The organism is Massilia sp. 9I, from assembly GCF_902506415.1.
Taxonomy (GTDB): Bacteria; Pseudomonadota; Gammaproteobacteria; order Burkholderiales; family Burkholderiaceae_D; genus Telluria.
In genome coordinates this window covers 4,961,008-5,018,678 of the sequence record NZ_LR733275.1, presented here as the reverse complement: position 1 = coordinate 5,018,678, position 57,671 = coordinate 4,961,008, and the positions used below count along the sequence as shown (strand labels likewise).

At 64.9% G+C, this 57,671-nt stretch carries 50 protein-coding genes (2 of these 50 only partly in view); 9 read left to right on the top strand and 41 right to left on the bottom strand.

All coding sequences use genetic code 11. The features are described 5' to 3' along the window. Positions 1-1,532, bottom strand: the 5' portion of a protein-coding gene (locus GV068_RS22395; protein WP_159703170.1) for an HD family phosphohydrolase. 88 nt of this gene lie to the left of the window's left edge; only the first 1,532 of its 1,620 coding nucleotides appear in the window; it begins with the start codon at positions 1,530-1,532; the stop codon falls past the left edge of the window. Between the two features lie 221 nt (positions 1,533-1,753). Here GV068_RS22395 and GV068_RS22390 point away from each other — a divergent pair, with 221 nt between their 5' ends. The 5 genes from GV068_RS22390 to GV068_RS22370 all read left to right on the top strand — a co-directional run bounded on the left by GV068_RS22390 (position 1,754) and on the right by GV068_RS22370 (position 6,061). Further along, positions 1,754-2,650 carry an MBL fold metallo-hydrolase gene (locus GV068_RS22390; protein WP_159703167.1) on the top strand — a complete coding sequence of 299 codons (897 nt, stop codon included), beginning with the start codon at positions 1,754-1,756 and terminating at the stop codon, positions 2,648-2,650. Positions 2,651-2,673: 23 nt separating this feature from the next. After that, on the top strand, positions 2,674-5,034 hold the full coding sequence (locus GV068_RS22385; RefSeq protein WP_201303410.1) for a GspE/PulE family protein: 2,361 nt from the start codon (positions 2,674-2,676) through the stop codon (positions 5,032-5,034). A 27-nt stretch (positions 5,035-5,061) separates the two neighbouring features. Continuing rightward, a complete protein-coding gene (locus GV068_RS22380) occupies positions 5,062-5,313 on the top strand; it encodes a hypothetical protein (RefSeq protein ID WP_159703164.1) in 252 nt (83 codons plus the stop codon). Positions 5,314-5,520: 207 nt separating this feature from the next. Further along, on the top strand, positions 5,521-5,760 hold the full coding sequence (locus tag GV068_RS22375; protein ID WP_159703161.1) for a hypothetical protein: 240 nt from the start codon (positions 5,521-5,523) through the stop codon (positions 5,758-5,760). Positions 5,761-5,827: 67 nt separating this feature from the next. Then, positions 5,828-6,061 carry a hypothetical protein gene (locus GV068_RS22370; RefSeq protein ID WP_159703158.1) on the top strand — a complete coding sequence of 78 codons (234 nt, stop codon included), beginning with the start codon at positions 5,828-5,830 and terminating at the stop codon, positions 6,059-6,061. Positions 6,062-6,120: 59 nt separating this feature from the next. On the opposite strand, the gene GV068_RS22365 is transcribed toward GV068_RS22370, so the two are convergent. The 9 genes from GV068_RS22365 to rpsF all read right to left on the bottom strand — a co-directional run bounded on the left by GV068_RS22365 (position 6,121) and on the right by rpsF (position 16,999). After that, positions 6,121-8,835: an EAL domain-containing protein gene (locus GV068_RS22365; protein ID WP_159703155.1), complete on the bottom strand. Its 2,715-nt coding sequence runs from the start codon at positions 8,833-8,835 to the stop codon at positions 6,121-6,123. A gap of 112 nt (positions 8,836-8,947) precedes the next feature. After that, the gene (gene pulA, locus GV068_RS22360) at positions 8,948-12,037 is read right to left on the bottom strand and encodes a pullulanase-type alpha-1,6-glucosidase (protein WP_229464418.1); all 3,090 of its coding nucleotides are present in this window, start codon (positions 12,035-12,037) and stop codon (positions 8,948-8,950) included. Positions 12,038-12,234: 197 nt separating this feature from the next. Next, positions 12,235-13,245, bottom strand: a complete 1,011-nt coding sequence (locus GV068_RS22355; RefSeq protein WP_159703149.1) for an inorganic phosphate transporter — start codon at positions 13,243-13,245, stop codon at positions 12,235-12,237. Between the two features lie 24 nt (positions 13,246-13,269). Further along, positions 13,270-13,896: a DUF47 domain-containing protein gene (locus GV068_RS22350; RefSeq protein WP_159703146.1), complete on the bottom strand. Its 627-nt coding sequence runs from the start codon at positions 13,894-13,896 to the stop codon at positions 13,270-13,272. A 78-nt stretch (positions 13,897-13,974) separates the two neighbouring features. Then, entirely contained in the window at positions 13,975-15,360 is a 1,386-nt protein-coding gene (locus GV068_RS22345) for a replicative DNA helicase (protein WP_159705423.1), read from the bottom strand. A 107-nt stretch (positions 15,361-15,467) separates the two neighbouring features. Beyond that, positions 15,468-15,920: a 50S ribosomal protein L9 gene (gene rplI / locus GV068_RS22340; protein WP_159703143.1), complete on the bottom strand. Its 453-nt coding sequence runs from the start codon at positions 15,918-15,920 to the stop codon at positions 15,468-15,470. 36 nt (positions 15,921-15,956) lie between these two features. After that, the gene (rpsR, locus tag GV068_RS22335) at positions 15,957-16,247 is read right to left on the bottom strand and encodes a 30S ribosomal protein S18 (RefSeq protein ID WP_036249492.1); all 291 of its coding nucleotides are present in this window, start codon (positions 16,245-16,247) and stop codon (positions 15,957-15,959) included. 38 nt (positions 16,248-16,285) lie between these two features. Continuing rightward, the gene (gene priB, locus GV068_RS22330; RefSeq protein ID WP_159703140.1) at positions 16,286-16,576 is read right to left on the bottom strand and encodes a primosomal replication protein N; all 291 of its coding nucleotides are present in this window, start codon (positions 16,574-16,576) and stop codon (positions 16,286-16,288) included. A 36-nt stretch (positions 16,577-16,612) separates the two neighbouring features. Beyond that, positions 16,613-16,999: a 30S ribosomal protein S6 gene (gene rpsF, locus GV068_RS22325; protein ID WP_159703137.1), complete on the bottom strand. Its 387-nt coding sequence runs from the start codon at positions 16,997-16,999 to the stop codon at positions 16,613-16,615. Between the two features lie 285 nt (positions 17,000-17,284). On the opposite strand from rpsF, the gene lexA reads away from it, so the two are divergent. After that, positions 17,285-17,917: a transcriptional repressor LexA gene (gene lexA / locus GV068_RS22320; protein ID WP_159703134.1), complete on the top strand. Its 633-nt coding sequence runs from the start codon at positions 17,285-17,287 to the stop codon at positions 17,915-17,917. Positions 17,918-18,040: 123 nt separating this feature from the next. On the opposite strand, the gene GV068_RS22315 is transcribed toward lexA, so the two are convergent. The 20 genes from GV068_RS22315 to GV068_RS22220 form a co-directional block, all read right to left on the bottom strand. Then, entirely contained in the window at positions 18,041-18,763 is a 723-nt protein-coding gene (locus GV068_RS22315) for a tetratricopeptide repeat protein (protein WP_159703131.1), read from the bottom strand. Between the two features lie 99 nt (positions 18,764-18,862). Next, positions 18,863-20,104 (bottom strand): cystathionine gamma-synthase family protein, encoded by a 1,242-nt coding sequence (locus tag GV068_RS22310; RefSeq protein WP_159703128.1) that lies wholly within the window; start codon positions 20,102-20,104, stop codon positions 18,863-18,865. 7 nt (positions 20,105-20,111) lie between these two features. After that, on the bottom strand, positions 20,112-21,635 hold the full coding sequence (gene purF / locus GV068_RS22305) for an amidophosphoribosyltransferase (protein WP_159703125.1): 1,524 nt from the start codon (positions 21,633-21,635) through the stop codon (positions 20,112-20,114). Positions 21,636-21,674: 39 nt separating this feature from the next. Next, entirely contained in the window at positions 21,675-22,163 is a 489-nt protein-coding gene (locus tag GV068_RS22300; RefSeq protein ID WP_159703122.1) for a CvpA family protein, read from the bottom strand. Between the two features lie 16 nt (positions 22,164-22,179). Then, positions 22,180-23,091, bottom strand: a complete 912-nt coding sequence (locus GV068_RS22295; protein WP_159703119.1) for an SPOR domain-containing protein — start codon at positions 23,089-23,091, stop codon at positions 22,180-22,182. Positions 23,092-23,105: 14 nt separating this feature from the next. Further along, on the bottom strand, positions 23,106-24,404 hold the full coding sequence (gene folC / locus GV068_RS22290; RefSeq protein ID WP_159703116.1) for a bifunctional tetrahydrofolate synthase/dihydrofolate synthase: 1,299 nt from the start codon (positions 24,402-24,404) through the stop codon (positions 23,106-23,108). A gap of 70 nt (positions 24,405-24,474) precedes the next feature. Continuing rightward, positions 24,475-25,347 carry an acetyl-CoA carboxylase, carboxyltransferase subunit beta gene (accD, locus tag GV068_RS22285; protein ID WP_159703113.1) on the bottom strand — a complete coding sequence of 291 codons (873 nt, stop codon included), beginning with the start codon at positions 25,345-25,347 and terminating at the stop codon, positions 24,475-24,477. Positions 25,348-25,644: 297 nt separating this feature from the next. Further along, complete coding sequence (locus tag GV068_RS22280) at positions 25,645-25,932, bottom strand: hypothetical protein (protein WP_159703110.1); 288 nt, start codon at positions 25,930-25,932, stop codon at positions 25,645-25,647. A gap of 285 nt (positions 25,933-26,217) precedes the next feature. Then, entirely contained in the window at positions 26,218-27,015 is a 798-nt protein-coding gene (gene trpA, locus GV068_RS22275) for a tryptophan synthase subunit alpha (RefSeq protein WP_159703107.1), read from the bottom strand. 47 nt (positions 27,016-27,062) lie between these two features. After that, the gene (gene trpB / locus GV068_RS22270; RefSeq protein ID WP_159703104.1) at positions 27,063-28,304 is read right to left on the bottom strand and encodes a tryptophan synthase subunit beta; all 1,242 of its coding nucleotides are present in this window, start codon (positions 28,302-28,304) and stop codon (positions 27,063-27,065) included. Next, complete coding sequence (locus tag GV068_RS22265; protein WP_159703101.1) at positions 28,288-28,980, bottom strand: phosphoribosylanthranilate isomerase; 693 nt, start codon at positions 28,978-28,980, stop codon at positions 28,288-28,290. The genes trpB and GV068_RS22265 overlap by 17 nt, the downstream gene beginning before the upstream one ends. Positions 28,981-28,998: 18 nt before the next feature. Next, a complete protein-coding gene (truA, locus tag GV068_RS22260) occupies positions 28,999-29,799 on the bottom strand; it encodes a tRNA pseudouridine(38-40) synthase TruA (RefSeq protein ID WP_159703098.1) in 801 nt (266 codons plus the stop codon). Continuing rightward, a complete protein-coding gene (locus tag GV068_RS22255) occupies positions 29,796-32,855 on the bottom strand; it encodes a FimV/HubP family polar landmark protein (RefSeq protein WP_229464416.1) in 3,060 nt (1,019 codons plus the stop codon). The genes truA and GV068_RS22255 overlap by 4 nt, the downstream gene beginning before the upstream one ends. Before the next feature lie 392 nt (positions 32,856-33,247). Further along, on the bottom strand, positions 33,248-34,378 hold the full coding sequence (asd, locus tag GV068_RS22250; protein WP_159705420.1) for an aspartate-semialdehyde dehydrogenase: 1,131 nt from the start codon (positions 34,376-34,378) through the stop codon (positions 33,248-33,250). A gap of 47 nt (positions 34,379-34,425) precedes the next feature. Beyond that, positions 34,426-35,496, bottom strand: coding sequence for a 3-isopropylmalate dehydrogenase (gene leuB / locus GV068_RS22245; RefSeq protein WP_159703092.1), 1,071 nt, complete (start codon positions 35,494-35,496; stop codon positions 34,426-34,428). Positions 35,497-35,506: 10 nt separating this feature from the next. Beyond that, positions 35,507-36,154, bottom strand: a complete 648-nt coding sequence (leuD, locus tag GV068_RS22240; protein ID WP_159703089.1) for a 3-isopropylmalate dehydratase small subunit — start codon at positions 36,152-36,154, stop codon at positions 35,507-35,509. A gap of 24 nt (positions 36,155-36,178) precedes the next feature. Next, positions 36,179-36,301, bottom strand: a complete 123-nt coding sequence (locus GV068_RS22235; protein WP_159703086.1) for an entericidin A/B family lipoprotein — start codon at positions 36,299-36,301, stop codon at positions 36,179-36,181. A gap of 42 nt (positions 36,302-36,343) precedes the next feature. Next, complete coding sequence (leuC, locus tag GV068_RS22230; RefSeq protein ID WP_159703083.1) at positions 36,344-37,744, bottom strand: 3-isopropylmalate dehydratase large subunit; 1,401 nt, start codon at positions 37,742-37,744, stop codon at positions 36,344-36,346. A gap of 245 nt (positions 37,745-37,989) precedes the next feature. After that, positions 37,990-39,876 (bottom strand): chemotaxis protein CheA, encoded by a 1,887-nt coding sequence (locus tag GV068_RS22225; RefSeq protein ID WP_159703080.1) that lies wholly within the window; start codon positions 39,874-39,876, stop codon positions 37,990-37,992. Continuing rightward, the gene (locus GV068_RS22220; RefSeq protein ID WP_159703078.1) at positions 39,876-40,724 is read right to left on the bottom strand and encodes a protein phosphatase CheZ; all 849 of its coding nucleotides are present in this window, start codon (positions 40,722-40,724) and stop codon (positions 39,876-39,878) included. The genes GV068_RS22225 and GV068_RS22220 overlap by 1 nt, the downstream gene beginning before the upstream one ends. Before the next feature lie 385 nt (positions 40,725-41,109). Between GV068_RS22220 and GV068_RS22215 the strand changes: the two genes are divergently transcribed. From GV068_RS22215 to GV068_RS22205, 3 genes are all read left to right on the top strand, one after another. Further along, positions 41,110-41,577: a universal stress protein gene (locus GV068_RS22215; RefSeq protein WP_159703075.1), complete on the top strand. Its 468-nt coding sequence runs from the start codon at positions 41,110-41,112 to the stop codon at positions 41,575-41,577. 28 nt (positions 41,578-41,605) lie between these two features. After that, positions 41,606-42,250: a response regulator transcription factor gene (locus GV068_RS22210; RefSeq protein WP_159703072.1), complete on the top strand. Its 645-nt coding sequence runs from the start codon at positions 41,606-41,608 to the stop codon at positions 42,248-42,250. Between the two features lie 430 nt (positions 42,251-42,680). Next, the gene (locus GV068_RS22205; RefSeq protein WP_159705418.1) at positions 42,681-43,472 is read left to right on the top strand and encodes a Crp/Fnr family transcriptional regulator; all 792 of its coding nucleotides are present in this window, start codon (positions 42,681-42,683) and stop codon (positions 43,470-43,472) included. A gap of 166 nt (positions 43,473-43,638) precedes the next feature. Here the strand turns inward: GV068_RS22205 and GV068_RS22200 are convergent, their stop codons facing one another. The 11 genes from GV068_RS22200 to GV068_RS22150 all read right to left on the bottom strand — a co-directional run. Beyond that, entirely contained in the window at positions 43,639-44,724 is a 1,086-nt protein-coding gene (locus tag GV068_RS22200; protein ID WP_159703069.1) for a glycine zipper 2TM domain-containing protein, read from the bottom strand. Positions 44,725-44,810: 86 nt separating this feature from the next. Continuing rightward, positions 44,811-45,473, bottom strand: a complete 663-nt coding sequence (gene pdeM / locus GV068_RS22195) for a ligase-associated DNA damage response endonuclease PdeM (RefSeq protein WP_159703066.1) — start codon at positions 45,471-45,473, stop codon at positions 44,811-44,813. Then, positions 45,470-47,932, bottom strand: coding sequence for a ligase-associated DNA damage response DEXH box helicase (locus GV068_RS22190; protein ID WP_159703063.1), 2,463 nt, complete (start codon positions 47,930-47,932; stop codon positions 45,470-45,472). Before GV068_RS22190 ends, pdeM begins: the two co-directional genes overlap by 4 nt. Beyond that, entirely contained in the window at positions 47,929-49,563 is a 1,635-nt protein-coding gene (locus GV068_RS22185; RefSeq protein WP_159703060.1) for an ATP-dependent DNA ligase, read from the bottom strand. The genes GV068_RS22190 and GV068_RS22185 overlap by 4 nt, the downstream gene beginning before the upstream one ends. Beyond that, the gene (locus GV068_RS22180; protein ID WP_159703057.1) at positions 49,556-50,620 is read right to left on the bottom strand and encodes a ligase-associated DNA damage response exonuclease; all 1,065 of its coding nucleotides are present in this window, start codon (positions 50,618-50,620) and stop codon (positions 49,556-49,558) included. The genes GV068_RS22185 and GV068_RS22180 overlap by 8 nt, the downstream gene beginning before the upstream one ends. Before the next feature lie 28 nt (positions 50,621-50,648). Then, positions 50,649-52,361, bottom strand: coding sequence for an ATP-dependent DNA helicase RecQ (locus tag GV068_RS22175; RefSeq protein ID WP_159703054.1), 1,713 nt, complete (start codon positions 52,359-52,361; stop codon positions 50,649-50,651). A gap of 476 nt (positions 52,362-52,837) precedes the next feature. After that, positions 52,838-53,365, bottom strand: a complete 528-nt coding sequence (locus GV068_RS22170) for a GNAT family N-acetyltransferase (RefSeq protein ID WP_159703051.1) — start codon at positions 53,363-53,365, stop codon at positions 52,838-52,840. Next, positions 53,365-53,940, bottom strand: a complete 576-nt coding sequence (locus GV068_RS22165; protein ID WP_159703048.1) for an XRE family transcriptional regulator — start codon at positions 53,938-53,940, stop codon at positions 53,365-53,367. Before GV068_RS22165 ends, GV068_RS22170 begins: the two co-directional genes overlap by 1 nt. Before the next feature lie 102 nt (positions 53,941-54,042). Continuing rightward, positions 54,043-55,623: an alkyl hydroperoxide reductase subunit F gene (gene ahpF, locus GV068_RS22160; RefSeq protein WP_159703045.1), complete on the bottom strand. Its 1,581-nt coding sequence runs from the start codon at positions 55,621-55,623 to the stop codon at positions 54,043-54,045. 120 nt (positions 55,624-55,743) lie between these two features. Beyond that, on the bottom strand, positions 55,744-56,307 hold the full coding sequence (gene ahpC, locus GV068_RS22155; protein ID WP_159703042.1) for an alkyl hydroperoxide reductase subunit C: 564 nt from the start codon (positions 56,305-56,307) through the stop codon (positions 55,744-55,746). A gap of 238 nt (positions 56,308-56,545) precedes the next feature. After that, positions 56,546-57,671, bottom strand: the 3' portion of a protein-coding gene (locus GV068_RS22150) for a hybrid sensor histidine kinase/response regulator (RefSeq protein ID WP_159703039.1). Its footprint extends 89 nt past the window's final position; only the last 1,126 of its 1,215 coding nucleotides appear in the window; the start codon falls outside the window, past its right edge — the gene reads right to left on this strand; its stop codon occupies positions 56,546-56,548.

Here is a 57,671-nt window from a genome sequence, read left to right as displayed (position 1 = left end):
CGGTTGCGGACGAAAATGTCGAACAGGTCCGGATCGATGTGGCCATTGAGCGAGAATTTGCCGAGGATGTGCAGCGACTCCGACAGCTTCTTGCCCTTCTTGTAGGGACGGTCGCAGGCGGTCAGCGCCTCGAAAATGTCGGCGATCGCCATGATGCGCGCCTGCACCGACATCTGATCGCGGGTCAGGCCTTTCGGGTAACCCTTGCCGTCCATGCGCTCATGGTGGCCGCCCGCGTATTCCGGTACGTTCTTCAGGTGCTTCGGCCACGGCAGCGACTCCAGCATGCGCACGGTAACGTCGATGTGGTTGTTGATGATCTTGCGCTCGTCGTCGGTCAGGGTGCCGAAGCGCACGGTCAGGTTGCGCAGCTCGTCCTCGCTCAGGAAGGCCTGTTCCTTGCCATCCGGCCCGGTCCAGCGGTACTCGGCGATACGGCGCACGCGCTCCTGGTCCTCGGCCGACATGCCCTCGCCGCCGACGTTGGCGCGGCGCAGGAATTCGCGGTCGGCGCGGATGCGCGTCTGTTCCGACAGCAGCAGGTCTTCGATCGCGTCGACGTTGGCGCCGGGTTCGCAGCGGGCGCGCAGCGCGCGGATCTCGCAGTCGCGCAGCAGCACCTCGAAGCGCGTGTCCACCAGGTGCACGCGGTCGAAGATGGTTTCCAGCTTGGTCGACTTGTCGACCACGTGCACCGGCGTGGTGATCTTGCCGCAGTCGTGCAGCAGGCCGGCAAGCCACAGCTCCTTGCGGTCGGCGTCGGTCATGCGGAACTCGGCCAGCGGGCCATGGCCCGTATTGTGCACCGCCTCGGCCAGCATCATGGTCAGCTCCGGCACGAACTGGCAGTGGCGCCCGGTGTAGGGCGACTTCTCGTCGATGCCGATGTTGATCAGGTTGACCAGCGCTTCCAGCAGGTTCTCCAACTGCTGGATCAGGAGCTGGTTGGTCAGCGCCACCGCCGCCTGCGCCGCCAGGGCTTCGATGAAGCGCTGGTCGGTCTGGGTGAAGGAGCGGATCTCGCCGCTGTCGGGATCCTTGGCGTTGACCAGCTGGAGCACGCCCACCAGCTCGCCCTCGTGGTCGGTCATCGGCACCGTCAGGATCGACTGCGAGTGGTAGCCGAAGGCGGTGTCGAAGGAACGCATGCCGGAGAAGTTGAAGACGTCCGCCTTGTAGACGTCCTCGATGTTCACCGACTGGTTGAAGTTGGCCGCGTAGGCCGCCACCGAAGCGATGTTCTTGTTGCCGTAGTTGTCGTAGAGCGGCACCGGCGCGATGTCGATCGGCTTGCCGCTGACGCCACCCTGGTAGATCTCGAGGGTGTCGTTGATCGAGATGTGGAAGCACAGGCTCTTGCGGTCTTCGCTCGGGCGGTACAGGGTGCCGCCGTCGGCGTCGGTCATGTGCTTGGCCACGCGCAGGATGCGGTCGAGCAGCGCGGCAGTGTCGTGCGTGTCTCCCAGCGCCACGCTGACTTCCGTAAGCTGGTGCAGGCGTTGCGCGATTTGTGTGGGATTCAGCTCTTGCATGGTGAGTCGGCCTGGCGCGCCGCAGTGCATACGATATGCATACAGCAACAATTTTGCCAATTGGTAATTTCTCGAAAGTGTAGCTTCGTTACGACCTCATGTATATGGGCGCTGGGTACTTGTGTCGGAAAATTACAATTTTCGGACGCTTTTTGGAACAAAGCCGCTATCATGGTCGATGTTCCAAAAACAATATCAAGACAGTCTGGCTGGGAGTACAGATGAAATTCCGCTTCTGGGGGGTACGTGGTTCGATACCGTCCCCAGGTCCTCGTACCGCGCGCTACGGCGGCAACACCACCTGCATCGAAGTCCGGAGCAGCGACGGCACCCTGATCATCCTCGATGGCGGTACCGGTCTGTTCCCGCTGGCGCAGCACCTGCTCGCCCAGGAGCCGCGTCCGCCCGTGCATGCGAACATCTTCATCACCCACAGCCACTGGGACCACATCCACGGCCTGCCCTTCTTCACCCCGCTGTTCATCAAGGGTAGCCGCGTGCGCCTGCACGGCGCGTATGACCCGGTCACGCGCAGCGGCATCGAACACGTGATGGGCGTGCAGCTGCAGAACAGCTACTTCCCCGTGAGCGAAACCCAGATGGGCGCCACCATCGAATACCAGACCCTCGACATCGGTACTTCGGTCGAAGTCGGCGACACGGTGGTCGGCAACGTCCTGATGAACCACCCGGTCACCAACCTGGGCTACCGCATTTCCTGCAACGGCCGTTCGCTGTTCTTCACCGGCGACCATGAGCCCTGGCACAATCCCTATCCGCCGGGCGACTCCGCCTTCGACGCGTATGAACAGCACCTGCACGAGCGCCAGCGCGCGATCGACGCCGCGATGGAAGGCGTCGACGCCCTGATCGTCGACTGCTCTTACACCCGCGAGGAATACCCGGCCAAGGCCGGCTGGGGCCACGGCACCTTCGATGCCGCCGTCGAGATGGCGCTGCGGGTCGGCGCGCGCGCCCTGTACTGCACCCACCATGAACCGACGCGCAGCGACGACGAGCTCGAAGCCGTCTTCGACGCCTTGCTGGCCCGCTACCGCGGCCGCCTTGGATCGCTCGACGTCCACCTGGCCTTCGAAGGCCTCGAAGTGTCCTTGTGAGCGCGCCTCCGATGAATGCGCCGATGGGTGGCTCCGCCTCCGCACCCCTGCAGGACGACACTGCCGGCCAGCTGGCCTTCTTCCAGAAGCTGCAGCGCGTCACCAACCGCATCCACGCCACCGCCAGGGTCGAGGAGATCATGCTCGACCTGGGGCTGGATTTCTGCGACCTGCTCGACTGCGACCGCTTTACGCTGTATGCGGTGACGCCGGACAAGGAGCACATCGTCTCGAAGGTGAAGGCGGGCCTGGCCACCTTCCGCGACCTGCGCCTGCCGCTCGGGCCCTCGTCGATCGCCGGCTTCGTGGCGGAGAACCGCCAGCCGGTGGCGATCGCCGACGTCTACGACGAGGCTGAACTGCGGCGCCTCTCGCCCGAACTCCAGTTCCAGCGCGGAGTCGACCAGCGCACCGGCTACCGCACCCGCGAGATGCTGGTCGCGCCGCTGCAGGACAGCGGCGGCGAACTGCTGGGCGTGGTCCAGTTCATCAATCACCGCGGCGGCGGGCCCTTCCCAGCGCGCGCGATGGAAGCGGTGCGCCAGCTGGGCGAGACCCTGTCGGTGGCGCTCAGCCAGCGCCTGGGGGGCCCGGGTTCGGGCCCGCGCTTGCGTAGCAAATACGACGCCCTGGTGCAGGAAGGCCTGTTGAGTCAGATCGAACTGGAACAGGCCGGCCGCCGCGCGCGCGAACGCGACGCCGACCTCGAAGAGGTGCTGGAAGACGAGCTGCAGGTGCGCCGCGCCGCCATCGGCGCGGCCCTGGCCAGCTTCTTCAACGTGCCCTACGAACCCTTCCGCGCCGAGCGCGTCAAGCCGGTCGAGCTGCTGCGCAATCTGAAGGCCCAGTATGTCGAAGAAAACGGCTGGCTGCCGCTCGAGGACGGTCCAAACGGCTTGAGCGTGCTGGCGCTGGATCCCGAGCGCATCGCCGCCAGCCGCATCGTCGGCCAGCTGTTCCCGAAGGCGAAGGTGGCCTGGCGCGTCACCACGCGTGCCGAATTCCGCCAGACCGTCGACGCCTTCTTCGGCACCGGCAGCGCCAGCCACGAGACCGTCGGCGAACTGCTGTCCGGGCTCGAGGAGGAGGACGATTACGACTCCTCGTCCGACATGTCGGAAGCGGTCGAGAACGAACTGGTGCGCCTGCTGAACAAGGTCATCGTCGACGCCTACCGCCAGGGCGTGTCGGACATCCACATCGAGCCGCAGCCGGGCAAGGGCAAGACCGGGATCCGCTTCCGCAAGGACGGCGTACTGGTGCCCTACATCGAGATCCCGTCGAGCTACCGCAACGCCCTGGTGGCGCGCATCAAGATCATGTGCGACCTCGACATCTCGGAGCGCCGCAAGCCCCAGGACGGCAAGATCCGCTTCAGGAAGTACGGCCCGCTCGACATCGAGCTGCGGGTCGCGACCATTCCCTCGGCCGGCGGGGTCGAGGACGTGGTGATGCGCATCCTGCAGGCGGGCGAACCGATCCCGCTGGCGAAACTCGGGCTCACCGACTACAACCTCGGGCGCCTGCTGCCGGCCATCGAGAAGCCCTACGGCCTGTTCTTCGTGTGCGGTCCCACCGGCTCGGGCAAGACCACCACCCTGCACTCGATCCTGCACCACCTGAACACGCCCGAGACCAAGATCTGGACCGCCGAGGATCCGGTGGAGATCACGCAGAAGGGCCTGCGCCAGGTGCAGGTCAACCGCAAGGCGGGCCTCGACTTCGCCAGCGTCATGCGCGCTTTCCTGCGCGCCGACCCGGACGTGATCATGGTCGGCGAGATGCGCGACAAGGAGACCGTCAGCACCGGCATCGAAGCCTCGCTGACCGGCCACCTGGTGTTCGCCACGCTGCACACCAACAGCGCGCCCGAATCGATCGTGCGCCTGCTCGACATGGGGATGGACCCCTTCAATTTTGCCGATGCCCTGCTGGGCATCCTCGCGCAGCGCCTCGCGCGCCGCCTGTGCACCACCTGCCGCCAGTCCTACCACCCGGACGACGCGGAAGTGGAGGCACTGCTGGCGGAGTATTGCGAAGACCTGCGCGGGACCGTGTCGCACCAAGCAGATCCCGAAGCGGCGCGCACAAGAATTCTCGATGGATGGAAGCAGCGCCACGGCGACGCCGCGGGCCGCTTCACCCTGTACCGTGCGGTCGGCTGCGATGACTGCAACAAGGGCTACCGCGGCCGCATCGGCCTGCACGAGCTGATGCTCGGCACCGATGCCGTCAAGCGCCTGCTGGTCGAGCACAGCCGCGTATCGGCGCTGCTCGGCGCGGCGCTCGACGATGGCATGCAGACCCTGAAGATGGACGGTATCGAGAAAGTGTTTGCCGGCCTCACCGATATCAAGATGGTCAGGGCGGTTTGTATCAGGTAGTACCCACCTTTCACTACAGGAGAAACCATGAAATACCTTCCACTCGTCGCCGCCCTGGGCCTCGTCTTCGGCCTGGCCGGTTGCGCCGCCACCGATCCCACCACCGGCGGCCAGAAAGTCGTCCGCGAAGAAGCCTACGCCCCGGTCGGCACCATGATCCCGCGTAAGAGCGGCAGCGGCCTTGGCGCCGCGCCGATCACCGCCGTCGACAAGACCGCGGTCGAGAACGCACGCCAGATGCAGTCGAACGGCGTCGCCGGCGCGCCTCCGGGCGCCTGACGCGCCCCGGCGCCTGCAAGCGAGCCAGGAAGGCCGAGGCCTCCTGGCTTTTTGTGACCGCGCCTCACCCTCGAAGGGTAATCGTACGCCGAAGCCGGAGAAAACGTTATTTCGCTTGAATGTGACACTACAATGGCTGATGCCATTTTTTCAGACACTGGCGGATCATGCATGGCACATGAGCCGCAGCGAAAGGAGAAGACTGCGATGAAACACCTCATCACCCTGACCCTGGCCTGCGGCCTGCTGAGCGCCTGCGCAAGCACGACGCCCGTCGCGCAGGACGAAAAAGTCGCGAAGGCCGACGGCTATGCTCCCACCGGGACCTTCATCAAGCGCAAGGACGGCACGGGACTCGGACCGACCCTGATCGGTACGGTGCCCACGCAGGAAGCCGAAAACGCGCGCAATTCGATGTCGTCGGGCGCAGGCTCGCGATACTGGTAAGCCGGCGCCGGGCACTGTCCGGCGTTCGGTCCACGAGAGAGACAGAAAAACAAGGAGTCGTTCCAAGATGAAGAAGTTGATGATGGCCGCCGCCGCCTCTACCCTGCTGGCCGGTTGCGCCTACTACGTTCCGTCCACCGGCGAGAACGTGGCCTCGGATAACCGGTACGTCCCGACCGGCAGCAACATCCCGCGCAAGAAGGGTGACGGCAGCAGTGTAGTCAGCACCATGAGCAAGACTGAACTCGAAAGCATGCGCATGGACTCGGGCAACGCCCCGCCGCTTCCGGCCGGCCAGTAAGCCAGCCCTCCCCCCCCACGCAAGGCCAGGTCATCCTGGCCTTGTTCGCATCAGGCCGCTCAGCTTCCGTGCGCCGCCGGGATCCGGCAATCTTCCGCCGGCACAGGACGCGAAAAGTAAAAGCCCTGCCCCTCGTCGCAACCGAGCGCCTGCAGCATCTGCATCTGGCGCCGGCTCTCGATACCCTCGGCCACCACCCGCATGCCGAGCGCGTGCGCCATCGCGATCATGGAGGCGATCAGGGTGTCGCCTTCCGGATGCTCGATCCGCAGCACGAAGGCGCGGTCGATCTTGAGCACGTCGAAGCGCAGTTTCTGCAGCTGCGACAGCGAGGAGTAGCCGGTGCCGAAGTCGTCGATGCACAGCTTGATCCCCAGTTCGCGCAGCTGGCTGAACACGGCGGACTCGCCGATCCCCTCCTGCATCATCGACGATTCGGTGACCTCGATTTCGAGCAGCGCCGGATCGACGCCGTGGCGCGCGGTCGCGCTGCGGAACTGGGTCATCACGTCGGACTGGCTGAACTGGCGCGGCGAGATGTTGACCGACACCGGCACGGGGGCGGCGCCGGCGCGTTCCCAGACGGCCAGCTGGCGGCACACGCTGTCGATCACTTGCTCGCCCAGGCGCACGATCAGGCCGGTCTCCTCGAGCAGCGGGATGAAGCGGTCGGGCCCGGTCAGGCCCTGGCTCGGACGCTCCCAGCGCACCAGCGCCTCCATGCTGGACGCGGCGCCGGTGGCCAGGTCGACGCGCGGCTGGTAGTGCACCACGAATTGCTGCTCCTCGAGCGCGCGCCGCAGTTCCATTTCCGTTTCCAGGCGCAGGCGGATGGCCTCGAAGAAGCGCGACTGGAAGAAGCGAAAGCCGCCCTTGCCCTCGGTCTTGACCGCATACATCGCGATATCCGCATGCTTGAGCAGGGTCTGGGCATCCTCGCCGTGTTCAGGGAACTGGCTGATCCCGATCGAGGCGCCCAGCACGTGGGTGCTGTGCTGCAGGTGAAAGCCGTCGCGGAAGGCCGCCAGCACGCGGTCAGCGACGTGCTCGACGTCGGCCTGGCTGGCCACCTGCTCCAGCACCACCACGAACTCGTCGCCGCCGAGGCGCACCACGTGGTCGCGCGGGCGCACCGCCACTTTCAGGCGCTTGGCGACGGTACGCAGCAGCTCGTCGCCGGCCGCATGGCCAAGCACGTCGTTGACGGCCTTGAAGCCGTCCAGGTCGATGAACAGCACCGCCAGAGCGCGTCCGCCGACGGGCGCCGCCTCGATCGCCTGCGGCAGGTATTGCTGGACCCAGTAGCGGTTCGGCAGGCCGGTCAGCTCGTCCGAATTGCTGCGCCGTTCGAGTTCGGTCAGGTGGGCCTTGGATTCGCTGATGTCGCGGATCGTGACCGCCAGGTCGCCGCCGGCGCGCACCGCCTTGTAATGGATCCAGCGTGCCTGCAAGGGCTGGTCCACCCCCGGCGCTACCGGCAGTTCGCGTTCATAGAATCCGGTCTCGAGGGCCTGGCACAGGCGCTCGCAGGCGCGCTGGAACAGCTCACCCTCATAGAACTCGGACAGGCGGCGCCCGATCAGGTCCTCCGGACGCTTGCCGAACATGGCCGCGCCATGCTGGTTGCAGTCGACCACGCTGAAGTCGCGCACCGCCCCGCGCCGGTCGCGCAGCGGACGGTTGATGAAGAAGCCATCGGCCGCGTCCTCGGTGGCCAGGCGGTAGCTGGCGCGGATGGTTTCGACCTGGTGCTGGCGCCAGCGCGCATGCACGTAGATGCCGGTGGCCAGCAGCCCAGCCAGCAGGATCCAGGCGCTGTTCCAACTGGCGGCGGCAAACCTGTGCGCGCGGTGGGCGCGGTAGGACGCCATGGCCGAGTACTGGTCGATGCCGACGATGCCGACCAGCCCCAGGTCTGGGAAGGGCCGCCAGCCGACCACGCGCATGCGCCCGTCGCCGAACCAGCGCCGGCCGCCCAGCAACGCTACGCCTTGCGCGCTGGCGCCGGGCATCGGCGCGCGCAGGAAAGGCCGGTGGTAGGAATGGACGGTGTCGCCGGTGCGCGTGGCCAGGATCGCGCCGTCGGTGCGCGTCACGGCGACGAAGCCGTAGTCGCCCAGGATGGGCTCGGCGTAATGCTGGGTAAAGTAGGCCGGCAGCACGTTGATCAGGACGATGCCGTCGAAGCGCCCGTCGGCAGTCAGGAGCGGGCGTGAGAGGGCCACCACTTCCTGTCCGGTCAGCTGGCCGTCGAGCGGTCCGCTCAGGTACAGGTGATCGCCGGCCGCGTGCTGCTGGGCCACGAAATACGGCCGGTTGCCGAAATAGCGCCCGAGTGCCTGCGGGTGGGTGCTGCTGACTGCGATGCCCTTGCGGTCGATGAAGGCCACCGCCGCGATGTATTGCTGGGAGAAGATCCCTGCTTCCATCGTCCCGGTCAGGCTGCCGCGCGCGCCCGAGCTGGCCCAGCTGTGGCGCAACAGGAGCAGGAGCCGGTCGGTCTCGCCGATCGAACGGCGGGTGCGGATGACTAGGCTTTGGGCATAGGCGCCGGCCTGCTGTTCCAGCTCGGCACCGCGTTCGCGCTCTTCATGGCCGAGGCCGCGCAGCACGAAGGCCCACAGCAGGCCGATGGCGACCAGGGCTAGCGCCGGCCATACGAACAGGAGCGACACCCGCTGGCGCAGGAAAGCCAGGAAGGGGCGCAGTGGGCCGCTCGCCCGCAGAGCGAGCGGGATGGCGGCCGGCATTGCCTTGTCGGTCGGCGGATTCATGGGCTGCTGCACAGCATAGGCTGCGGCAACCCAGTATAAACCCGCCGGTGAGGCGGGTCCTGTGGCCGCAAGGTAACGCGCGCAGCCCGGCAATGCCGGGACAGCCTAGCGCTCAGTCATCGTCACGCCCGACACCCTGCTCGACGAATACCGCCGTGGTCCGCGCCGGGATGCTGAAGCTGCCGCCCGCCGCGCTGTAGCTGGAGCTCTTCACCACCGGGTCGTCCGAGCCGCGCTGCACCTTGTGCAGCTTCAGGCGCAGGCCCTTGAGCTCGGGGATGGCAATGGTTTTCGCCTCCTTGTCCACGTTGAACAGCACCACCACGCTGCGGTACTTTGCATCCGGATAGCGTTGCGGTTCGTCGCCATCGATGCGCATCACGATCAGGCCGGGCTCCTGGTCCGGTCCGGTGTTGTGGAACTTCAGGCGCTCCATCACGTCCTTCGCCGTGCGCAGGCGGAACAAGCTGGTATCCATGCGGATCGCCAGCAAGTCCTCGAACGCCCCCTTCGTCGACAGGATGGCGGCGCGATCCGGCTTGATCAGCGGATTTTCCAGGATCGGCGTCATCAGGCCCCAGTTGTCGCGGTTGACGCCCGCCATCGGCAGGCCGACGCCGAAGTTGTTCGATGCGTAGCTGTAGTCGAGGCGGTTGAACCAGTCGCCCGCATTGTAGCTGTCGCGGTCGAGCGACTTGGAACGCAGCAGTTCCTGGCCTGCGTGGATGAAGGGCACGCCTTGCGCCAGCAGCACGATCGCCGCGCCCAGGTTCTGCACCCGCAGCCGGTCCGCCGGAGAAGTCGATTGCGGCAGGCGGAAGGCGTTGATGTCGAACAGGGTCTGGTTGTCGTGCTTCTCGACGTAGTTGATCGCTTCAGACGGGCTGGCGGTATAGCCGGCGCGCTGGCCGAAGTAATCGATGTCGGCATTGGTGCGCAGCGAACCGAAGCGGTCGACGAAGCGGTAGTCGCGCAGGGTGCCGGATAGGCCCACGCGCACGATATCGGCCAGGCGCAGCGCATCGTCACGCGACTGGCGCGCGCGCTCGTTCGGGTCATACCACACGCCGTTGATGAAGCCCTGCTGGCTAATCAGGTTCTCGCCGCCATCGCAGCAGCCGCCGCCGCGCACCGCGTCGCGCAGCCGGTCGTTGAAGGAACCGATGCCGCTGCCGTACAGATTGGCCTGGCGCGCCTGCACGAAGCGCTGGTCGTTGCCGACCGCGCCGAAGTTCCAGCCTTCGCCATACAGGTAGATCTCGCGGCCGGCGGCACGGTTCACGGTACTCTGCAGGCGCTTCATCACATCGAGCGGCGCGAAGGACATGATGTCGAAGCGGAAGCTATCGACCTGGTAGTCCTTGGCCCACAGCGCCACCGACTCCACCATCAGCTTGCCCATCATCGTGTGTTCGGCGGCGGTGTCGGCGCAGCAGCTGTCGTTCAGGTTGGCGCCATTGCCGTTCAGGCGGTAGTAGTAGGTCGGGACGATCTTGTCCAGCACCGACAGGGGCCCCTGCTGCGAGGCGCTGGTGTGGTTGTAGACCACGTCCATGGCCACCCGCAGGCCGGTCTCGTGCAGCTCCTGCACCATCGAGCGGAATTCGCGGATGCGCGCCGCACCGTCGTTGGCGTTGGAGGCATAGCTGCCTTCCGGCGCGTTGTAGTGCACCGGGTCGTAGCCCCAGTTGAAGCAGTCGCTGTCGCGGGTCGCGTCGACTGCCGCCTGCTGGGCTTCCGAAGCCGGGCCCGCATTCGGAATCACAGGCTGGGTGCACCCTGCTTCGTTCACGCTGGCGATGTCGAAGGCCGGCAGCAGGTGCACGTGGGTCAGCCCCGCCTTGGCCAGGGATTTCAGATGGCGCATGCCGTTCGACTGGCGTTCGGCGAAGGCCAGGTACTTGCCGCGGCGCGCCGCCGGCACCGTCTCGTCGCTGGCGCTGAAGTCGCGGATGTGCAGCTCGTACAGCGCGATGTCGCTCGGGTGTTCGAGTTTCGGCACGCGGTGATGGTCCCAGCCGCGCGGCTTGAGCGCATCGCTGTCCAGGTCCGCGACAAAGGAACGGGCGCTGTTGGCGTTCAGGCTCACCGAATACGGGTCGGTGACGGTGTTGGTCACCAGGGTGTTATTGGCCCAGCGCGACAGCACCTGCACGGTATAGGTGTAGTAGGCGCGGTTGGTCCAGCCGGCGTTGGGCGCGGTATAGCTCCACACGCCGCTGGACGCGTCGAAGCGCATCGGGACCGAGCTGGAAGCCGGTGCGTTCGCATCAGGATAGATGTCGAGCGCGACCGACTTGGCGGTCGGGGCCCAGACGCGGAAAGTCGGCACGCCGGCGCCGTTGAAGCTCACGCCCAATTTGGCATTCGCGGCGCGTGCGGCGAACACGTCGTCGAGCATGCCGGCGGTCTGCAGCGAGGTCACCTGCACCAGCTTGCCGGCGGCATCGAACTGGGCGATCGCGAACTGGGCGCTGGCCAGGCCCGCGATCTTGGCCGCATCGGCATTGGACAGGGCCAGGCCGGTGCTTGCTGCCAGGTGCGGGAACTTCGCGCGCACGCTTTCCGGCAGCGGCGCCAGGTTCAGGTTCATGCTGCCGTCGGCGCCGGTGACGCCGGAAGGGCCGGAACCGAGGCCGCCACCCGCCGCGTAATACAGCTTGTAGCTGCCGGCGCTTGGCACACCGGGCCAGGCCAGCACGTTCGCCGCCAGCCAGTGTGCGCTGGCGAGGGCCAGGCTGCCGTAGCTGAGCGCGGGGGGCGCCGTATGGACGGTGCAGTCGCCTTCCAGCAGCCAGATTTCGTGGCCTTTGGTCGCCACGTCGGCGGGCAGCGGCGCGCCCTGGTCGTTGCCGCAGTTCTTGGTGCCGCTGCCGTCGGTGACGAGGAACCACAGGGCGGTCTTGCCGCTGGCCAGCGGGATGTCGACGTAGCCGCCGAAGCTGTCGGTCTGGGTAAACATGAAGCGGTCGGTGATCCAGGCCGAGCTCGGGTTGGCCGGGCCGTCCCAGGAATACACGCCCCACTGGGCGGTGTCGTTCTGCACGCGGCGGAAGTGGACCCGGATGGTGCCGGGCGCCACCGGCGCGGCGGCCGTCGCGGTAGGCTGCTGGGCGTGCGCGGGCGCGGCGATGAAGGCAAGCCCGGCGAAAGCCGCCAGCAGGCCGCCGGCGGCCATGGCGAACCGCAGCCGTGAAGTCAAACTACGTCTGTTGCGCATTGATGTCCCCTTTGTCGTTGTTTTCATTGGTATTTACCGCTGGCAACAGCTTGGCAAGCGGTCACGGTAGCGAGCGCTACCATGTAATATTACTACCAACGTAAGGACGTTCGACAATGCACAGACGAAAAAAAAAGCAGGGCTTTGCGCCCTGCTTCCTGTCATCCGTTGTACGGCTGTTACATGATGTGGGTACCGATCCACCACGCCACGGCTGCCATGAAGGCCGACGCCGGGATGGTGAAGACCCATGCCCACACGATGCTGCCCGCCACGCCCCAGCGCACCGCCGACATTTTTTGCGAGGCGCCCACGCCGACGATGGCGCCGGTGATGGTGTGGGTGGTCGACACCGGGATACCCCAGAAGCTTGCCATCAGGAGCGTCATGGCGCCGCCGGTTTCGGCGCAGAAGCCGCCCACCGGTTTGAGCTTGGTGATCTTCTGGCCCATGGTCTTGACGATGCGCCAGCCGCCGAACAGGGTGCCGAAGCTGATCGCCGCGTAGCAGGAGATGATGACCCAGGTGGGCGGATAGGCGTCGGTCGGATTGGTGTAGCCGGCCGCGATCAGGAGCATCCAGATGATGCCCATGGTCTTCTGGGCATCGTTGCCGCCGTGTCCCAGCGAGTAGCCGGCTGCCGAGGCCAGTTGCAGGCGGCGGAACCAGACGTCGACCTTGCGCGGGGTGGACTTCACGAAGATCCACGAGACCAGCAGCATGATGATCGAACCGAGCACGAAGCCCAGCAGCGGCGCCAGCACGATGAACATCACGGTCTTGAGCAGGCCGGCCGAGATCAGCGCCCCGGTGCCCGATTTGGCCACCGCGGCGCCCACTAGGCCGCCGATCAGCGCATGCGACGAAGACGAGGGAATGCCGTAGTACCAGGTGATGATGTTCCAGACGATGGCCCCGACCAGGGCTCCGAAGATCACGTAGTGGTCGACCACATGCGGGTCGATGGTCCCTTTGCCGATGGTCTGCGCCACCTTCATGCTCACGACGAAAATCGCGATGAAGTTGAAGAAGGCCGCCATGGCGACGGCGGACTGCGGCTTCAGCACGCCCGTCGACACGACCGTGGCAATCGCATTGGCCGAGTCGTGGAAGCCGTTCATGAAGTCGAACACCAGCGCCAGCAGCACCAGCATGCCCAGCACGTAGATGCTGATATGTAGAGATTCCATAATTATTCTTGTTGTGCGCGGTGCTTACGCGTTCTCGACGATGATGCCTTCGACGATGTTCGCCACGTCCTCGCAGCGGTCGGTAACGGTCTCGAGGATCTCGTAGATCGCCTTCATCTTGATCAGGTTGCGCACGTCCGGCTCGTCGCGGAACAGTTTCGACATGGCGGCGCGCATGACGTGGTCGGCGTCCGACTCGAAGCGGTCGATCTCTTCGCAGATCGCGACGATCTTCTGGGCATTGCCCATGTCGTGCAGCAGGCCGACGGCTTCCTGCACCTTCTTGCAGCACGACAGGCACAGCTCGGCCAGGCGCGCCGCTTCCGGGGTCACCGCATGCAGGTCGTACAGCGAGACCGTCTGGGCCGCGTCTTCCATCATGTCGAGGATGTCGTCCATGCTGGTGATCAGCTTGTGGATGTCGTCGCGGTCGATCGGGGTGATGAAGGTCTTGTGCAGCAGGTCGACGGTGGCGTAGGTGATCTTGTCCGCCTGTTTCTCGATGCTCTCCACGGCATGGGTGCGGTTTTCCAGGTCGTCAAAGTTGGTCATCAGGCCAAGCATTTCCTGGGCACCCTTCACGCACAGTGCGGCGTGCTGGTTGAACAGGTCGAAAAATTTGCCCTCTTGGGGCATCAAGCGTCCAAACATATTATTCTCCGTTGTGAATCTCTTGGGACTTCGAAACCGCTGCCACGGCTGGCGGCGGAAAAGGATTGAAACTGCGGCTTAGTCGCCCTGGTAGATACTCAGGTTACCGCTATAGTTGCCAAACTTGGTGTACTGGCCGATCCAGGTAAGGCGAATCGCTCCGATCGGGCCATTACGCTGCTTACCGATGATGATCTCGGCGGTTCCCTTATCGGGCGAGTCGGGGTTGTAGACCTCGTCGCGATACAGGAAGATGATAACGTCCGCATCCTGTTCGATAGCGCCCGATTCGCGCAGGTCGGACATGACGGGACGTTTGTTGGGTCGCTGTTCCAGCGAGCGGTTCAGCTGGGACAGTGCGATGACCGGGCAATGCAGTTCCTTCGCCAGGCCCTTGAGCGAACGCGAGATCTCCGAGATCTCGGCCGCGCGGTTGTCGCCAGGCTGGCTGCCCTGCATCAGCTGCAGGTAGTCGACGATGATCAGACCCAGCTTGCCGCACTGACGCGCCAGGCGTCGCGCACGTGCGCGCATTTCGATCGGGTTCAGCGCCGGCGTCTCGTCGATGTAGAGCTGGGCGTCGTTCATCTTCTGGATCGCATGCGTCAGGCGCGGCCAGTCCTCGTCGTTCAGGCGGCCGGTACGCAGGCGGTGCTGGTCGAGCTGGCCCACGGAGCCGAGCATACGCATGGCCAGCTGGGCGCCGCCCATCTCCATCGAGAACACGGCCACCGGCAGGCCCGCTTCGATGGCGACGTTCTCGCCGATGTTGACCGAGAACGCGGTCTTGCCCATCGACGGACGGCCGGCGACGATCACCAGGTCGCCCGGCTGCAGGCCGGAGGTCATGCGATCGAGGTCGATGAAGCCGGTCGGCACGCCGGTGATCTCGCCCTGGTTCTCGCGCGAGTACAGTTCGTCGATGCGCTCCACCACCTGGGTGAGCAGCGGCTGGATCGGATTCCAGCCCTGCTGGCCACGGGCGCCGGTTTCCGCGATCGCGAAGATCTTCGATTCGGCCTCGTCCAGCATCTGCTTGACCTCCTTCCCTTGCGGGTTGAAGGCATTGCCCGAGATTTCGTCGGCCACCGTGATCAGGTTGCGCAGGATGCCGCGGTCACGCACGATCTCGGCGTAGCGGCGGATATTGGCGGCGGACGGCGTGTTCTGCGCCATCGCGTTCAGGTACTGCAGGCCACCCACTTCCTCGGCCTTGCCCAGCATGTTGCAGGCTTCGTAGACCGTGATCACGTCCGCCGGCTTGCCGGCGTTGATCAGGCGGATCATCTGTTCGAAGATGATACGGTGGTCGTAGCGGTAGAAATCCTCTGCGTGCATGAAGTCGGCAATGCGGTCCCACGCGGCATTGTCGCGCAGGAGACCGCCGATGACGGACTGCTCTGCTTCGATGGAATGTGGCGGGATGCGCAGGGAATCGACTTGCGGATCGGCTGGGGAATTCATGGCGGGCATTATACCTTCTCCTGTCATCTGGCTGTCATCATTGCCGAGTTTTTCAGGACGTAAAAAAAGCCGGGCGAGCCCGGCTTTTTCATTTATACAACAAAAGCTTATGCAGCCTCGCCGACGACAGCGATGGTGATTTCCGAGACGACGTCGGTGTGCAGAGCGACGGCAACCGGGAATTCACCCGTGGTCTTCAGCGGGCCGGTCGGCAGGCGAACCTGCGACTTCTCGACCGGGAAGCCTTGCTTGCTCAGGGCTTCGGCGATGTCGAAGTTGGTGACCGAACCGAACAGACGGCCGTCCACGCCCGCCTTCTGGGCGATGGTGACGGTCATGCCGCTCAGCTTGTCGCCTTGTGCCTGGGCAGCCGACAGCTTCTCAGCTGCTGCTTTTTCCAGTTCGGCGCGCTTGACTTCGAACTCGGCCACAGCGGCTTGGGTAGCGCGGCGTGCCATCTTTTGCGGGATCAGGAAGTTACGTGCGTAACCGTCCTTGACTTTGACGACGTCGCCCAGGTTGCCGACGTTGACCACTTTTTCGAGCAGGATAACTTGCATATTTATTCTCCAGGATTTCTAGCTGACGTGCCGCAATTAAGCGTTGTGCAGGTCGGTGTACGGCAGCAGCGCGAGGTAGCGTGCGCGCTTGATGGCGGTGTCGACCTGGCGCTGGTAGTGCGCCTTGGTGCCGGTCAGACGTGCCGGCATGATCTTGCCGTTTTCCTGGACGAAGTCCTTCAGGGTGTCCACGTCCTTGTAGTCCACCTGCTCAACGCCAGCGGCGGTGAAGCGGCAGAACTTCTTGCGCTTGAACAGCGGGTTCTGCTGTTTGCGCTTGAGTTTTTCTTTAGCTTTGTTTTTGTCGAACTTTTTACCGAATGCCATTTCGAGGCTCCTGTATCTGTAATCTAAATTGGCCGCTGTTAGACGGCACTGAAATCAATGATGTGAAACACCAAGGCTTTGCTGTTGCGGTTCTTCCGTGCCAGGAATCCTTCGAAGCGGTAGGCAGCGCCGAGTTCGGCGCTTTCCAGCCTGCCTGAAATCTCGCCCGCGCCGAGCGCAGGGATTTCAAAAGCGACCTGCCTTGCCACTCCGGCCTCGACCTGCTGCGAATCGTGCATCAGGATCGCGCCCACGATGGGGACGCCGGCCGGGGTGAAACGCAGTACGTCACGCTCCGCGATGGTCGCGATGAGCTGGAACTGATTCACTGCGCTCTACGAATTCCCGAGAAAAACCAGTTCAGCTTAAGCAGCGGCGGCCGGGGCAGCAGCAGCTGCTTCAGCACGGTGGCTCTTGGCTGCGTCTTCGCGCTGGACCGACTTCATCATCGGCGACGGTGCGGTTTCGGCCTTCTTCATCTTGACGGTCAGGTGACGCAGGACGGCATCGTTGAACTTGAATGCGGTTTCCAGCTCGACCAGGGTCTCGTTGTCGCACTCGATGTTCAGGCAGATGTAGTGGGCTTTCGGCAGCTTCTGGATCTGGTAAGCCATCTGGCGACGGCCCCAGTCTTCCACGCGATGGATGTTACCGCCGCGGCTGGTGACCGTGGTCTTGTAACGCTCGATCATCGCCGGGACTTGTTCGCTCTGGTCCGGGTGGACGATAAAAACGATTTCATAATGACGCATGCAACACTCCTTGAGGACGTTTAAACAAATGCCCACCTCGGCGTCAAGACGAGTGTGGGAAGGGAAAGCCTTCGATTATAGCCGGAAAACCGGGCAGATGGGAAGCCCGGGGGAGCGTGCAGGTGCACGCTCAAGGGCTGCCCGCCCATGGATGCGTGCATTCCGCGACACGCTCCAAACCGCATTGCACAATTTTTTTACACTTTTCCCGTGTTTTCCCTTGCACATCCGGGAATACTGTACAAAAATACAGTCTGCTCTTACAACTAGTGCCGTATAACACCCATGCTCAAGCTCACTGCAAGGCAAGAACAGATCCTTAACCTGATCAAGGAAGCGATCGAGAATACCGGTTTCCCGCCGACCCGCGCCGAAATCGCGGCCGAGCTGGGATTCAAGTCGGCCAATGCGGCCGAGGAACACCTGCAAGCCCTGGCGCGCAAGGGCGCGATCGAGATTTCGCCCGGCACCTCGCGTGGCATCCGCCTCGTCGGCGCCAGCGTCGAACAGATCCCGATGCCGCCCCCTAACCTCATGATGTCGCTGCCGCTGGTCGGCCGCGTCGCCGCCGGTTCGCCGATCCTGGCACAGGAACACGTCGAAGCCACCTACTCGGTCGACGCCGCCATGTTCTCGGCCCGCCCCGACTTCCTGCTGAAGGTCAAGGGCTGGTCGATGCGCGACGCCGGCATCTGCGATGGCGACTTCCTGGCGGTCAAGAAGATCGACAGCGCCAAGAACGGCCAGATCGTCGTTGCTAGATTAGGCGAGGAAGTCACCGTCAAGCGCTACCGCAAGACCGGCAACCTGGTCGAGCTGCTGCCGGAAAACCCGGACTTCAAGGTGATCCAGGTGACGCCGGAAGACGAGTTCGCGCTCGAAGGCCTGGCGGTCGGCCTGATGCGCAGCTGGCACTAACAATTCCCCCGATGGCTGCGTTGCATCGCCTTGCCGTACTAGCGTACTGTCTTCGGCGATGCGCCTTGCCCTCGGGGTTTTGTTAGTCGAGCGCAAAAAAAAGCGGGGCATGCCCCGCTTTTTTTATTTGTCCTTGAACAGCGTCGAGTTGTTGGTCTTGACCATCTTGTTGTGCTCGGCCACATAGGCTTCGGTCGCCTTGCGCCAGGCTTCGAAGTCGGCCAGGATCAGCTTCGAGCTCACCTTGGCTTCCTCGGACAGGTTGGCCTGCAGCTGCTCCAGGTAAGCGTTCGACTTCTCCAGCTCGTCCTTCTTCATCAGCTTGCGGATGTCTTCCGGAACGCGCTTGCTGAGCGGCGTGGCCGCATTCAGGTTGGTGATGTACTTGTTGTAGCAATCCTGCCAGGTATTGATGGCCGCGCCGATGCGGTCGATGTCGGCATTGATCTTCGACATCGCCGGAATGCGCGGCGTCACGCAGCGGAATTCGCCCGATTTCAGGTCTTCGCCGTCGTAGCCGCTGATCCAGTAGTCGATCTCCTTGCGGCGCTTGACGCGCTGGTCCATCACCTCGAGCGAGGCGATCGCGACCTTGTTGCCCTTGGCGGCGGCCTTCTTGAACAGCGCTTCCGCCTTCGCCTCGTCGACCTGCCCCGCCTCGCCATACCAGTACATCTGGCCCAGGGCTTGCTGCGCTTCCGGATTGCCGGCATTGGCGAGCTTGGTATAGATCTTCATTGCCGCCGCGTAGTCCTTCTTCTCGAACAGGGCGTTGGCGTCTTCCAGTTCGCCGGCAAAGGCGGCGCCACACAGCAGCAGGGAAGCGAGGAACAGCTTGGTTTTCATGGGCACGATACCGATGTGAATGGAAGTTCCATGATAGCGGTAATGCGACGTAACGCTCAACAGCTGAAACAAAACGGCAGCCGAGGCTGCCGTTGCTTGTTACGCGTCGAGCGCCTGGCGGAAGTCCGCCAGCAGGTCGTCGGTATCCTCGATGCCCACCGAAACGCGAATCAGCGACTCGGCGATGCCCATGCTGGCGCGCCGCTCCGCTCCCATCTCGAAGAAGATCGTGTGCGCCACCGGGATCACCAGGGTACGGGTGTCGCCCAGATTGCTGGCCGGGATGCCGAGCTTCAGGCGATTCAGGTAGTCGAAGCAGTCGATGTCTTCCCGCAGCTCGAAGCTCATCAAGGAACCGCCCGCACGGAACAGCTCCTTGGTGATCCCGTTCTGCGGATGCGAAGCCAGGCCCGGGTAGTGAACCGCGCAGACCCGCTCATCCGCCTCGAGCATGTGCGCCAGCGCCAGCGCATTGGCGCTGGTGCGTTCCATGCGCAGCGCCAGCGTCTCCGCACCCACCGCGATGTGGTGCGCCGCTTCCGGCCCCAGCGCCGCGCCGAAGTCGCGCAGCGCCTTGGCGCGCAGCTGGGCCAGACCCTGATTGGCGGCCGGCTGCTTGCGGAAGTTGGCCGCGATGTTCGGGAAGGCGCTCCAGTCGAACAGGCCGGTGTCGGTCAGCGCGCCGCCGAGCGCATTGCCATGGCCGCCGATCGACTTGGTCAGCGAATTGACCACCAGGCCCGCGCTAACCGCCTTTGGGCGGAACAGATAAGGCGTGGTCATGGTGTTGTCCACGACGTAGAGGATGCCGCGCTCGCGGCACAGCTGGCCGATGCGCGCGAGATCCGCGACCTGGGTGCGCGGATTGGCGATGGTCTCGACGAACACCATGCGCGTGTCGGGCTTCAAGGCCGCTTCCACATGGGCGACATCGGTCGCATCGACGAAATCGACACCCACGCCCTGCCCCGCCACCGTCTGCCACAGGCTGTTGGTGTTCCCGAACAGGAAGGACGAAGAGACGATGTGGTCGCCCGCTTTGAGCAGCGCCTGGAACAGCGCGCCGATGGCGCCCATGCCGGTGGCGAAACAGATGGTGCCGACGCCGTCTTCCATCTTGGTGATCTTGTCTTCCAGCGCGCCCACCGTCGGGTTGCCCTGGCGGCCGTAGCGAAAGCCCGGCTCCTTGCCCTGGAAGACCGAGGCCAGCTGGCGCGCGTCACCGTAGCCAAAGGCCACCGAGGTGTGCACCGGCTTGTGCAGCGAACCCTGCTCGATCGTCTTGCGGCGGTCGTTGTGCAGGATGGTGGTCGTGAAACCGTACTTGTTCGTCTCGCTCATGGCTGGCTTACTCGGTGACCGCCGGGGTGTTGAGGTTCAGCTGGGTACGCACCGGGTCCTCGACCTGGTTGGCCTTCGGGTTGTGGCGCGCCGACTCCTGGCGGTCCAGGTATTCCGGGGTCACGTCGCCGGTCACGTAGACGCCGTCGAAGCAGGAGGCCTCGAAGTTCTTCAAGGCCGGGTTGACGTCCGAGATCGCCTTCTTGAGCGCGTCGACATCCTGATAGACCAGGCGGTCGGCGGTGATCTCCTTGCACACCTCGTCCACGGTGCGGCCGTGCGCGATCAACTCGTCGCGGGTCGGCATGTCGATGCCGTACACGTTCGGGTACAGCACCGGCGGCGCCGCCGAGGCGAAGAACACCTTGCGGGCACCGGCGTCGCGCGCCATCTGCACGATCTCGCGGCTGGTGGTGCCGCGCACGATCGAGTCGTCGACCAGCAGCACGTTCTTGTCCTTGAACTCGGCGGCGATGGCGTTGAGCTTCTGGCGCACCGACTTCTTGCGCATGCCCTGGCCCGGCATGATGAAGGTGCGGCCGATGTAGCGGTTCTTGATGAAGCCTTCGCGGTACTCGACGCCGAGCTTGAGCGCCAGCTGGATCGCGGCCGGACGGGAGGAGTCCGGGATCGGCATCACCACGTCGATTTCCTCGACCGGGATCTCCTTGCGGATCTTGTCGGCCAGGTATTCGCCCATGCGCAGGCGGGTGGCGTAGACCGAGGCGCCGTCGATCACCGAGTCCGGACGCGCCAGGTAGACGTATTCGAAGGCGCAGGGGTTCAGCGACGGGTTCTCGGCGCACTGCTGCTGCGACATATTGCCGTCGTTGTCGATGAAGACCGCCTCGCCCGGCGCGATGTCGCGCACGAAGCGGAAGCCCAGGCCTTCCAGCGCCACCGACTCGCTCGCCACCAGGTATTCGGTGCCGTGCTCGCCTTCATTCACGCCCAGGCACAGCGGACGGATGCCGAAGGGGTCGCGGAAGGCCAGCATGCCGTGGCCGGCGATCTGCGACACCACCGCATACGCCCCGCGCACGCGGCGGTGCACCGCGGCGACCGCCTTGAACACGGCGTCCTTGTCGAGGTTGAAGCCATCGGCTGCTTCCTGGATCTCGTGGGCCAGCACGTTCAGCAGCACTTCCGAGTCGGAATCGGTGTTGATGTGGCGGCGGTCATTGCGGAACAGCTCTTCCTTGAGCTGGGCCTGGTTGGTCAGGTTGCCGTTGTGGGCGAGGGTAATGCCGAAGGGAGCGTTGACGTAGAACGGCTGCGCCTCTTCCTCGCTCGACGAACCTGCGGTCGGGTAGCGGCAGTGGCCGATACCGGTGTTGCCCTGCAGCGAGCGCATGTTGCGGGTACGGAACACGTCGCGCACCAGGCCATTGGCCTTGTACATCGAGAACATGCTGCTGTGATTGGTTGCAATGCCCGCCGCGTCCTGGCCGCGGTGCTGCAGCAGCAGCAATGCGTCGTACAGAAGCTGGTTGACGGGATTATTCGAGACGACGCCGACGATGCCACACATGGTGCGCTCCTAAAACTGGACTGCCTGATTGCAAAAATGTCAAAACTTCACGTGCTGCGCAAGGGCAGCGGGGAGAAATGGTTTTACCGTGCGCGCGCCGGTTTCCGCCATGGGCGACAGCAGCGCGTTCCTCCAGAAATCCTGTTGCGGAATGGAAGTCATCCCACTCAATATGACGGCGGCCAGCACGATTACAATGCCACGCGCCAATCCAAATAATCCACCCAGGCCGCGGTCCGCAAGGCTCAGCCCGGTGGCGGTGATCAGGGCCCCGATCGCCAGCGACAGCAGGCCCATCAGGATACGCACGCCCAGGAACAGCAGCACGAAGGCCATGATCAGGCGCGTGCTCTCGCCGGGCAGTAGTTCCGGCAGCATCGGCGCCAGCTTGGCGCCATAGGCATTCGCCACCACGAAGGCCACGACCCAGCCCAGCAGCGACAGGATCTCCTTCACCAGCCCGCGCAGGGTGGAAATGATGACGGACGATATCAGTACAAACAAGACCAGGTAATCGAAAATCGTCACGCCGCGGTAGTCCTGATCAGAGCGGCACCATGGTGCCGGACAGGCCCATGCTGATGAGTTTCAAGCGGATCTTCTCGCCCTCTTCCTTGCTGTACGGGCCCACGCGCACGCGGATCAGTTCACCGGACTTCTCGGTGAACGAGGACACGCCGGCCGCGCGCAGGCGGCCCTGCAGTTCGTTGACCTTTTCCTGGGTGGCCAGCGCGGCCACCTGCACCACGTACTTTTGCGCCGGGCCGGCCGCCTTCACGGCCGGCTTGTCTTCGAGGATGGCCATGGCGCGCGCGGCGTCGTCCGGGCGCGGCTTGGCGTCGACCGGCTTGACGGCCGGCTTCTCGAGCTTCTTCGGCTCGAGCTCGGCGACCTTCGGATGGGTTTCCGGTTTCGGTTCGCGCTTCGGTTCCGGCTTGACGGCCTCGATCTTCGGCTCGGGCTTGGGCGCCGTCGTGTCGAGGGTGCGCATGGGCGGCGGATCAGCCGGCGGGGTCGCGCTGCGCACGGCCGGCGGCGGCGCCACGGCGGCGGACGCGGGCGTCGGCGCATCGGTCGGCTCGACGATCTCTTCGTCGCTGTCGACGGTGGCCGCAGCCGGCACCGGCAGCGGCGCGGCCTTGTCCTTGGACGGGATGTTGATGGCGATGTCGGAGCCGAGCGGCTTCGGCTCGGAATCGAGCAGCATCGGCAGGCCGACCGCCGCCGCAAGCGCCAGCGCGATCGCGCCTACCAGGCGGCGGCGCGCACGCTTTTTCTCGGGGAGGATCGGATCCGCGCCGGCGCGTCCGCGGCCGCGGGTCGCGCCTTCGCCGGCGTGGGAGGCGCGCTTGGAGCGGGCCTGCTGCCCATAGGCGGCATCGTCGTCCTTGACGAAGTGGCCGCTGTCACGGACAGTGTCTTGCTTGTTTTTGCTACCGAACGAGAACAAGCCCATGCGATTTCATCGAGTCAGTGAAGAGAGTTTTTTCGGGCCGCCATCACACCGGCGACCGTGTAGAACGAGCCAAAGACCACAATTCTATCATTCTCCCCTGCCCGGCTCACGGCGTTTGCATAGGCCTCGGCTGGAGTGGCGAAAGCGGTGACCGAAAAATCGTCCGGTTTCGCGCCCGCGGGCTTGAGCGTCGCGAGCTTTTCCGCCAGCTGTTCCGGCTGTGCGGAACGGGGCGACGGCAGCGCGGTGACGCACCAGTGGTCGACGATGCCCTTCAGCGGCGCGATCACGGCCTCGATGTCCTTGTCCTCCATGATGCCGAACACCGCGTAGGTGAAGCGGTGGAAGCCCATGTTGCCGAGGTTGTGCGCGAGTGCCGCCGCGGCATGCGGATTATGGGCCACGTCCAGCACCTGGGTCGGACGGCCCGGCAGCACCTGGAAGCGTCCTGGCAGCTCGACCATCGCCAGGCCCGCGCGCACTTCCTGCGCGCCGCAGGGCAGCTGCATGCGCAGCACTTCCAGCGCGGCCAGCGCGGCGGAGGCATTGAGCAGCTGGTTGGCGCCGCGCAGGGCCGGATAGGCCAGCGCATTGCGGCGCTGTCCGCGCCCGCCATAGCTCCACTGCTGCTGGTCGCCCTGGTAGTTGAAGTCGCGGCCGAGCAGCCACAGGTCGGCGCCGATGCTTTCCGCGTGCTGGATCAAGGATTGCGGCGGCACCGGGTCGCTGCAGATCGCGGGCTTACCTGGTCGGAAGATGCCGGCCTTCTCGAAGCCGATCTTCTCGCGCGTGTCGCCCAGGTAGTCGGTGTGGTCGATGTCGACGCTGGTGACGATCGCCACATCGGCGTCCACCACGTTGACCGCGTCGAGGCGTCCACCGAGGCCGACCTCGAGGATCGCGACGTCGACACCGGCCTGCGATATCAGGTGCATGATCGCCAGCGTGGTGAACTCGAAATAGGTCAGCGAGACGTCGCCACGCACGCTTTCCACCGCATCGAAGGCGGCGACCAGCGCTTCATCGGAGGCCATTTCGCCGTTGATGCGGGCGCGCTCGTTGAAGTCGAGGAAGTGCGGCTTGATGTACAGGCCTACGCGGTAGCCGGACTGCAGCAGCACGGCTTCCAGCATGGCGCAGGTCGAGCCCTTGCCATTGGTGCCGGCTACCATGATCACAGGGCAGCCGAAGGCCAGCTGCAGTCGTTCCTTGACGGCGCGGACGCGGTCCAGGCCCATGTCGATGTGGGTTTCGGCATGGCGTGACTCGAGCAGCGCCAGCCAGTCGGGCAAGGTGGTCGGGAGAGTAGGCATTGATTGGAGCGGTGAGAGCGTGCCGGACAGCACGGGTGCGGACGCCCTTGGCATCCGCACCGTATGAGAATCAGGCCAGCGCGTCGGCGGCCTGGTTTTGCAGCAGCGCCAGCAGGCGGGCGATTTCTTCGCGCATCTTGCGGCGGTCGACGATCATGTCGACGGCGCCCTTCTGCACCAGGAACTCGGCGCGCTGGAAGCCTTCCGGCAGCTTCTCGCGCACGGTGTTCTCGATCACGCGCGGGCCGGCGAAGCCGATCAGGGCTTTCGGTTCGGCGATGACGACGTCGCCCATGAAGGCGAAGGACGCCGAGACGCCGCCCATGGTCGGATCGGTCAGCACGCTGATGAACGGCAGCTTCTTTTCCGACAGCTTGGTCAGCATGGCGGTGGTCTTCGCCATCTGCAACAGCGACAGCAGGCCTTCCTGCATGCGGGCGCCGCCGGTGGCGGTGATGCAGATGAAAGGCACCTTCTGCTCCAGCGCCACCTGGGCGCCGCGCACAAAGCGTTCGCCGACGACCGAGCCCATGGAGCCGCCCATGAATTCGAATTCGAAGCAGGCGACGACGACCGGCAGGCTCATGATCGAGCCGCCCTGCACGATGAGGGCATCGGTTTCGCCGGTGGCATCCATGGCCTGCTTGAGGCGGTCCGGATACTTCTTGCTGTCCTTGAACTTCAGGGTATCGACCGGCAGGGTTTCCTGGCCGATGTCATAGCGGCCGCCTTCGTCGAGCAGCGCATCGAGGCGCTCGCGGGCGCGGATGCGCATGTGATGGTCGCACTTCGGGCAAACATGCTGGTTCGATTCCAGGTCGGCGCGGTACAGGACCGACTCGCACGACGGGCACTTGACCCAGAGGCCTTCCGGCATGGTCTTGCTTTTGGCGGCATCGGAGCGCTGGATCCGTGGGGGCAGCAGTTTTTCTAGCCAACTCATCTTTTCTCCTTTGCGGCAATCTTCGAGGTGGCGGTAGTGTAGCCGCAAGCGCCCCGCTTGTCGAATGATGTCGCCCTGCCAATTAGCATTCCGACATCATTGGGGTCAGAGTCGAATTGTTGAGCAATTCCCCAGAATTTCCTGCAATTCGACTCTGACCCTCATTGCTTTCAGGTACCCGTACCACCCAGCAATTAGGGTCAGAGTCGAATTATCGGGAAACTTTTGGATGTTTCCGAATAATTCGACTCTGACCCTAATTTGGAAGCAACTACCTGGCAAGCTGCGGATGAGACTTCAGGATTTGCTGATGGTGTCAGGGATTTCTTTAATGCTGTATTCCATGCCACCTACGCGACCGGCGACGACGTTATACAGCCACGCGACCAGACCGGTACACAGGAAGGTGAGAACCCCATAGATGAGCGGCGCGATCACCACAGCAATGACGATGACCCCGACACTTCCCTGAAACGCGCCGAACAGCGCGCCGATCACCAGAAAGGGGAGAGATATCAACACATAGAGAGCTGCCAGGACCTTGGCTGTCTGCCCAACCGACACGTTCACAATTTGAATTTTCATCGCGTGATCCAAAAAATTGTTGATCGGAAATACCGTCACCAATCTACTGCGATGTTGGGCGAAGTAAGAGGCGCTTGAGCAAGCAAACTGCTGCGCAAAGGCAATAAATGTTCGTAATGTGACCGCTATCCCCTTATTAGGAATCCAACAAAGAAATATTGTCAAACAATTCGACTCTGACCCTCATTGTCGGGGTGACTGATCAATTGTTCGGAAATTAGGGTCAGAGTCGAATTACAGGAAACTTTTGAAAGTTGCCCGGTAATTCAACTCTGACCCCAATGTTCAGGCGTCGAGGGCCGTGCGGATGGTGGTGGTAAAAGTGCGGACGGCGTCGACGGCCTGCTCTTTCGGCACCGATTCCAGCTCCTGGATGATGCGGCTGCCGATCACGACTGCGTCAGCCACTTCGGCCACGGCGCGCGCGGTGGCGCCGTCGCGGATGCCGAAACCGACGCCGATCGGGAGCTTCACGTGTTCGCGAATTGCCGCCACGCGCCGCGCCACGTCGGCCGTGTCGATGCTGCCAGCGCCCGTTACGCCTTTCAGCGAAACGTAGTAGCTGAAGCCGCTGCCGTACTGGGCCACCTGCTGCACCCGCTTGGTGGTCGAGGTCGGGGCCAGCAGGAAGATCAGGTCGAGGTCGTTCGCACGCATGGCCTCGGCGAATGCCGCGCACTCTTCCGGCGGGTAGTCGACCACGATCGCGCCGTCGGCGCCCGCTTCCTTCGCGCAGCGAATGAAGTTGTCGGGGCCGATGCGTTCGATCGGGTTGGCGTAGCCCATCAGGACCACCGGGGTCGTGCTATTCGTCTTGCGGAATTCGCGCACGAAGTTGAAGACGTCCTGCAGGCCGATGTTGAACTTGAGCGCGCGTTCGCAGGCGCGCTGGATCACCGGGCCTTCGGCCATCGGGTCGGAAAACGGGACACCCAGTTCCAGGACGTCGGCGCCGCCCTCCACCAGGGCGTGCATCAGGGGCACCGTCAGTTCGGGGCCGGGGTCGCCGGCCGTGATGAAGGTGACGAGGCCGGTCTTGTTTTGCGCCTTGAGGGCGGCAAAGGTCGAAGCGATACGGGACATGCTGTTCTTTCTGTTCAAAAGGTTCACGGAGGATCGACAGGGAGGGGTCAGCTGAAATCCAGCCCCATCCTCTGCGCCACCGTGTGCATGTCCTTGTCGCCGCGCCCCGACAGGTTGACCAGGATGAGCTGGTCCTTTGGCAGCGAGGGCGCCAGCTTCACCGCGTAGGCGATCGCGTGCGATGACTCGAGCGCCGGGATGATCCCTTCGATGCGGCAGCAGTCGTGGAAGGCGCGCAGCGCTTCCTCGTCCGTGATCGTCACGTATTCGGCGCGCTTGATGTCCTTCAGCCAGGCGTGCTCCGGACCCACGCCCGGATAATCCAGGCCGGCCGAGACCGAGTGGGTCTCGATGATCTGGCCGTTCTCATCCTGCAGCAGGTAGGTGCGGTTGCCGTGCAGGACGCCCGGATAGCCGGCCGTCAGCGAGGCCGCATGCTTGCCCGTCTCCAGGCCCTCGCCCGCCGGCTCGACGCCGACCAGCTTCACGCCCGGCTCGTCGATGTAGGGGTAGAAGATGCCCATCGCATTCGAGCCGCCCCCGACGCAGGCAACGACGTAGTCGGGCTGGCGGCCGGTCATGGCTGGCATCTGCACGCGGCATTCCTCGCCGATCACCGACTGGAAGTCGCGCACCATCATCGGGTAGGGGTGCGGGCCCGCCACCGTGCCGATGATGTAGAAGGTGTTTTCGATGTTGGTGACCCAGTCGCGCATCGCTTCGTTGAGCGCATCCTTCAGGGTCTTGGAGCCCGACTCCACCGGCACCACGGTCGCGCCCAGCAGTTTCATGCGGTAGACGTTCTGCGCCTGGCGCTTGACGTCTTCGCTGCCCATGTAGACCACGCACTCCAGGCCAAAGCGCGCGCAGATGGTGGCAGTGGCCACGCCGTGCTGGCCGGCGCCGGTTTCGGCGATGATGCGCTTCTTGCCCATGCGGCGCGCCAGCAGGGCCTGGCCGATCACGTTGTTGATCTTGTGCGCGCCGGTGTGGTTCAGGTCTTCGCGCTTGAAGAAGATCTGGGCGCCACCGGCCTGCTCCGACCAGCGCCGCGCGTGGTACACGGGCGAAGGACGGCCGACGAAGTGGGCCAGCTCGTAGCGGAATTCTTCGAGGAATTCGGGATCGTGCGAATAGCGCGCGTAGGCTTCGTTCAGCTCGGCCAGCGCGTGCGACAGGGTCTCGGCGACGAAGCTGCCGCCATAGGCGCCGAAGTGCCCGGTCTGGTCGGGCAGCTGGTAGTCAGGGGTCTTGAACAGCGGGGTGTTCCCGCTAGGACGATCTTTCATGTTGGGTCTCACTCGAAATGATGGCGTCGGCGTCCCGCACGGCCGTGATGAAATCGGCAATCTTGCGGGCATCCTTGATGCCCTTCTGCGCTTCGACGCCACTGCTGACGTCGACCGCGAAGGGACGAACACGTACGGTCGCGTCAGTCGCGTTTTGTACGTTCAAGCCACCACTCAAAACGACCCGAGGCGCGAGCTCTTTTGGGACAAGAGACCAATCGAAGACCTTTCCTGCGCCGCCGTAGGCGTCCACCCAGGTGTCGAGCAGGAGGCCCGAGAACCAGGGACTGGCGGTGCGGTATATACGCTCGTATTCTAGCAGCTCGCCCGGGCTTGTGTCCGGCCTGACGCGGAAAGCCCGCACGAACGGCCGCTGCACCGCGGCCGCCAGTTCGGCGCACTGCTCAGCCGTTTCATCGCCATGGAACTGGATCAGCGACAGCGGCGCCTGCGCGGCCACGGCCCGTACCTCGTCCACCGTCGCGTTGACGAACAGCGCCACCGCGCTGACATAAGGCGGCAGTACGGAACACAGGCGTCCTGCCTGCTCGGGCGTGACGTAGCGCGGGCTCTTCGGGTAGAACACGAAACCCAGCGCGTCGGCGCCGGCATGGACGGCCGCGCGCAAGTCTTCCTCTCGCGTGATGCCGCAGATTTTGATACGGGTGCGTTGCATGCGATCTTCCAAGGTGGCTCAGAGCCAGGGCAATGGATGCGCAGGCTCCTGGGGCAATCCCCACTTGGGATCGTAATCGATTTTGGCCAGGTACAGGCCGTCCGGCATGAAAGTGGGCGCGGCCACGTCGCGCGAACGGCTCTCCAGCACTTCCTTCATCCAGCCGGGTTCGTTGCGGCCCGTGCCCACATAGATGAGCGAACCAACGATGTTGCGCACCATGTGATGCAGAAAAGCGCTGGCGCGCACCGTGAAAACGATGACGTCGCCGTAGCGCTGGATGCTCACCTCGTGCATCTGCTTGATGGGCGAATTGGCCTGGCAGCCCGAGGCCCGGAACGCCGAGAAATCGTGCTCGCCGATCAGGTACTGCCCCGCTTCCACCATGCGCTCGACGTCGAGCGGACGGAAGGTCCACCCGGCCCGCCCGGACAGCAGGGCCGACGGATTCGGGTGGTTGTAGAGCACGTAATGGTAGGTGCGCGAGCGCGCCGAGAAGCGCGCGTGGAACTCGTTGCCGTCCGCATCGGGCTGCACCTCATGGGCCCATCGCACCACGATCGAATCGGGCAGGAAGGCGTTCACGCCGCGCACCCAGCTCTGCATGGCGCGGTCGAGCTCCGTGTCGAAGTGGACCACCTGCTCGATGCCGTGCACGCCGGCGTCGGTACGGCCGGCGCAGGTCGTGCCCAGGAAGGTGCAGGCGAACTTCTCGAGCGCGATCTCGAGCCGGTCCTGGACGGTATTACGCGACGGCTGTTTCTGGTAGCCGTCCCAGGCGGTGCCTACATACTGGACACCAAGTGCAATGCGCCTCACGCCAGCAGGGAGCGCATGGCGCTGGCCTTGCTCACCTGTTCGCTGCTGCCACCTTTGATGACTTCATCGAGCAGCTCGCGCGCGCCTTCCTTGTCGCCGATTTCCTGGTAGGCGATCGCGAGATCGAGCTTGGTTTCCATTTCCATGTGCTCCGGCGACAGCGCGGCCGGCTCGAGCGCTTCGCCCGGCACCGGCAGGTCGGCGTCAAGCGCGGCCGGCCGATCGAGCGACGGCAGGTCGAGGTCAATGTCGCTCAGGTCGAACGACGGCTCGACCGGCACGCCCGGGGTCGGCGCGGCTTCCTCGGCCGCGGCGACCGCCGGCACTTCCGGCAGCGCGAACGGGTCGTCCTCGGTGGCCGGCGCCAAGTCGAAATCGAGCGGCTCGTCCACCGGCGCCGGCGCGGCAGCAGCTGCCGGCGGCGCATCGAATTCGAAGGGCTCGACCGGCGGTTGGCTCAGGGTCGGTGCGGATGCGGGCGCCGGCTCGGCCGGGCTGCCGAAGTCCATGGTGTCGAGATCGAACAGCGGATCGTCGGCGGCCGCGCTGCCAGACGGCGCCGGGGCGCCGAGGATGGCAGGCACTTCTTCGTGGAACGGGGTCGCCTCGGCCACGACAGCGGGCGCCACCGGGGTCGGCGGCAGGCCGAAGTCCATGGCGTCGAGGTCGAACAGGGGATCCTTCTCGGCGGCGGCCGGCGTATTCAGCGCAGGCACCTCGTCTTCGGTGACGGCAGGCAGCGGCGGCAGGTCGAATTCGGCGGCCAGGCTGGCCATGTCGACGTCGTGGTCCGCGACTGCAGGGGCAGCAGCCACCGGCGCCGCAGTCGGCTCGCCGAAGCTCATGTCGAAGGCCAGGTCGAAGGGTTCTTCGCTGGCGGGCGCAGGCGCCGCGGTGACGTCGGCCGGCGGCGAGGTGATGGAATCACCGAGCGGGTCGAGCGCGAAGTCGAGGTCCGGCACTGCAGTCTCGTCCTGGGCCGCGTCCGCGTCGGGACCGGCCATGGCGATCGCTTCGTTATTGGTGACCGGCTCGAAGCTCAGGCCGCCAAGGTCGAAGTCGAGCGAATTGTCGTCGGTACGCTGCTCGGCCACCTCGGCGACGGCCGGCACGGCGGTCGCATCCCGGTCCAGGTCATGATCCATCGCGGCGTAGGCAGCGCCCGCCGCCAGGCCGGCGCCGGCGGCTGCCGGGGCGCCCGCGCGGAAGGCATCCTCGAGCTGCTGCGACAGCAGCGACTGCTGGTCGCGCTCCTGCGGGCTCGGGGTCGATGCGACGGGTGCGGCGCCGCTGGCGCTGGCGTACAGCGGATTGGTTGGGTCGATGCTCAGGCCAAGCGCTGCGGCCTGGGCCCACTCCTCGCCCTGGCCACGGGTCAGGCCGTGCATCTCGCTGGCCTGGATCTCGAAGGCGCGCAGGTCCTTGCGCGCGGCGTAGATCTCGAGCAGCTTGAGGCGCACCGCATGGCGTTCCGGATGGGTGCGCAGGGCTTCCTTCAGGATCTCTTCGGCCTGGGCATCGCGGCCGTAGGCAATGTAGACGTCGGCTTCGGCGACCGGATCGACTTCATTGGTGTCGAGCTGCGAGGCCGACGGCGCGAAGCTGGAATTGAACACGCTGTTGCTGGTGTCGACGCTCTGGCCGCCCGCTTCCGCGAACAGCGAGTGCGCGGCCGTCGAGGGCACGCCCAGCACCGACGGTTCAGCGACGATAGTCTTGGCATCGTCCTTTTTCTTCTTGCGGCGCGAGACGCCCAGCGCGGCCAGCAGCAGGATGGCGACGCCGCCGGCGACGTAGTTGATGTTGTCCATCAGCGTGTCGGCAAAGCTCTTCTCTTCCGGCTTGGCCTTCTTCGGCGGCTTGGCCTTGGCCTTGTCGGCCTTCACGGCCTTGTCGGTTTTGGCCAGCGTCGCGGTCGACGGGTCGGTCGTCTTCTCGGCCGCCTTGGTCGCGGCCGCACCGGCGGCGGCGCCGGCAGCGGCGCTCTGCGCTTCGCTGCCCGGACGGTTCTTCACCGTCATGATCTGTTCCAGCTCGTTAACGTTGCGCTCGAGTTCCTTGACGCGTTCCTGCGCCTGCGCCAGTTCACGTTCGCGCGCGATCGCGTCTTCGGTGCTGGCGGCGCTACCCTGGGCGCCGTTGGCGGCCTGGGTCGCCTTCGAGAGGCGCAGCTGGTCCTGCGATTCCTTGGCCGCGGTCGGGCGTTCCTCGACCTTGGCGGTGATCTTGCCGGCCGCGCTCTGGCCGGCCTGCGGCGTGCGCTGCGGCGCGGCGTTCGCCACCTGCCCTGCCAGCTTGTTGCGGTAGGCGTTGAAATCGGCCGCGTGCGCGACCACAATGCCGCGCGCTTCGGCGTCGCCGGTGCCGCGCAGGCCGCCGGAATCGGGCACCGACAGGATCTGGCCCGACTTCAGGCGGTTCATGTTATTGCCGATGAAGGCGTCCGGATTGGCGCGGTACAGCGCCACCAGCATCATGTCGAGCGAGATGTCAGCCGGCTTGAGCTTGGCCGCGATCTTGCCGAGCGTGTCGCCCTGGCGTACGCGATAGCTGGACGGCGTTTCAGTCGATGCGGCCGCCGGGGCCGGGGCCGCTGCGCGCGGCGGCGGCGTCTCGCGACGCGGCTGTTCCTGCGGCGCGGGCGCCGGCTGCTGGGGCACCTGCGCGCTCGGCGCCTGTGCAGCCGGACGCTGCGCCGCTGGTGCGGCCGGACGGGTTTCCGCGGCCACCTGGGCCGGCTGGGTCGTGCGCAGTTCGGCCGGGTCGAGCAGGAAGGTGTACTCGCGCACCAGGCGGCCGTTATTCCACGACAGCTCGAGCAGCATGTCGACGAAAGGCTCGTTCAGCGGCTGGGTCGAGCTCACGCGGATGAACTGGCGGCCGGCGCGCTGCTCGACATTGAAGCGCAGCGACAAGAGGGCCGGGTTGAATTCGATGTTGGCCGCGCGGAAGGCTTCCGGCGATGCCAGTTTCACTGCCAGGCTGGATGCATCTTCGCCCGCCGTCGTCGTCAGTTCGATCTCGGCGCGCAGTGGCTGGCCGAGTGCAGACAGCACCGTCAATCTCCCAAGGCCGGCAGCGGAGGCGGCGGACGACAGGAGCACGGCGCTGGCAACGGCCGCGGTGACTGTTTTCAGCGCAAATGCCATGAGCGGAGGACGGTGTTGAAAATGCATAGTAGGAGTCGGTTAGCCGGAAAGTTGGTCTGAGGAAAGACGATTTCCTGGGAGTCTCAACATATCATCATGCTCTGGAGCATGCAAGCTTCCTGCTCACATGGAAGGTGTAGCGGGGAAGGATGTGTGGCCAGAATGACCGATGCGAGGGGAAACTGATAGCGTTTGAATACAAGCGCTTAGCAATTTTACAGTGGTCGTGGCAAGGCTGCCAACATGGTTTGCGGGATGCGGAGCGAGCCGGCGCACAGGCCGGATCGCCCCGCTGGTGATTACTTGTCCAGCACGATGCGCAGCATGCGGCGCAGCGGCTCGGCGGCGCCCCACAGCAGCTGGTCGCCGACGGTGAAGGCCGACAGATAGTCCTCGCCCATCGACATCTTGCGCAGGCGTCCCACCGGGATGCCCAGGCCGCCGGTGACGGCAGCCGGCGACAGCTCGCGCATCGATGCTTCGCGGGTGTTCGGCACTACCTTCACCCACTGGTTGTGGGAGGCGATGATGTCGGTGATCTCGTCGAGCGGCACATCCTTGGTGAGCTTGATGGTCAGCGCCTGCGAATGGCAGCGCATCGCGCCGATGCGCACGCACAGGCCGTCCACCGGAATCGCTTTGGTACCGGCAAAACCTTCGCCGCGGCCGAGGATCTTGTTGGTCTCGGCGCCGGCCTTCCACTCTTCCTTCGACTGGCCATTGCCCAGGTCCTTGTCGATCCACGGAATCAGGTTGCCGGCCAGCGGCACGCCGAACTGCTTGGTTTCTTCCGCACTCAGGCCGTGCTGGGTCGCCAGTACCGTGCGGTCGATTTCCAGGATGGCCGAAGCCGGGTCGTCCAGCAGCGCCTTGACCGAGCCGTTGATGGTGCCGAACTGGGTAAGCAGTTCGCGCATGTGCTGGGCGCCGCCGCCGGAAGCCGCCTGGTAGGTCATGGAGGTCATCCATTCGACCAGGCCCTGTTCGAACAGGCCGCCCAGGCCGATCAGCATGCACGACACGGTGCAGTTACCGCCGATGTAGTTCTTCACGCCGCGCGACATGGCGTTCTTGATCACGTCCTTGTTGACCGGATCGAGCACGATGACGGCGTCGTCGTTCATGCGCAGGGTCGAGGCGGCGTCGATCCAGTAGCCGTTCCAGCCGCTGGCGCGCAGCTTCGGGAACACTTCAGTGGTGTAGTCGCCGCCCTGGCACGAAATGATGATCTCGCATTTCGACAGCTCGGCGATGTCGGTTGCGCTCTTCAGCGTGGTTTCGTTCTTCGCCATCTTCGGCGCAGCACCGCCCGGATTCGAAGTGGTGAAGAACACCGGCTCGATATGGTCGAAATCGCCCTCTTCCTGCATACGCTGCATCAGGACCGAGCCCACCATGCCGCGCCAGCCAACCAGGCCAACTAATTTCATCATCATCCCTCAGGTATAAAAATCTGTGTTGAAAAACGCTTAACGCATCAAGCCAGCGCTGCGACGACAGCGTCGCCCATTTCTTTTGTACCGACCTTGGTACTGCCGGCTTCGAAGATGTCCGGGGTACGCAGTCCCTGCGCCAGCACGCGCTTGACCGCGTTCTCGATGCGGTCGGCCTGCTCCGTACGGCCGAAGCTGAAGCGCAGCATCATGGCGGCCGACAGGATGGTCGCCAGCGGATTGGCCACGCCCTTGCCGGCGATGTCCGGCGCCGAACCGTGCGATGGTTCGTACAGGCCCTTGTTGTTCGCGTCCAGCGAGGCCGAAGGCAGCATGCCGATCGAACCCGTCAGCATCGCGGCGGCATCCGACAGGATGTCGCCGAACATGTTACCGGTGACGATCACATCGAACTTCTTCGGCGCCCGCACCAGCTGCATGGCCGCGTTATCGACGTACATGTGCTCGAGCTCGACGTCCTGGTACTCCTGGTGGACCTCGGTGACGATGTCGCGCCAGAACTGGAAAGTCTCCAGCACATTGGCCTTGTCAACGCTGGTCACGCGGCGGTCGCGCTTGCGCGCGGCCTGGAAGGCCACGTGGGCGATGCGGCGGATCTCGCCTTCGGCATAGCGCATGGTGTCGAAGCCTTCGCGCTGGCCCGCGAACGGCCCGTCGGGGCATTCGCGCACGCCGCGCGGCTTGCCGAAATAGATGTCGCCGGTGAGTTCGCGGATGATCAGGATGTCCAGGCCCGACACGACCTCGGGCTTGAGCGTGGAGGCGCCGGCGAGCTCCGGATACAGGATGGCCGGACGCAGGTTGGCGAACAGGCCGAGTTCCTTGCGCAGGCCGAGGATGGCCTGCTCCGGGCGCAGCGCGCGTTCCAGATTGTCGTACTGGTAGTCGCCGACCGCGCCGAACAGCACGGCGTCGGCTTCCTTAGCCAGCTTCAGGGTGCCTTCCGGCAGCGGGTGGCCGTGGGCTGCGTAGCCGGCGCCGCCGACGTGCGCCATCTCCACCTCGAAGGAGTCGCCCAGCGCGCTCAGGACCTTGACCGCTTCGTGGATGATTTCGGGACCGATGCCGTCACCCGGCAGGACTGCAATCTTCATGTGCTCTCTTTCAGATCGTGTTGGCCAGCCACGGCTGGGCAGCCAGGTGGCGCTGTTCAAAGGCGCGGATGTCGTCGGCATGCCGCAGGGTCAGGCCGATGTCGTCCAGCCCATTGAGCAGGCAGTATTTGCGGAAGTCGTCGATGGCGAACTCATACGAGAGGCTGCCGTCCTGCGCACCGATGCGCTGGTGTTCCAGGTCGACGACCAGCTTGAAGCCGGGATTCGCTTCCACCGCCGTGAACAGGCCATCCACCGCTTCTTCGCTCAGCACGATCGGCAGCAGGCCGCTCTTGTAGCAGTTGTTGAAGAAGATGTCGGCGAAGCTCGGCGCGACGATGGCGCGGAATCCATACTGCTGCAGGGCCCAGGGTGCGTGCTCGCGCGAGGAGCCGCAGCCGAAGTTCTTGCGCGCCAGCAGGATCGAGACGCCCGCATAGCGCGGCTGGTTCAGCACGAAGTCAGGATTGACCGGACGGCTGCTGCAATCCTGGCCCGGCTCGCCGTGGTCCAGGTAGCGCCACTCGTCGAATAGATTGGGGCCGAAGCCGGTGCGGCGGATCGATTTCAGGAACTGCTTCGGGATGATGGCATCGGTGTCGACGTTGGCGCGGTCGAGCGGCGCCACGAGGCCTTCGTGTACGGTGAATTTTTCCATGATCGTTCCGCCTTTCCTGTTTGCTTACTTGCCGCCGGCGCCGGTGATGACCTGGCCGACCTTCTGCACGTCCTTGCCGACGCCCGAGATGGTGTTGCAGCCGGTGAGCACGAGGGCGGTGAGGGCGAGTGCGATGACTTTCTTCATGATGTTCCTTGGGTAGTACCGGTTAAAAGCGTTGTTAATGTTCTAGAAGGCGCGCACGTCGACAAAGTGGCCGGCGATGCCTGCTGCCGCCGCCATGGCGGGCGACACCAGGTGAGTGCGGCCGCCCTGCCCCTGGCGTCCCTCGAAGTTGCGGTTCGAGGTCGAGGCGCAGCGCTCGCCCGGCTCGAGGCGGTCGGCGTTCATCGCCAGGCACATCGAGCAGCCGGGCTCGCGCCATTCGAAGCCGGCATCCTTGAAGATGCGATCGAGGCCTTCGCGCTCGGCCTGCTCCTTCACCAGGCCTGAGCCCGGCACTACCATCGCCAGCTTGACGCCGGGCGCACGCTGGCGGCCGCGCACCACATCGGCGGCGGCGCGCAGGTCTTCGATGCGCGAGTTGGTGCAGGAGCCGATGAAGACCTTGTCGATCCTGATCTGCTCGATCGGCGTGTTCGGCTGCAGGTCCATGTAGGCCAGCGCCTTCTCGATGGCGCCGCGGCGCACCGCGTCGCTTTCCTCGCGCGGGTCCGGCACGCGGCCGTCCACGGACGTAACCATCTCGGGCGAGGTGCCCCAGGTGACTTGCGGGCGGATCTCCGCTGCGTCGAGCTTGACCACGGTGTCGAAGCGCGCTCCTTCGTCGGAATGCAGGGTGCGCCAGTAGGCGACGGCCTGCTCCCACTGTTCGCCTTTCGGCGAGAACGGGCGGCCCTTCACGTAGTCGATGGTGGTGTCGTCCACCGCGACCATGCCGGCGCGTGCGCCCGCTTCGATCGCCATGTTACAGACGGTCATGCGGCCTTCCATCGACAGCGCGCGGATGGTCGAGCCGCCGAATTCGATGGCGTAGCCGGTGCCGCCGGCGGTGCCGATTTTGCCGATCACGGCCAGCACGATGTCCTTGGCGGTCACGCCAACCGGCAGTTCGCCCTCGACCTGCACCAGCATCGACTTCGACTTCTTGGCCAGCAGGGTTTGCGTCGCCAGCACGTGCTCGACCTCGGAGGTGCCGATGCCGTGCGCCAGGCAGCCGAAGGCGCCGTGGGTGCTGGTGTGCGAGTCGCCGCAGACCACGGTCATGCCGGGCAGCGTGGCGCCCTGCTCCGGCCCGATCACGTGGACGATGCCCTGGCGCTTGTCGTTCATGTCGAAATAGGTCAGGCCGAAGCTCTTCGCATTCGCATCCAGGGTCTCGACTTGCAGGCGCGAGGTGGGATCGGCAATGCCTTGGGCACGGTCGGTGGTCGGCACGTTGTGGTCGGCCACGGCCAGGTTGGCGGCGGTGCGCCATAGTCCGCGCCCTGCCTCGCGCAGGCCCTCGAAGGCTTGCGGGCTGGTGACTTCGTGCACCAGGTGGCGATCGATGTAAAGGACTGTGGTGCCATCGGCGTCGGCACGCACGACATGGGAATCCCAGAGTTTGTCGTAGAGCGTTTTTTGCATGGTCTATCCGGTGAACGCGGTACCCCATATGCGGGGACGGTTTTTGATTATGCCATAATTGTGCACTGCCGCACCAAGCCGGGGCAACGCATTTTTCTGCCAATGATCACTCGTCCGTGCAAATATTATTTGCATAGACAACTCACCATGCAAATAAAAAAAGCCTGAGCGGGCCAGCTCAGGCTTTTGTATGCGCTTTCGTCACAGAGCGGAACAAAGTCCGCTTTGCGCACTGCGGTAATTACTTATGCAGCCAGACGCACGTTGGAACGGCAGCCATCCATCAGGAAGGACAGGCCGACTACCAGCACCAGTTCGCCCTCGGCCGAACGCGCGGTACCGGTGATGCCTTCGACGGACAGCGCCGTCATCGGCTTGATCACCAGGTCGGCCGTGCCGTCCACCGCTTCCACCGCCAGGATATAAGGCTGCGGCGCGTTGATGACGATGCCGACGCGTTCCGAGCAGGCTTCGTAGCCCAGCGCCAGGGCCAGCGAACGCACCGGCAGCGGGCGTCCCTGGTCCTTCAGCACCGGGGCGCCGCCGACGCACTGGAACTCTTCCGGCAGCTCGACCACGCGCTCGACGACGGCCATCGGCAGCGCCAGCGAGGCGCTCGAAGTCGACACCAGCATGGTCGGGACGATCGACAGTTCGATCGGCAGGCGGATCGCGAAGCGCGTGCCCGCGCCCAGCTGCGACTCGATGCGGATCGCACCGCGGTTCTTCTCCACCGCCGTCTTGACCACGTCCATGCCCACGCCGCGGCCCGAGACCGAGGAAGCCACTTCCTTGGTCGAGAAGCCCGGCAGGAACACCAGCTGGTAGGCGTCGTCGTCGTTCGGGGCGCCGTTCTCGCCGATCAGGCCCTTGTCGATTGCCTTGCGGCGCAGCTTGACCGGGTCCATGCCCTTGCCGTCGTCCTGCAGCACGATCATGACGCTGTTCGCTTCCTGCCAGGCTTTCAGCAGGATGAAGGCCTTGGCCGGCTTGCCGGCGGCGACGCGCTCGTCCGGCGACTCGACGCCGTGGTCCAGCGCATTCCTCAGCATGTGCACCAGCGGGTCGTACAGGCTGTCCACCACGACGCGGTCGACTTCGGTCTCGGCGCCTTCGATGGTCAGTTCGACTTCCTTGCCCAGGTCCTTGGCCAGCTCGCGCACCAGGCGCGGGAACTTCTGGAACAGGCGGCCCACCGGCTGCATGCGGGTCGCCAGCGTGGCGCGCTGCAGTTCCGCCGAATAGCGCGAGGCGCGCTCCAGGGTCTCGGTCAGGGTCGACATCAGGGCCGCGGCAGGACCTTCGAACTTGAACTGCTGCAGGCGCTCGAGCAGCACGGCGGCCTGGTTGGCGGCCTGCACCGATTCGCCCGCCACTTCCAGCAATGCGTCCAGCTTCACCGCATCGATACGGATGCTTTCGTCCTTGGCCGGGGCCGCGGCGGCGCGCGCATCGGCGACCTTGTCGGCCTGGCGGCGGTCGACGCCGTCCCAGCCGCTTGGCTTGGCGGCCGGCGCGGCTTCGGCAGCGGCGGCTGCGACAGGCGCGGCGGCAGCGGCTGCAGGTGCGGCGCTCGCAGAGGCAGCGATCGCGGAGCCCGCAGGCACCACGGCGTTGTACATGCCGACCCAATCCAGGCCGTCGTCACCCACTGCCGGCGCGCTCGCTTCAGCAGCGGGAGCGGCGACGACCGGGGCAGCGGCGACAGGAGCCGGGGCGGCGGCGGGCGCCGGGGCGCTCGACGCGCCCTTGCCTTCGATCGCGTCCTTCAGGATGCGCTCGAGGTCTTCCGGCATCGGCGCCAGGCCTTCCGGCGGCGTGCCGTTGTTCAGGTCGTTCAGCTGGTCGGCCACGAAGCCGGAGGCCTGCAGCGCGGCTTCCACCGACAGCGGGGTCACCGGCGCGGCGCCCGTGCGCAGGGCGTCGAACAGGTTTTCGGTCAGGTGGCAGGCCGCGACCAGCGCGGGCAGGCCCATGAAGCCGGCGCCACCCTTGATCGTGTGGAAGGAGCGGAACACCGCATTGAGCGTTTCCTTGTTTTCCGGATCGCGTTCGAGGCGCAGCAAATGTTCTTCAACATTCACCGCAAGGTCCATCGCCTCGACGACGAAGTCCTTGAGCATATCGTCCATTAGAATCCCAGATCCGCGAGAAGGTCGTCAACGTTGTCCTGGTTCAGTGCCGTATCCGGCACCGACGGGCCCGACATCAGCGGCGCCGGCGGCGGCGGCGCTTCTTTCTTGGCCAGCTTTTCCTTCAGGTCGGCCGGGGCGCTGTCGCGCAGCAGCTGCGCCAGTTCCGTCTCGACGGTCTGGGTGATCTTGACCACTTTCTTGATCAGCTGGCCGGTGATGTCCTGGAAGTCCTGGGCCATCATGATCTCGAGCAGGCGCGCCTTTTCGGCTTCGGTCGCTTCGTTGACGCTGGCGGCGAACTGGCGCGAGTCGCCGGCCAGGGCCTTGAATTCGTCCAGGCTCAGCTTGCCCGAGAACAGGTCGGCCCAGCGGTTTTCCATGTCCTTGGCCTGCTTCGACAGCAGGTCCTGGGCCGGCATGCCGTCGTCCAGGGTGTTCAGCACCTTGTTGGCGGCCTGTTCGGTCAGGCTGGCGACGTATTCCAGGCGGTCCTGGGCGTCGACGATGGCCGAGGAGGCTTCGGTCAGGGCCTTGTCGTAGCCCAGCTCGCGCAGCGAGTCGTGCAGCAGGCGCACGATGCCGCCCAGGCGTTCGAACATGACATGTTCACCGTCGCCCGAGGTCTCGGCAGCGGCAGCCGGTGCGGCGGCAACCGGCGCGGCCACGACGGCTGCAGGTGCGCTGGAGGCTGACACCTGGTCGAACAGGGATTCCAGGTCGTCTTCATCTGCGGCGGCGGCCGGAGCCGCCTCTGGGGCCGGCGCCGGGGCGTCGGCGGGAGCGCTGGCGCGCTGCGCCGCCACTTCCTCGAATAATGCGTCGAAATCGTCAGCGGCGTCGGTCATAATCCCTGCTTCTCCATGGTATTTAAGTTCGCAATGAGCTCTGCGTCGGTGTTTAGTGCGACCATCCGGCCATGATGGCATGGGCCTGGGAGATGGTTCAAGTCTGCATGGGAGTGTAGCAGCGTGGTTGCCGTAGGTAAATCTCGGAGACGGAGACGCAACAAAATGGACAGCGAAACTTAATTCCGCGACAATGAAAACGCGTCGTTCCTGAATGTTTACACAAGGTAGGTGTTGTTTTTCGTATCGCGACCGCTGTTGGCGCCCTGTTGTTGATCCATAGAAATATGGGCCCGAAGTTTGATCGAGCTCAACAGTTTGCGTTCTTGCAATCGCCGCCACGTCCGGGACGCCCCAGAATGGCGTGGCCATCGGAGAGTCAACCATGTATCGGAAAATCCTGATCACCACCGACGGTTCGGCCGTGTCGCAACATACGGCATGCGCCGGCGTCAAATTCGCGCAACAGATGGGCGCCGAGGTGCTGGCGCTGTTCGTCGCGCCGGACTACCAGTATCCGGTGTACGTGGAAATCATTCCCCCCTCCTATCCCAGCGAAGAGGAGTACATTGCACAAATGCGGCGCATGGGCGAGGAATACATGGGCAAGATCATGCGCTCCTGTGCCGGCGCCGGCCTGCAGCACGCGTGCATGACGGCGTTTTCCGATACCGCGGCCCTGAAGATCGTCGACGTCGCCGAGCAGGAAGGCTGCGACCTGATCTTCATGGGTTCGCACGGCCGCAGCGGCTGGGGCCAGTTGCTGCTGGGCAGCGTGACCAACAAGGTGCTCTCGCACACGACCAAGCCGGTGCTGGTGCACCGCCTGATCAGCGAGCCGGCGCCTGCCTGACCCGGGCAGCCTCAAAAAGGATGGATGTATGATTCGCATCGTAATTGCCGACGACCACACGATCATGCGCGAGGGCCTCAAGCGCATCCTCGACGGTGCGCCGGATATCGAGATCGCCGGCGAAGCCACCAACGGCTTCGAAGTGCTGACCCAGGTGCGCCAGGGCGGCTTCGACCTGCTCCTGCTCGACCTGTCGATGCCGGGGCGCAGCGGGGTCGACCTGATCCGCCAGGTGCGCAGCGAAGCGCCCAAGCTGGCGATCCTGATCCTTACCATGCACGAAGAAGAGCAGTACGCGGTGCGCGCCATCCGCGCCGGGGCCCAGGGTTATCTCACCAAGGAGAGCGCGGGCACCCAGCTGGTGGGCGCGATCCGCAAGGTGGCCTCGGGACGGCCCTATATCAGTACCGAAGTGGCCGAGCAGCTGGCCCTGAACATCATGGCGCCGAACGAGCAACTGTTGCATAAGCAACTCTCGGACCGCGAGTTTGAGGTTTTTTCGCTACTCGTTGGTGGCAAGTCGATCACCGAAATCGCCAATGGCCTGCACTTGTCGGTCAAGACGGTCAGCACCCACAAGACCCGCATCATGCAGAAGATGGGCATGACCTCGCTGTCCGAAATGGTCCAGTACGCCGTCGCCCACCGCCTGTTGTCCCCGATGAAGGCGTAGGACAAAGACGAATTAGACACACCCGCGCCGGTTTTGTGCCGGCGCAGGGCTTAGCAAGGCACTTTCGCCTTCCCCCGCGCTTCTTTCCTCAGGCCACACTCGCTGGCTCCTCCCTCTGACGCCCACGGCGACAGTCAGAATATTCCTACAAGCTGATGATCCGTCCTACCTACATATTCAGCAGTCGCTGATATCCGTGCCGGACTCGTGTTGGCATACTGAATTCAGCGTTTCGACTTGCTTGCGATCCAAGTCCCAGCGTGAGCCAGCCTGCAGCGGGGCTTTGCCACCGCAGCGCCGCTAGGCCCCAACCATGAGCTCCGCCTGTGGTCGCCGACTGAAACCCTGAGTCTTTCACCTGGAGATGAGCATGCAGTCCCAGCCAACGTCAGAACAACGCAACATCACCCAGCCGACCCTGCATACCCCGATGGAAGCCGGCCGCCAGCGCCAGGGACGCCTCTGGTCCAACCTGAAGGAAGTCTGCGACCTGCTGCGCATTCCTGCCAGCGTCTCCGTGACCTCCGAAGAATTGCTGTTCCAGCATGTCCAGTTCAAGACCGGCCAGCGTGTCCACACCATTGGCCAGGCCTTCGACACCCTGTACATCGTCAACTCCGGCTTCCTGAAAACCGTGCTCATCGACGAGTTCGGCAACGAACAGGTGCTGAGCTTCCCGATGAAGGGCGACATGCTGGGCGTGGACGGCATCCACACTCGCCACTACGCCTCGGAAGCGGTGGCCCTGTCCGACTGCGACCTGATCCTGCTTCCCTTCAAGAAACTGACCGCCCTCGGCCGCGTCCACGCCGAGCTCGAAAACATGATGTACGGCGTCATGAGCCGCGAACTGGTGCGCGAACAGACCATGATCGGCATGCTCGGCGCCCTGTCCGCCGAGGCGCGCGTGGCCCGCTTCCTGGTCTCCCTGGCCGACCGCTTCGCCGCCATGGGCTACTCGAGCAAGCTGTTCAACCTGCGCATGACTCGCCACGAGATCGGCAGCTACCTCGGCCTCACGCTCGAAACGGTCAGCCGCACGCTGTCGGCCTTCAACGAGATCGGCCTGATCACCGTCGACCAGCGCACCATCGGCATCAAGGACGCCGAAGCGCTCAAGACCCTGCGCCGCCTGCCACCCTCGCGCTCGCGCACCAAGGGCGCCAAGCAGAAGGCCGAAAGCGAACAGCCGGGTGACGATCAGGTCCTGGCAACGGCCTGAGCCACACGCCAGAAACAACAAGGCCGGCTCCTTTGCGGGAACCGGCCTTCGCTTTTGTAGGGTGGGCAGGTTTCCTGCCCACGCGGTCACCGGTCGCCAGCACTGCCGCGACGAATCGGATTGTAGCTACCACCGCGTGGGCGGAAACCCGCCCACCCTACGAAAATCACTGGTCGCGCGACAGCACGCCGTTGTTCACCCGCACCCGGTCGCCCTGGCGGAAGCCCGGATCGTTGTCGAACTGCAGAGTCTGGGTCGCGCCGCTGTTCGCGTAGCGCACCACCACTTCATAGCGCTGCTCGCGGTTCATGTTGCGCTGGACGTTGCGGCCGGCGAGACCGCCCGCCACCGCGCCGGCCACCGTGGCCGCGGTACGGCCGCTGCCGCTGCCGACCTGGTTGCCCAGCAGGCCACCCACGACGGCCCCACCCGCGGCGCCCAGATAGTTGCCATTTCCCGACACTTCGATCACGTTGACGGCTTCCACCACAGCGCAGTTGGTGCAGTAGCGCGCCTGGCGCGGTTCGCTGCCCCTTCCGCCTGCCAGCAGCGGCCGGCCCAGCACCGAGGTGGTGTAGCGGCCGTTGGCGCGGATGGTCGCGGTCACGCGGCTGTCCGGTGCGATCCGATCCGAAGCGCGGATGGTATAGATGGCATCGTATTCGCCCGGACGCACTTCCGGCAGGAAGAATACGCCGCGCGCACCGGCCATCGAGACCTCGACCCGGCCGCCCGGCGTGCCGAACACGGTGAAGCGCAGTTCGTTACCGGGGCTCAGTTCCGGGCTGCCCTGTACTTCGAAGCGCTGGATCGCCGGCACATCGGCCAGCTGGCCACGGCGCTGGCCGCGCGCTGCGTTGTTCTGCAACAAGGACTCGCTTAGCAGGCTGGTCGCCACCTGGTTGCCCAGGCGCAGGTTCGCAGTCACGCCGCTCTCGGCCCGGATGCGGTCATGGGTACCGATAGTATAGGTGCCGGTGTACTGGCCGGGCTCGACCTCGGTGAGGTGCAGGTTGCGGGTGGCGCCGTCGATGCGCAGCGTCGCGGTGCCGCCCGGGCTGCCGTACAGGTCGAAATGCAGCTCGACGCCCGGCGTCAGGCGGCGCACTTCTTCGACGTTGAATCCGTTGATGGCCGGCGCGTAGGCGCGGCTGTTCTGGTATTGCTGGGCTTGGGCAACGGGGCCCATCAGGGCCGCACCGAACGTCATCACGGCGACGAACGCGGCTTGCAGCAGCTTACTGAATTGCATGGTTTCTCCTCCCTGGTCGATGGCGGTACGGGGTCTCCTCTATAGTCAGAAGGAATGTACGCTCCAGCACGACAAGGGTCGGTACGCTATCGTACGCAGTGAACGGCCTCGCCCGAGGTGACGTAGATGCTGTCGCCCGGCTCCGGGCGGATCGCATGGCCGCCGGTGAAGGCGCCGAAGGATGGCAGGATCATGCGTTCCTGCCCGACCACGAAGCACGGCAGGCGCAGCGCGTCGAAGCGGGTGGCCAGCACGTAGACCGGATGGATGTGGCCGGCCAGTGCGTAGCCAGAGGTATCCAGGTCGGGATGGTGGCAGAAGGCGAAGGGACCGAGCGCATGCGGTTCGTCGACCAGGTCGATGCGCAGGCTCGCTGCCGGGTCGCCCGCGTGGCGGTCGTGGTTGCCGCGCACCAGGGTCAGCTGCAAGTCGCTCCTGCGCTCGCGCCAGGCCAGCATCGCCAGCTGGGTGGCGCTGGCGTGGGCCGCGCGCGCATGCAGGAAGTCGCCCAGGAAGACGATGTGGCGCGCCCCGTGCGCATCGATCAGGGCGTCGAGCCCGAGCAGGTTCTCGGTGGTGGTCCCGCGCGGCACCGGCACGCCCAGCGCACGGAAGGCGGCGGCTTTGCCGAAGTGGATGTCGGCCACGATCAGCATCTTCTCGCCAGGCCAGTACAAGGCCTTCTCAGGCAGCAGCAGGACGGTCTCGCCCGCCACCCGCACCGCTGCGCTACTGGTTTGCACCGTCATGCCGCAGCCGCCTTCTCCAGTTCGCGCACCATGCGCGCCACCCGGTCGGACAGCTTCTCGGTGCTGACCTTTTCGCGGAAGCGCTCGACCATCAGTGCAAAGCCGAAGGGGGTGGCGCGCTTGACTTCGCGGAAGGCGATGCGGCGGCCGTGCAGCTCATCGAGGGTCTCGCGCAGGCGCGTCAGTTCCAGCTCCTGCTCCAGCACCTCGCGCTGGGCTTGCGTCAGCAGCAGGTTGTCGCTGTCGTGCTTGCGGAAGACCTCGAAGAACAGGGACGAGGAAGCCTGCAGCTGGCGGTTCGATTTGGGCTGGCCCGGATAGCCCTGGAACACCAGGCCGGCGATGCGCGCCACTTCGCGAAAGCGCTGCTGCGACAGCTGGGTCGCATTCAAGCTGCCCAGCACGTCTTCTAACAGGAAGTCGGTGCTGAACAGGTCCACTCCAGCACCGGTCTCGGCATCGAACATGCTGGCCCAGTCCACTGGCTCCGGCGCCAGCAGTTCGAAACCGTAGTCGTTGATCGCGATCGAGAAGGTCGACGGCTGCACGCGCCCGATGCGGTAGGCGAACAGCGAGGCCAGGCCCGTGTGCACGGAACGCCCCGCAAAGGCGAACACGAACAGGTGATAGCCCTCGCGGCTCTTCATGCTTTCCAGGACCAGGGTCTCGCTGGTGGGCAGCGCCGACCAGCGGCACTGGATCTCGATCAGCGGTTGAAGCGCCTGCATCTCCGGACTGTCGTAGATGCCTTGCGAAGCGAGGCGCAGTTCTTCCAGCGCCGCGTGGGCCAGCTCCGACGACATCGGCATCTTGGCGCCCTGCCAGCGCGCGATCGCGCCGCGGTTGCTGGTCGCGCGTTTCACGAAGGCCGTCATCTCGTGCACCCGCACGAATTCCAGGATGCGCCCGCCGAACAGGAAGTGGTCGCCCGGCTTCATGCGCGAGATGAAGGATTCCTCGACGCTGCCGATGCGCCCGCCGCTCATGTACTTCACCGAGATGGTCGAGTCGGACACGATGGTGCCGATGCCCATGCGGTGGCGGCGGCCGATGGCCGTATCCGGCACGCGGTAGACGCCCTCCTCGTCCGGCAGCACGCGCCGGTACTCCGGGTAGGCCAGCAGGCTCTGGCCGCCGCGCGCGACGAAGTCGAGCGCCCACTGCCACTCTTCTTCGGTCAGGTTGCGGTAGGACCAGGCGCGCCTGACCTCCTCGAACAGTTCTTCGGAGCGGAAGCCTCCGCCCAGCGCCACCGTCACCAGGTGCTGCACCAGCACGTCGAAGGGCTTGTTCGGCACGTAGCGGCCCTCGATGCGGCGCGCCTCCACCGCTTTTTTCGCGCCGGCCGCCTCCAGCAGTTCCAAGCTGTTGGTCGGCACCAGCGTCACGCGCGAGACCCGCCCCGGCGCGTGGCCGCTGCGACCGGCGCGCTGCAGCAGGCGCGCGATGCCCTTCGCGCTGCCCACCTGCAGCACGCGCTCGACCGGCAGGAAGTCCACGCCCAGGTCGAGGCTGGCGGTGCAGATCACGGCCTTCAGTTCGCCCTTCTTGAGGCCCATCTCGACCCACTCGCGCACTTCGCGGTCGAGCGAGCCGTGATGCAGCGCGATCACGCCGGCCCAGTCGGGGCGTTCGTCGAGGATGTTCTGGTACCAGATCTCGGACTGGGCGCGCGTGTTGGTGAACACCAGCGTGGCCTCGTAGTGCTCGATCTCGCGGATCACGGGCCCCAGCATTTGCAGGCCCATGTGGCCGCCCCAGGGAAAGCGCGCCACGTTCTCGGGGATCAGGCAATCGACCTGGATTTTCTTGCGCAGGTCGCCCTCGACCAATACGCCTTCGTCGCCGCCCAGCAGCACCTGGCGCGCCAGGTCCAGGTTGCCCATGGTGGCGGACACGCCCCAGACCAGCAATTCCGGGCGCCAGTGGCGCAAGCGGGCCAGCGCCAGCTGCACCTGCACGCCGCGCTTGCTGCCCATCAGTTCGTGCCACTCGTCGATGACGATCATGTCGAGGTGCTTGAATTGCTCTGCCGCCGCCGCATGGCTAAGCATCAGGGACAGGCTTTCCGGTGTCGTCACCAGGGCGGCGGGCATCTTGCGGCTCTGGCGCGCGCGCTCGGCCGAACCGGTGTCGCCGGTGCGGGCGCCGATCTCCCACTCCGGCATCAGTACGGCGCTCGACTCCTGCAGCGCGCGCGTGGTGTCGGCGGCCAATGCGCGCATCGGCGTGATCCACAAGACGCGCAGGCCGGACGCTTGCCGGCCGGTCTTCAGGCCCGCACGTTGCAGGGCCGCGAACCAGACCGCGAAGGTCTTGCCGGCGCCGGTGTTCGCGTGCAGCAGGCCGGACTGGCCCTTGAGCGCGGCCTTCCACACGTTGCGCTGGAACGGGAAAGCCGTCCAGCCCCGTTCCACAAACCACGCGTCGATGCGTTCGGATACAGGATTCTTGCTCATGTACCAGCCGCGGCCAGCAGGCCTTTCAGGGTATCGAGGGTATCGGCCTCCTCGACCGGCTTGTCGAGGCGGCGGCGCAGGATGCGCGGGAAGCGCACCGCGATCCCCGCCTTGTGGCGAGTCGACAGGGCGATGCCCTCGAAGCCGATCTCGAACACCATGGTCGGCTTCACCGAACGCACCGGTCCGAACTTCTCGATCGTGGTCTTGCGCACCGCATTGTCCACCTGCTGGATCTCGGCATCGGTCAGGCCCGAATAAGCTTTCGCGAAGGGCACCAGGCGGCGCTCTTCGCCGTCGCCGTCCCAGACCGCGAAGGTGTAGTCGGTGTAGAGCGAAGCGCGCCTTCCGCTGCCGGCCTGGGCGTAGATCAGCACCGCATCCACCGTATAGGGATCGATCTTCCACTTCCACCAGGTGCCGACGTCCTTGGTGCGGCCCACGCCGTACTGGGCGCTCCTCGCCTTGAGCATCATGCCCTCGACGCCGCGCTCGCGCGACTCGGCGCGCAGCGCGGCAAGTGCGTCCCAGCTGTCGGCTTCCACCAGGGGCGACAGGCGCAGCTGCGGTGCGTCGATCGCGGCGACCTCGGTTTCCATCAGCGCGCGCCGCTCGTGCTGGGGCAGCGCGCGCAGGTCGACGCCGTTAAATTCGAGCAGGTCGTAGCAGCACAGCACGGCGGGCAGTTCACCCAGCAGCTTGGCGCTCAGGGTCTTGCGGCCGATGCGCTTCTGCAGGTCCGCGAACGGCGCCGGCGCGTTGCAGCCGGGCTGCCAGATCAGCACCTCGCCGTCGAGCACCGTCCCTTCCGGGATGCGCAGGCTGGCCAGTTCGGGAAAGCGTTCGGTGATCAGGTCTTCGCCGCGCGACCACAGGAAATTCTGGCCGCCGCGCCGCACCAGCTGGGCGCGGATGCCGTCGTATTTCCATTCGACCTGCCAGTCGTCGACTTCGCCCAGGGCGGCTGGCTCGCCCTGCAGCTGGTGCGCCAGGAAGAAGGGATAGGGCTGGCCGCCGCGCAGCTTGTGTTCTTCGTCGGACTGGGCGGCGATCAGTTGCAGGAAGCTGGTGGCCGTGGGTCTGATGGAGTTGTCGGTCCAGCCCATCAGGCGCTGCGCAATCAGCTTGCTGTCGACGGCGGCGATCGCCGCCAGCGCGCGCGTCACCAGCAGACGCGAGACACCGACCCGGAAGCCCCCGCCGATGAGTTTGATGAACAGGAAGCGCTCGCGCCAGTCGAGTTCATCCCAGGCCGCGAACAGCGCTTCACGGATGGTGCCGGGATCGGCGCCGCGCAAGGGGCCGATGCGCCCTTCCATCCATTCCGCCAGCCCGACATCGCTACGCCGGCTCGGGGGCGGCAGGATGTGGGCGATGGTCTCGGCCATGTCGCCCACCGCGTGATAAGACTCGTCGAACAGCCAGTCGTCCAGGCCCGCATATTCGATCGCGTACTGGCGCAGCAGCTTGGTCGGTACCGCCTGCCGCGGCTTGCCGCCGGCGAGGAAGTAGACGGCCCAGGCGGCGTTTTCCGGCGCCGCGTGCGAGAAGTAGGACTGCAGGGCATCGAGCTTGCGCGTGGTGGAGGTGGTCTCGTCGAGTTCGGCGTACAGGCGGGCGAATTCACGCATCTGGCTCTCCCGATGGCTCCTCCTTGGCCGCCTCTTTTGACGCGGCCGCGCCGGCCGGCGGCAGGGCCTCGTCCTCTTCCTCGTCGCCGTACTCGGTATCGAAGCCCTTGGCATCCAGGCCGTTCTGGCACAGCCAGCGCACCATGGTGGGAATAGAACCGTGGGTGACGATCACCTGCTCGGCTTCGGTCGCCTTGATGGCGCTCATCAGGCCGGGCCAGTCGGCATGGTCGGACAACACGAAGCCGCGGTCGACGCCGCGCCGGCGCCGCGCGCCGCGCAGCAGCATCCAGCCGCTGGCGAAGGAATCGCTGTAGTCCCCGAAACGCTTCATCCAGGGCGAGCCGCTGGCCGAGGGCGGCGCGATCACGATCGCGCGGCGCAGAGCGGCTTTCTCGATCTCGCTGACCATCACGGTCTCGGGCAGCTCGACCCCGCCCGCGCGGTACACGCGGTTGAGCGGCTCTACCGCCCCATGGCAGACGATCGGCCCGATCGACGCGTCCAGGCGCGACAGGATGCGCTGGGCCTTGCCGAAGGCATAGGCGAACACCACGCTGCAGCGCCCCTCGTCGGCATTGCGGCGCCACCAGGCGTTGATCTCGTCGATGACCTGCTGTTCCGGGTCCCAGCGGTAGATCGGCAGGCCGAAGGTGGATTCGGTGATGAAGGTATCGCAGCGCACCGGCTCGAAGGGGGCGCAGGTCTTGTCCGGCTCCACCTTGTAGTCGCCCGAGGCGACCCAGACTTCGCCGCCGCACTCCATGCGGACCTGCGCCGAGCCGAGCACGTGGCCGGCCGGGTGCAGTGAGATCGTCACGCCGTTATGAACGATGCTTTCGCCGTACTCCAGGCCCTGCACGTTGATCTCGCCCAGGCGCGAACGCAGCACGTTGACGCCGGGCGCCGCCGACAGGTAATGGCCGTGGCCGTAGCGCGCATGGTCGCCATGGGCATGCGTGATCACGGCCCGGTCCACCGGGCGCCAGGGGTCGATATAAAACCCGCCGGGCACGCAGTACAGCCCCTCTTTCCTGACGACGACCATGTCTCCCATGCAGCCCCTTCGCGGTAAGAGCGCGGCTTTACGCCGGCTCGAGAAAATCGGCCAGGAAGGTACGCGGCTCTTCCTGGTCAACAAATTCCAGCGTCACCTGGTCGCCGGCCACGGCGACGATCACGCCTTCGCCATACTTCGGCGCCTTGGCGCGGCCGCCGACGTCGAACTGCGGTCCCGTCGGCGCCGGCGCCGGCTCGCGGTCGAATTCGTCGTCACGGATCTCGATGCCTTCCGTCAGTGCCAGCGCCGGCGGGTTCAGGCAGTTATCGCACTTGCAGCACTTCTCGAAGCCTTCGACCTCGTCGGCGAAATAGTCCAGCAACAGCTTCCAGCGGCAAAAACCGCTGACTGCGTAGCCTACCATCTGATCGAGGGCCACACGGTCGCGCTCCGCCTTCTGGACATAAATGTCGGCCAGTGCCCCGAACACTTGCGGGTCAGGCTCCTTGTTGGTCAGCAAGTACTCGAGCTTGCGGTTCTGGCGCAGCAGCTTGCCGTCCTTGAGCAGCTTGAGGCAGACCTTGAGCGTGGCTTCGCCGGCTTCCTCCAGCGCGGTTTCGAAGCGCTCGGTGGTGAGCGGCCCCTCTTCCGCCAGTTCGCGCGCCACGGTATAGACCGTCTGCAGTTCGGCCGCGGCCGGATAGTGCTTCATCAGGAAGAACTGCTGGATGCGCTTGTCGTCCTGCAGGAACAGCAGCGTGCACTTCGCATCCAGCCCGTCGCGTCCGGCGCGGCCCGATTCCTGGTAGTAGGACTCGAGGTTGGCTGGAATCTGCAGGTGGATCACGAAGCGGGTATCGCTCTTGTCGATGCCCATGCCGAAGGCGTTGGTGGCGACCATGACGCGGCGTTCGCCGTTCATGAACATGTCCTGGTTCAGCTTGCGATCGGCGGCGCTCAGCTTGCCGTGGTAGATGGTGACCGATTCGCCCGCTTCTTCCAGCACGGCCAGCATTTCCTCGGCCACCTTGACGGTGGCGGCGTAGACGATGCCGACGCCCTCGGTTTCCTGCACCAGCCTGAGCGCCTGGGCCAGCTTCTCCTGCTGGTTGGTGACCTGCACCACGCCGTAGTGCAGGTTGGGTCGGTAGATGCCCGTGTTAATCACGTTCATCCTGGGGCGATTCAGCTGCTTGCGGATGTCGTCCACCACGTCTTCGGTGGCGGTGGCGGTCAGCGCCAGCACCGGCGGCTTGCCGAGCGCGTCGATGGCCGCGGCGATACCGATGTAGGCCGGACGGAAGTCGTGACCCCATTGCGAGATGCAGTGCGCTTCGTCGATGACGATGATGTCGAGCGTGACCTGCTTGAGCACGGCGATGAATTCGGGCGAGACCAGGCGTTCCGGCGTGCAGAACACGATTTCGCAGGCTTCGCTGGCGATCGCCTCCAGCGCCGCCGCTTCTTCTTCCGCGTTCAGGCTGCTATTGACCTGGACCGAACGGATGCCGAGCTCTTCCAGCTTTCCGAGCTGGTCCTTCATTAGCGAAATCAGGGGGGAGACGACGATCGTGATTCCCTCCAGCATCTTGGCGGGAATCTGGTAGCACAGCGACTTGCCGCCGCCGGTAGGCATGATGGCCAGCGTGTCCTTTCCGTCGAGGACGCTGTCGATGACGTGTTGCTGGCCCTCGCGCAGCTGCTCGATGCCGAAGACGGAGCGCAGCAGGCGACGGATGGTGTTGCGGCGCACAGCCAGCAGGCCGCGGTGCAGGAGTTTGGGTTCGTGTCTGGTCATGATAGGGGCTACTCTATGCCCGCCGCATCTGCCCACCTATAGGACGCAGCCTACCTGCTCCGTAGGAGCTCAACCAGAAGGGTAACTTTAGATCGTCGTGACAATGTCACAAGGTTTATTCCTACAAACTCGCGGAGGTTTTGCCGATGGTTACGGAGTGGGCCGATGGCTAAGATGACACCATCACCACTACGAATTCAATCGATCAGGAGTCTCATCATGGCACGCCACCACCCAATGACCTGGACCGCAGTTCACCTGGCACTTGCCAGCGCGGCAACGTGGCTGTTGCTGGAGACCGAAGCGCTCAGCGGAGCCTTGCTCGTCGCGTTTCATTGATCATATAACATGGCTTGCGATGCCGGCGCACTGTAGAGCTGCGCCGCCCCCCGGTTACTGGAGCCGCGTCCTAGTAGCACCAGTAAATAAAAGCGCCACGCTTCCTCACGGGAACGTGGCGCTTTTTCTTGCCTGTTTCAGAGATGTTTATAGAAGAAGGTCGTCGCGCAAAATGCCCCGTCCGGCATGAGCGCATACTTCGGTACGACGCCGGCGCGCTGCCATCCGGCCCGTTCGTAGAGGCGTTCCGCATCCCCACCCGTGACCGTGTCGAGCACCAGCACGGTTTTCCCCTCGCAGCGCGCGACGTCGTCGATGGCCGCCATCAGCGCTTGTGCAATGCCGGCCCGGCGCGCACTGCGGTGCACCAGCATCTTGGCGACGTCGGCACGGTGCGGCTGGTTGTCCGGCATGGCCGTGATCAGCTGCACGGTGCCGAGGATTCTGCCCCCATGGTCTTGCGCGACCAGCAAGGCACGCTCGCCGCGCTCGACACCTTCCGCCACCCCGCGCCAAAAATCCATCGCCCGTTCGCGCGCCAGGGGCAGCATGAAGCTGACCGACGCACCTCCCTCGACGCAATCGACCAGGACATCGGCCAGTCCCTCGACAGCAGCCAGCGCTTCGACGGCGTTCAAACGCCGCACAGTCACGGATTCGCTCATCAATGTCCCCTGCTGGATGGATGGGTCTGCGTTACCAGCGCCACCAGGTAGCGCGCCGGTTTGCCGCTCGTATTCTGAAAGGAGACCGGACGGTCCAGGCGCATGGCCAGGCAGTCGCCCGCAGCCAATTGCCAGCCTTCGTCGCCGGCCGTGATCTGCATCGCCCCCTCGATCATCCAGACCTGCTGCTCGATGCCCGGGGTCGAGGTATCGAAGGCGACCCGCTGGCCGGCCGGGAAAACGACCTCGACCAGCTGGATCGGCGAACGCAGCGCCGGTGACAGGTTGCGGCGGGTGTAGCCGGTGACGGGATCGGTCCATACCGGCTGGTCCGCGGCCCGCGACAGCGGCGACGCTTCGCCGCCATCGCCCTGCGCGAACAGTGAGGCCAGCGTGACGCCCAATGCACTGGCCAGCTTGTCGAGCACGGTGGCGGTCGGGCTGCTCTCGCCGCGCTCGATCAGGGATATGTTCGACCGGCTCACGCCGCTCAGCTCGGCCAGAGCGGCAAGCGACAGGTCGGCCTCCTCACGCAAGGCCTTGACCCGGCGCGCAATCAGTTCGTTGATGTCCATTCATCCATTATAGTGGATTTTTCGTCCTGTAAACTGTCATAGATGAGCAAAATAAAACGCCACCCCCGAAGGGATGGCGTTCCTTTGTGCCGCTAACGCGACTTACGCAGCTTTGGCTTCGATCAGGGTTTCCTCTTCCACCGGCTGGCGCATCAGGTAGTCGAATGCCGCCAGCGATGCCTTGGCGCCCTCGCCCACCGCGATCACGATCTGCTTGAACGGCACGGTGGTCACGTCGCCCGCTGCGAACACGCCCGGGATCGAGGTTTGGCCCTTGGCGTCGACTTCGATCTCGCCATGCGCCGACAGGTCCATCGTGCCCTTCAGCCACTCGGCGTTCGGCACCAGGCCGATCTGCACGAACACGCCTTCCAGGTCGATCTTCTTCACCTCGCCGCTAGTGCGGTCCTTGTAGGACAGGCCGCCCACGATCTTGCCGTCGCCGTGGATCTCGGTCGTCTGCGCCGACTTGATCACGGTGACGTTCTTCAGCGAGTAGAGCTTGCGCTGCAGGACCGCATCGGCACGCAGCTCGGCGCCGAACTCGATCAGGGTCACTTCCTTGACGATACCCGCCAGGTCGATCGCCGCTTCGACGCCCGAGTTGCCGCCGCCGATCACGGCCACGCGCTTGCCCTTGAACAGCGGACCGTCGCAGTGCGGGCAATAAGCCACGCCGTGGTTACGGTATTCGCGCTCGCCCGGCACGTTGATCTCGCGCCAGCGGGCGCCGGTAGCGATGATCACCGACTTCGACTTGAGCACGGCGCCGGTTTCGGTGTGCACTTCGATCAGCTTGCCTTCGACCAGCTTGTTGGCGCGCTGGGTGTTCATGATGTCGACCTCGTAGTGCTTGACGTGCTCTTCCAGGGCGACGGCGAATTTCGGACCATCGGTTTCCTTCATCGAGACGAAGTTCTCGATGGCGAGCGTGTCCAGCACCTGGCCGCCGAAACGGTCGGCCAGCACGCCGGTGCGGATGCCTTTGCGGGCAGCGTAGATCGCCGCGGCCGCGCCGGCAGGACCGCCGCCGACGATCAGGACGTCGAACGGGTCTTTCTGGTTCAGTTCTTTCGCCTTGCGGGCGCCGGCGCCGGTGTCGATCTTCGACAGGATCTCTTCCACGCTGGTGCGGCCCTGGCCGAAGTGCTGGCCGTTCAGGAACATCATCGGTACCGCCATGATCTGGCGCGCTTCGACTTCGCTCTTGAACACGCCGCCGTCGACGGCGACGACCTTGATGCGCGGGTTAATCACCGACATCGCGTTCAGCGCCTGCACCACTTCCGGGCAGTTGTGGCAAGAGAGCGAGATGAAGGTTTCGAATACGTAGTCGCCTTCCAGGTTCCTGATCTGGTCGATCACGGCCTGGTCCAGCTTGATCGGGTGGCCGCCCACCTGCAGCAGCGCCAGTACCAGCGAGCTGAATTCGTGGCCGAGCGGGATGCCGGCGAAGTCGACCGCGACATCGGTGCCGACGCGCTGGATCGAGAACGAAGGCTTGCGGGCATTGCTGCCGTCGGTGCGCACGGTGATCTTGTCGCTCAACGCGGCGATTTCGCGGAGCAGCTCATCCATTTCGCGCGCTTTCGGCGATTCATCCAGCGATGCAACGAGCTCAATCGGCTGCACCACTTTTTCCAGATAGGCTTGCAACTGCTTCTTGAGGGTTGCGTCCAGCATGATGGTTTCCTTGACTATGACGTTATTTGTTAGTGTATGGCGATGCCTGGAATCAAAAACTGATCCCTGAAATGAACCGGGCCGCCACGGCGGCCCGGGACAGTACTACTGAAAGACTACTTAGATCTTGCCGACCAGGTCCAGCGACGGGGTCAGGGTTTCAGCGCCTTCGGTCCACTTGGCCGGGCACACTTCGCCCGGGTGCGATGCGACGTACTGGGCAGCCTTGACCTTGCGCATCAGTTCCGATGCGTCGCGGCCGATGCCGTTGTCGTGCACTTCCATGATCTTGATCTGGCCTTCAGGATTGATCACGAAGGTGCCGCGCAGTGCCATGCCTTCTTCTTCGATCATGACTTCGAAATTGCGCGACAGGGTGCCGGTCGGGTCGCCGATCAGCGGGTAGTTCACTTTCTTGATGGCGTCCGAGGTGTCGTGCCATGCCTTGTGCGCGAAGTGGCTGTCGGTCGACACGCCGTAGACGTTCACGCCCATCTTTGCGAATTCAGGCTGGAAGGCAGCCAGGTCTTCCAGTTCGGTCGGGCAGACGAAGGTGAAGTCCGCCGGGTAGAACATCAGAACCGACCAGGTGCCCTTGAAGTTCTCTTCCGTCAGATCGATGAACTTGCCGTTGCTGTACGCGGTTGCTTTGAACGGCTTGATCTGGGTGTTGATGAGGGACATGTAATCTCCTGTTTTCGGGTGGTTAAAAGATTTGATAGACGCTAGTGTACCGAGCTGAGCGTCTTTTGTGAAATTAATTGATTCGATGCAGTCGATTGATTTTGACTATCGAACAAGTATTCTATCGCCTTCGAAAGCAATAACCGGCCGGCAAGCGGCGCGATCCCCGAAGTGTGGACGAAACGACAGGCGCGCGCAACCCGCGCTTCAATCGAAGCGGGGTGGCGCGCGGGCGGTGTCAGGCGCTGACCGGGGCCGGCGCGGTCTGCTCGCAGGTGGGGAGAATCAGGCTAAAGGTCGAGCCTTCGCCCGGCTTGCTGGTGACGCGCAGTTCGCCGCCATGCGAGATGGCCAGCTGGCGCGAGATGTACAGGCCCAGGCCCAGGCCCTTCGGCTCGCCGTTGCGCGCGCCCCGTTCGTAGGGCTCGAAGATGCGTTCCAGGTCGCTGGCGGCGATGCCCTTGCCTTCGTCGCGCACGTGGATCGACACGGTGTCCTTCGCATACTGCACGCTGACCTCGACCGGCTGGCCTCCGCCGTAGCGCAGCGCGTTGGTCAGCAGGTTGACCACCACCTGCTCGATGCGGAACTCGTCCCAGCAGCCCTGCACGGGCGGGTGCGGCTCCAGCGACAGCTTGCAGCCGGTGGCCGCGGCCTGCAGCGACAGGTCGCTCACCACGCGTTCGAGCAGGTCCATCAGCTCGACCGCGCCCGGGCGGATCGACAGCTGGCCGCTACGCATGCGCGACACGTCCAGCATGTCGTCGATCAGGCGGATCATCGACTTGATCTGGCGTTCGTCGCGCCGGATCATCGCTTCGAACTGGTCCGGCTTGATCGAGGCCAGCGTGCCGCGCTTGAGCTGCAGGCTGCGCATCTGGGTCTCGAGGAACAGGGTGTTGAGCGGCGTGCGCAGCTCGTGGGCCACCAGCGACATGAATTCGTCGCGCATGCGCAGGGAGCGCTGCAGCTCTTCCTGGGTCTGGTGCAGTTCGCGCAGCAGGGTTTCCTGTTCCTGGCGGCTGCGTTCCAGCGCGGCCATCTGGCGCTGCATCTCGCGGCGCTGCTGGTCGAGGGTGACGAAGACGTTCACCTTGCTGCGCACCGCGTCCGAGTCGAGCGGCTTGTACAGGAAATCCACCGCGCCGGTCTCATACCCCTTGAAGGCGTAGTTCAGCTCACGCCCGGCGGCGGACACGAACACGATCGGGATATTGCGGGTGCGTTCCGTTCCGCGCATCAGTTCGGCCAGTTCGAAGCCGTCCATGCCCGGCATCTGGACGTCGAGGATGGCGAGCGCGAAGTCGTGCTGCAGCATCAGGTCCAGCGCCTCGTCGCCCGAGGAAGCCTGGAACACGAGGCGC

Bases quoted from the DNA above. Each gene is read 5' to 3' on its own strand.
- GV068_RS22190 (WP_159703063.1), bottom strand. From the start codon at position 47,932: ATGAGCAAGAATCCTGTATCCGAACGCATCGACGCGTGGTTTGTGGAA.
- rplI (WP_159703143.1), bottom strand. From the start codon at position 15,920: ATGCAAGTTATCCTGCTCGAAAAAGTGGTCAACGTCGGCAACCTGGGC.
- trpA (WP_159703107.1), bottom strand. From the start codon at position 27,015: ATGTCCCGTATCGCTTCGACCTTTGCCGCCCTCAAGGCGCAAAACAAG.
- folC (WP_159703116.1), bottom strand. From the start codon at position 24,404: ATGCCTACTCTCCCGACCACCTTGCCCGACTGGCTGGCGCTGCTCGAG.
- GV068_RS22175 (WP_159703054.1), bottom strand. From the start codon at position 52,361: ATGACCAGACACGAACCCAAACTCCTGCACCGCGGCCTGCTGGCTGTG.
- leuD (WP_159703089.1), bottom strand. From the start codon at position 36,154: ATGGAAAAATTCACCGTACACGAAGGCCTCGTGGCGCCGCTCGACCGC.
- rpsR (WP_036249492.1), bottom strand. From the start codon at position 16,247: ATGGCATTCGGTAAAAAGTTCGACAAAAACAAAGCTAAAGAAAAACTC.
- accD (WP_159703113.1), bottom strand. From the start codon at position 25,347: ATGAGTTGGCTAGAAAAACTGCTGCCCCCACGGATCCAGCGCTCCGAT.
- GV068_RS22165 (WP_159703048.1), bottom strand. From the start codon at position 53,940: ATGGACATCAACGAACTGATTGCGCGCCGGGTCAAGGCCTTGCGTGAG.
- GV068_RS22185 (WP_159703060.1), bottom strand. From the start codon at position 49,563: ATGCGTGAATTCGCCCGCCTGTACGCCGAACTCGACGAGACCACCTCC.
- GV068_RS22220 (WP_159703078.1), bottom strand. From the start codon at position 40,724: ATGACCGACGCCGCTGACGATTTCGACGCATTATTCGAGGAAGTGGCG.
- ahpC (WP_159703042.1), bottom strand. From the start codon at position 56,307: ATGTCCCTCATCAACACCCAGATCAAGCCGTTCAAAGCAACCGCGTAC.
- GV068_RS22350 (WP_159703146.1), bottom strand. From the start codon at position 13,896: ATGTTTGGACGCTTGATGCCCCAAGAGGGCAAATTTTTCGACCTGTTC.
- GV068_RS22205 (WP_159705418.1), top strand. From the start codon at position 42,681: ATGGAAGCCGGCCGCCAGCGCCAGGGACGCCTCTGGTCCAACCTGAAG.
- GV068_RS22200 (WP_159703069.1), bottom strand. From the start codon at position 44,724: ATGCAATTCAGTAAGCTGCTGCAAGCCGCGTTCGTCGCCGTGATGACG.
- GV068_RS22180 (WP_159703057.1), bottom strand. From the start codon at position 50,620: ATGGGAGACATGGTCGTCGTCAGGAAAGAGGGGCTGTACTGCGTGCCC.
- GV068_RS22235 (WP_159703086.1), bottom strand. From the start codon at position 36,301: ATGAAGAAAGTCATCGCACTCGCCCTCACCGCCCTCGTGCTCACCGGC.
- GV068_RS22355 (WP_159703149.1), bottom strand. From the start codon at position 13,245: ATGGAATCTCTACATATCAGCATCTACGTGCTGGGCATGCTGGTGCTG.
- GV068_RS22295 (WP_159703119.1), bottom strand. From the start codon at position 23,091: ATGGGCTTGTTCTCGTTCGGTAGCAAAAACAAGCAAGACACTGTCCGT.
- GV068_RS22215 (WP_159703075.1), top strand. From the start codon at position 41,110: ATGTATCGGAAAATCCTGATCACCACCGACGGTTCGGCCGTGTCGCAA.
- pdeM (WP_159703066.1), bottom strand. From the start codon at position 45,473: ATGACGGTGCAAACCAGTAGCGCAGCGGTGCGGGTGGCGGGCGAGACC.
- leuB (WP_159703092.1), bottom strand. From the start codon at position 35,496: ATGAAGATTGCAGTCCTGCCGGGTGACGGCATCGGTCCCGAAATCATC.
- ahpF (WP_159703045.1), bottom strand. From the start codon at position 55,623: ATGCTGGACGCAACCCTCAAGAAGCAGTTGCAAGCCTATCTGGAAAAA.
- GV068_RS22375 (WP_159703161.1), top strand. From the start codon at position 5,521: ATGAAACACCTCATCACCCTGACCCTGGCCTGCGGCCTGCTGAGCGCC.
- GV068_RS22370 (WP_159703158.1), top strand. From the start codon at position 5,828: ATGAAGAAGTTGATGATGGCCGCCGCCGCCTCTACCCTGCTGGCCGGT.
- asd (WP_159705420.1), bottom strand. From the start codon at position 34,378: ATGAAATTAGTTGGCCTGGTTGGCTGGCGCGGCATGGTGGGCTCGGTC.
- GV068_RS22380 (WP_159703164.1), top strand. From the start codon at position 5,062: ATGAAATACCTTCCACTCGTCGCCGCCCTGGGCCTCGTCTTCGGCCTG.
- GV068_RS22365 (WP_159703155.1), bottom strand. From the start codon at position 8,835: ATGAATCCGCCGACCGACAAGGCAATGCCGGCCGCCATCCCGCTCGCT.
- rpsF (WP_159703137.1), bottom strand. From the start codon at position 16,999: ATGCGTCATTATGAAATCGTTTTTATCGTCCACCCGGACCAGAGCGAA.
- GV068_RS22385 (WP_201303410.1), top strand. From the start codon at position 2,674: ATGGGTGGCTCCGCCTCCGCACCCCTGCAGGACGACACTGCCGGCCAG.
- GV068_RS22210 (WP_159703072.1), top strand. From the start codon at position 41,606: ATGATTCGCATCGTAATTGCCGACGACCACACGATCATGCGCGAGGGC.
- GV068_RS22310 (WP_159703128.1), bottom strand. From the start codon at position 20,104: ATGAGCGAGACGAACAAGTACGGTTTCACGACCACCATCCTGCACAAC.
- purF (WP_159703125.1), bottom strand. From the start codon at position 21,635: ATGTGTGGCATCGTCGGCGTCGTCTCGAATAATCCCGTCAACCAGCTT.
- GV068_RS22225 (WP_159703080.1), bottom strand. From the start codon at position 39,876: ATGGACGATATGCTCAAGGACTTCGTCGTCGAGGCGATGGACCTTGCG.
- GV068_RS22390 (WP_159703167.1), top strand. From the start codon at position 1,754: ATGAAATTCCGCTTCTGGGGGGTACGTGGTTCGATACCGTCCCCAGGT.
- trpB (WP_159703104.1), bottom strand. From the start codon at position 28,304: ATGAAAGATCGTCCTAGCGGGAACACCCCGCTGTTCAAGACCCCTGAC.
- GV068_RS22265 (WP_159703101.1), bottom strand. From the start codon at position 28,980: ATGCAACGCACCCGTATCAAAATCTGCGGCATCACGCGAGAGGAAGAC.
- GV068_RS22170 (WP_159703051.1), bottom strand. From the start codon at position 53,365: ATGAGCGAATCCGTGACTGTGCGGCGTTTGAACGCCGTCGAAGCGCTG.
- GV068_RS22345 (WP_159705423.1), bottom strand. From the start codon at position 15,360: ATGAATTCCCCAGCCGATCCGCAAGTCGATTCCCTGCGCATCCCGCCA.
- leuC (WP_159703083.1), bottom strand. From the start codon at position 37,744: ATGCAAAAAACGCTCTACGACAAACTCTGGGATTCCCATGTCGTGCGT.
- lexA (WP_159703134.1), top strand. From the start codon at position 17,285: ATGCTCAAGCTCACTGCAAGGCAAGAACAGATCCTTAACCTGATCAAG.
- GV068_RS22315 (WP_159703131.1), bottom strand. From the start codon at position 18,763: ATGAAAACCAAGCTGTTCCTCGCTTCCCTGCTGCTGTGTGGCGCCGCC.
- GV068_RS22280 (WP_159703110.1), bottom strand. From the start codon at position 25,932: ATGAAAATTCAAATTGTGAACGTGTCGGTTGGGCAGACAGCCAAGGTC.